Origin of the sequence: Schaalia sp. JY-X169 (assembly GCF_014069575.1) — a bacterium.
Lineage (GTDB): Bacteria > Actinomycetota > Actinomycetes > Actinomycetales > Actinomycetaceae > Scrofimicrobium.
Genome location: NZ_CP059675.1, coordinates 977,583 through 1,034,350, shown reverse-complemented (window position 1 = coordinate 1,034,350; position 56,768 = coordinate 977,583). Strand labels below are relative to the sequence as shown.

Here is a 56,768-nt window from a genome sequence, read left to right as displayed (position 1 = left end):
ACTGCGATCCTCTGGCCACCTGCATAGAATGTTGCGTACTCAGGCAGGACCGGAGTAGTGGTCCCTTCCTTGTACACATTCGCACCCAGCAACACACCATTGAACTCTTTGGCGAGGCGATCACGAAGATCAGCCCAACCGGCATCAAATTCATGGTTGCCCACGGCCGATGCTTCCATGCCCAGGGCATTCAGCAAGTCGATTGTCGGCTGGTCCTTGGCTAGTGCCGAAGCAAACAGCGATGCCCCAACGTTGTCACCGGCTGAGAGGAACAAGGAGTTCTCGTAAGGTGCCTGGTTCCGTAGCGAGTCGATCGTGTAGGCGAAGTTGATCGTCGAACTTGCCGTGATCGCATTCTTGTCGTCACTTAGCTTCCCATCAATGCGACCGTGGAAGTCGTTGATGTTGAGAAGTGTGACCTCATCTGTTGCGACTACATCTTTTCCGGCCTTCAAACCCACAACTGCCGGGTCATGGTCGGAAGCCCGAACTGGCTTACCAATGTTCTTCTGAACGAACTCGCCGCCCGTGTAATTGTAGCGTGAGTAGTGCAGACCAATCTGCTCCGGAGCGTTGATGTTCCAGATTGCGTGGCCCGTAACTCGATCAGATGCGGAGTTTGAGATCAGCACGTGGTCCAGCGAGCCGTTAAGTCCGCTGTAGCTGTACGAGGCGGCAGCGGGCACTCCATCAACAATGTTCACGTTGGTGAATCCCGCGGCGTACATGCTGGTCATCGGCTATTCGAAGGTGTAGGAGTTAAAGTCACCGACGAGGACGGTATCTTCCACCGTGCATCCCGTGCGTGCCTTCAGTTCTGCCTTTGCATCTCCGTTAACCCACTTGACGAGGGCGTCAGCCTGAGCTGTGCGGGAAGCGTTCCAGCCGCCCTCACCCAGATCGGCCTCATCCCCAGCACCGGGGCTGGACTTCGACTTGAAGTGGTTCGCGACCAGGAAGAAGGGCTCGCCCCCGGCAGTCGGCTTGAACAGCTGACCGAACGGTGCACGAGCATTGGAGAATGCATCTCCAGCACCCGAGAGCTCACTTAGTGTTAGCTGGCCATCTTCAATTGCGGTCACCTTAGCGGGCTGGTAGATGATGCCCGGGTACATGACGTCCTGCTCATCGATGGGCTCTTGCTCGGAAGGTTCCGGAGTTACATAAGCCCACTTCTCTGTGCCTGCCGCAGCATTCAGTTGAGCAACCAAGTAAGCGGCGGAAGCGCCAGCCTTGGATGCATCACCGAAGGACATCTTGTACGAGTTCTCCAGCTCCATGACTCCGAGTGCCGAAGCATCAAGGTCATTGATTGCCTTAACAATGGAGTCCGTCTGGCGTGCCAGATTTGCCTCATCCCAAGCGCCACGCGGGTTCGACACTGACAGACCATCCTGCACGACATCGGAGCAGCGGTTGATCGCAACAGGAGCACCCGTATTGTCGTTGTAGGACGTGCAGTTCGCGCCGGGGTGGGCAGCTGCCCATGCTCCGCCGAGTGTGGTTGGGAAGTAGTTCTCTAGGTTGAAACCACCCACAACGATGTCTCCACCAAGGTTACCCGGAGCGGCAGGGCGCGTATGGGTGAAGGTGGCGGGCAGCGCGGTGGTAACTGCGGTCTCGGTGGTCATGATCTGGTGGGTCGGGTTCAGCGTCCATGCGTTGTTGCGGTAGTCAACAATGAGTGGCTCAGTGAATTCAACCTTCGCACCAACAGCGGTTGCACCGTCAGCCGAAACGTAAGGTGGCACCAACTTGTTGTTAGTGGCATTGCCCCCCGCGAAACGCGTTGTTGCGCCATCGTCGAGGACGAACAGGTTGGCAGCGTTGGCGGTTGCGATTTCTGCACGCTTGACCGTATCCGCGGTCACGTCCGAGGGCTGCTGCAGCGGGGCACCCGATACAGAGATCCCCAGCGTCCCGTAAGAGTTCGCGTTGTAGTTGTCGGTAACCGCGAACCCAGCATCCGAGGACGGAGTGTAGAGCATCGACTGGATCGCTGTGCGGCCCTCAGCCGTCTTCGGCCAAGCTCCCGTTGCGGGTGTGGCCAATGCGATCCCGGTCGTGTCCGCTACGACCTCAATCTTGGAGGGTGCACTTGCCGCCGGGCCGATGTTGAGCTGACGCAGACCATTGAAGGTCGCAACCGAACCGGTAACCTTCACGTATTTACCAACTTCGGGAGTTGGCGCCACGTTGTTACTGTGGTTGGTGTAAACGAAAATTGCGTCTGATTCTGTGGCTAAGTTGTAAGCACCACCGGAACCGGCCGTCTGGATCACAAATCCGTTCAGGCCACCCGTCGGGTAAGCGGCGGTGACCCAGCCTTCGGTTGTGACAGTTTCGCCATCAGCGCCAGCGCGAACCTCCGCGATGGTTGGATTCGTTGACACATCCAGCGGCGCAATATCTGAGGTGCCTGGCACCTGTACTGGCGCCTCTTCTGCTGGCGCGTCTTGTTCGGGAGCCTCTTCCCCTGGGCTACCTTCTTCGGGGTTTTCGTCTGGAGCCACTTCCCCTGCTGGCTCCGTCACGGCGACCTCAGGGTCACCTTCTGGAAGATCCACCGCAAGAGCAGGGCCGGCAAGGGTGAATGAAGTACCCACCAAAGCCGTTGCTGCCAATACGGAAGACCACCGCGAAACTAATCGCATTCTGTCTTCTTCGACAATGTGGGCGTCTATGCCCACTTGTTGTAATTAAACAAAAAGGCCGGGGGGTAACGATGTGACCATCGCACCTCCCGACTTTCCACACTTCTCCCCGATTTGAGGAGAAGATTGGACTAGCTAACCTACAGTGCGCGCGCAACGCTTGCAACGCGATTGAGGGCGCAGATGGCGACAGGTCACGCAACCATCACAGCATCGTGCGAAAACGTGCCAGAACGCCCTCTGAAACCTGCACTAAAGTGCAACCTAGCCTCCCTGCGGAAGCTGATGCACTCGAAATGGCACGTCTGTCCACACCACGCCGCCGACGTTGACCCGCACGTAGTACTCCCCCGGCCCGGGTAGCATGACGTCGCCCCAGCCGAGGACTGACGGGACATTTGTTGTCGGCCCCGGCTCCCCTTGCCGCTTGATCTGCCCGGACATGACACCAATTTGTTCATCGCGGCCGTCGTCGCCGCGATGCATCAGGTGTGCCTCAACGACGAGAACCTCGAAGTCGTCTTTTTCATCCAGCTCAATCAGTAGTGGAAGAACTGCGCCGAAGGGTGCGGGAAAGTCCTTACGCCACATCTCGCTAACCCCCGCGGAGAGTACGTTGAGCATCCCCTCCCGGATATTCGCAGCGTCAGCAAGTATTGCCATCGCAAGCCTCATCGTGTTTCCTCTCATCACCCATGTTCGAGGTCGATCCCCGTTCCCTCACGTTACCCGCTGTCGGCCACGCTAGGCTAAGTCAATGACCACCACGAGGCGGGTTGGGCAAGTCGGTTTCGCCATCACAACCGTCCTGGTCGCCCTCATTACACTGACGCCCCAGTCCGGGGGCTCAGCACACGGCGCCGTCGCCAAAGCCCTGCTCGATGCCCTTCACGCTATTGGGGTGCCCGCCAGTTTTGGCGAGGTCGAGTGGGAGTTCACCGCAAACATCATCATGTTTACGCCACTGGGCTTCTTCCTCGCCCTGGCGCTTCCAGCCGCGCGACTCTGGCTGGGCATCATCGCACTGCCACTCATGTCAGGGCTTATTGAGGCAAGCCAGTTTCTGTTTCTTCCCAGCCGCTACCCCACTATTTCAGATTTGGCAGCAAACTCACTGGGTGGCTGGCTTGGACTTCTTGCGGGCGTTGGAGTCCTACAAATCATCAACCACTCCACGACCCGACGAGGACGTGCTGGCGCAACCTAGGCTTTAGCCCGCCCGAACTTTGTCCAGCGCCGTAGCTCCGCCCGCTTCGGCATTGCAGGGATCCTGGGAATCCCCTGGCTGATGATGTCAGGTTCTGTCATTTCCCGTCGCTCGCCCTCGAATGTTCCAACGCCAAAGAGATCAACGATGCCGTTAAGATACGCTGCCGTGGTTTCCGCGGCAGGGACCAGCTGATCACGAGACTGTTTGTAAATGGCCCGCGACTCACGGAACGGATCCACAACGTCGAAGTCCCCATTTGACGCTGGAGGTGGCACCATTCCCCTCATACGGGCAACGGCCTCCACCGCCGCCTGTAAAGTGTCTGGAAACTCAGGGAAGCAGACTTCAACGTCCTCCGGACGAACGTGACCGGCGAGGTACGCGAACTCGCGCAACGTAAACGTTCGCCGCAACACCTGGGGGTCCATGCGAACAATACGTTTACGGTGTCCGCGGGAGAGTGCAAGGATTAGGTCGGACACTCCAAGTCTGCCTTTGGTAAGCATCTGCGCCCTATGCGCTTCCATGCCGCCGATGCCAATAGATGCAGCGATCCTAAGCTGTTGCGTAGGTACGCGCCCGTCTGGCACGGCCATAATCCCGGCGCTGGAGATGTTGAATTCTTCCGGTGGGAGGTCCTCACGAAGCAGGTACTCGGCAAGCGGGGATCGACAGATATTTCCAGTGCAAACAGTCAGTATACTCAACATGTGTTCTGGTAGGCCTCTAATCAGGGGTTTTGTCTGATCTAGGTTATCCGGAGAGATGACGACATGCCCACCGTCAGGACTTTTGTCACATAGTGACGACTACTTGCTCCGACGAGTCCCGACTACGGTACCAGCGCCGCCAGGCTCTGTAGCGCCTGGCTTCCGCCACCGCGCACCCGTTCCTTTTCGCGACTGCGCGACCATTTCATGGGCCGGTGAGCCATAGTAAGTGGAGCCGTAATAGACGTATGAGTCATCACCCTTGGTTGGCACCTTGGTCATGACGATTCCGAGGACGCGAGCGTCGATGCGTTCCATCGTGCCCAGCGCATCACCCAGCGCATCCTTACGAGCCTCACCCACGGCCGTCACCATCAGCGCCCCGCCAACATCCTTGGCGATCAGTGCTGCGTCAGTAACAACCAACACGGGCGGCGCGTCAACAATGACGTAGTCAAACTGTGCTTTGAGGTTTGAGATCAGGTCCCCCATTTCCTGGGAGCCAAGCAGCTCCGAGGGGTTTGGCGGGCGGTGCCCGGCCGGGAGAACAACCAGGTTGGGCTGACCCCATCCTTGCAGTGCTTCAGCGAGGGTGACGCGGCCAATAAGGATGTCGGTAACACCAACCGCGCCCTCGACACCCATCAGGTCTGCAACACGTGGTTTACGTAGGTCCCCGTCCACCAGGCACACTGTTGACCCGGCTTGTGCAATCGCGATGGCTAGGTTTGCGGCAGTTGTCGACTTACCCTCGCTCGGTCCAGCGGAGGTGAACACGAAGCTGCGCGGGTTGCCGTCAACCTTGAGGAACTGCAAGTTGGTGCGGAATGCGCGGAATGCCTCCGCCCTCGGACTGGTGGGATCGTCTTGTACCAGCAGGGGCCGCGTCGTGGAATCAGGGTCGAAAACGATGCGACCCAGGACCGGGTCATCCGTAATCGACGCGACGTCCTGACGGGTGCGAATCTTTGTATCGAGTACGGAACGCAAAACTGCAAGCCCCAGACCGAGCATCAGGCCCAGCATGAATCCCAAGGCAAGATTCCGCGTCACATTGGGGCTGATCGCTCCTCCGGGAACCTGAGCAGGCTGCACCACATCAACTTGAACCCGCGCAGGAGCACCCTCACTGGGACGTTCCAACTGGTTGGTCACCACGTCGGCAAAGACTGCGCTTGTGGTGTTTGCAACCAAAGCTGCCTGCTCCGGATCGGAATCTGTCGCAGAGATGTTGATGAGGACGGTGTTCGTTGGAGAGGACGCAGACACCGCTGACGCCAGTTCAGTCGGAGATAGTGCACCGCCAAGTTCCTCTGACACCTGATCCATGACGATCGCTGTGCCAACCACATCCACGTAGCTTGTCACTGCTGAACGTACAAAGTTTGTGCCTTGGCTGAGGTCCCCCACGGATGCGTCACCCGTCCGCACCGACACGTACAGTTGTGAGGTGGCCTGATACTTGGGGGTTTGGATCATGGACCACGCTGCCGCGGCGCCCGTGATGATGAGGGTCGACACTAGGATCAACACCCAGTTCTTACGGAATATTCTCAGGTAGTCCTGAAGTTCCAAAGTGGCGGTCCCCTCTGAACAGTGTTCTATTACGCGGGAAGCCTATCACCGCAATCCTCACCAAACACGGGCAATTCGGCCTCTAGTGACCGCTCTAATAGTGTGAGACTTCCACCCTGTGGGCCACGACCCCAAATATAGTAGTCGTTATGGAGCAAGAGCAGAATGCCGAGGTCGTCAGAGTTGATGGGCCTCCCCCACCGAAACCACGACTAACCGGCAACGTGAAGGTCACCGATTCCAAGCCGTCGCGGATTCACCGCAAGGAAGATCTGGGTGGAGCACTGCTCGCCCTCGTGCTACTGCTAGCTGTGCTGAGTTTCGCGCTGATGGGAACCGATCACACAACCACTGAGGAAGTTAAGGCCGTCTTCGGCGATCACCTTCGCAACCTACTACTTATTCCCCTGCGGCTGGCTGAAGGGCTGTTCCTCCTCGCCAGTCCGATTGCGGTCACCGTGGCCCTGGCCCGCAAGCGCCGCTTCGATTCTCTTATTGCAGTTGCCATTACGGCGCTAGTTGCTGGGCTCATCACGTGGGGGTTGGCTCTGGTGCTGCCCCATTTGCCCGAGGTCGTGCAGGCAACCCTAACAACCCCGGACATCGGATTAGGCTCCCTGATTGCCGGGCTGACAATCGCCGGCACGGGAGCCTCGTCGAGGGCGATCCGTTTGTCCTGGTACGGGGTGTGGTTCCTCTTGGTGTTGGAGGTGCTGCAGGACAACGGCACTTTGACCACACTTTTCCTCACGTTCCTATTTGGGCGAATGATTGGTGAGGTGGCCCGCTGGGCTTTCGGGTTTGGCGACCTGCGCGCATCGCCCTCGGAGCTGGTTGAAGCCGTCCTCAACATCGGCATCATTCCGGCAAGTATCAGCCGCGAGCTGCCAGAGGGCGACAGTTCAATCTTTTACACCTGGCAGGTCGCGGAGCAAGATGACTTTGCCTATGGAGATGTCGTACTACCCCTGCATGCCGCCGAACAGGGACAGGCCGCCACCTCGGACGCTTCCATCCTGCCGACGCGGCAAGGCACGGTGACCATTGGCGCTGATCGGCGTTATCGGCTTGTCGGCACTGACGGGGTGGTTTACGACCTCGACGTCCTCGACCCGGAGCGGGGCATCACCAACACCCTCTCAGAGCTGTGGTCCACCTTCCGCCTCTCGGGACTTGGGCGTTGGACTTCCCCGTCGGTGAAGGCTCACGCGGAACGAACAGTTCTCACTACGAAGACGGCGATGGAGGCAGGCACGCGGTCCCGACGCCCAGTTGCCCTCAGTGAGGCCGCGGGGTCAACGGTTTTGGTGTGGCAGTCCCTGCCGCCAGTGGCCAGCATCTTGGACGAGGACGCAGCAGATGACCTGCTAGACCAGGCGTGGACCCAACTGAATGCTGCGCATAGTCGTGGCGTCTCGCACCAGAACCTTGATGGGACGCGACTCCTGGTGGACGAGGACGCCCGCCTGTGGATCGTCGGTTGGGATCAGGGCGACGTGGGAAGCTCCCTGCTGAGTCGCCAGGTTGACTGCGCCCAGCTCCTCACGTGCCTGGCACTCTCCGTTGGGCCGCAACGCGCCGTTGCTTCCGCGCAGAAACACCTTTCTGCCCCGCAACTGGCCGCCACAGCCATGGCTTTGCAGAAGGCAATTCTGCCACCCAGCGTTCGTAAGAGCATCGGGCGTGGACCGTTGCTTAGTGACTTGCGTGAACACCTGGCATCCTCGGCGAACACCGCCCCAGAGCAGCTGGAACCCCTGCGTCTGCAACGCTTCAGCCCGAAGAGCGTCCTCATCGCAGTGATGCTGGTGATCGTTGTGGTGTCCGTCCTCGGCTCCCTCAACATTGACTCAATCGGTAAGGCACTGGCAGACGCCAATCCGTGGTGGATTCTGGTGGCCTTCGTGATCGGATTGACCCCGTGGTTTGGTTCAGCCCTGTCTTTGAAGGCATTCTCCGGGGTGAAGATCAAACTTTGGGATGCAACTTTGGCGCAGGTGGCGGCCTCGTTCGTCGGGGTTGCCGCGCCCGCCGGTATTGGGCCGGCAGGCCTGAACCTAAGGTTCCTGACCCGCCAGGGCATGACGATGCCGGTTGCTGTGGCAACAGTGACTGTCCTGCAGGTCTACCACTTCATCACCGCCATCACCCTGCTCCTATTAATTGTGGTCATCAGCGGCACGTCCGTGGCGTCCTTCTCTTTTGACGCCATGACGATCCTCTGGGTCGCAGCGGGGGTTATTGCCCTTCTCGCTGCTCTCTTCGCCATACCGAAGGTACGCAAATGGGTGTGGGGGAAGGTTTCACCAATCTGGACGCAGATCGCCCCGGAACTGACCCGGGTGCTCGCCAACCCACGTGAGATGGTGGTGGCATTCGTTGGCATCATCATTGTCAACGCTGGCTTCATCGGAGCGTTTGGGGCGTCGCTTGCGGCGTTCGGGCACTCCCTGAGCTTCCCTGCGCTTGCCGTGACGTTCCTGCTTTCGAACACGGCTGGTTCAGTGATCCCCACCCCAGGCGGTATCGGCCCTGTTGAAGCGGCGCTAACCGGTGGCCTCACGCTTGCAGGCATCACCGCCGCAGTCGCCCTCTCAACCGCCGTTGTCTTCAGGCTTGTCACCTTCTACATTCAGGTCCCAATCGGCTGGCTTGCGCTGCGCGTCATGCAGAAGAGGGACCTGGTGTAAGGAAGACGCCCAGCACGCAGGTTCTTTCAACGGGCGCCCAGCACGAGAGCCCTTTCGGCAAGCGTGTGGCGCTGTGCGTTGCACGTCCACTAGCGGAACACCAATGAAGTGGCTGTGCATCCGGGCCTAGGAAGACTCACGGCGATGGGTGCCCCCCTCTCCCCGCGAAATAGCTTAATTTCGACACGTAACACTGTTATGCGACCTGAAACTGCCGATGTTAAGCGATCTCGTGACATGGGCCTCTGGGCGGACGCGGGGGTTTGGCCGCGAGGGGTTCCCCGCCCGACTATGCGCCGTCTGAGTCCGGGAAACGCCGATCACGCCAGTAGAACTCTTTGTCACGATCGCTGATCTCGCGCAATACTCGACACGGATTCCCCACCGCAACAACGTTTGCAGGGATGTCCGCGGTCACCACGCTGCCCGCTCCGATCACGGTGTTGTCACCGATAGTCACGCCGGGCATGATGCATGCGCTGGCGCCGAGCCAGACGTTGCGTCCAATGTGAACCGGAAGGTTAAACTGAATGCCGCGACTCCGTGGCTCTGGCGTCACCGGGTGCCCCGCAGTGGCGATCACAACGTTCGGGCCAAACATGACGTGGTCGCCGACAAAGATCTCCCCATCGTCCACAAGAGTCAACCCGAAGTTGGCATAAATCGAGTTGCCCAGGTGAACATTCGCTCCGCCCCAGTTCGCGTGCAAGGGCGGCTCGATGTAGCAACCAGTGCCGATGCTCGCGAACATTTGCTGAAGGAGCTCTTCGCGAAGCGCGCCTTCACTGGGTCGCGTGGCGTTGTAGTCGTAGAGGCGCTCAAGTGCCGCCGTCTGTTGTTCGACTAGCCCCGGCATGGTCGGGTCGTAAGGCAAGCCAGAAAGCATGATTTCAATGTCGCTCATTTGAGAAAAGTCCATACCCCATTGTGTCCCGATTCTTGCTTAGGGGAAGCCAGCTACCCTGGTGGTAAGAACCGCACCCCACCCGAAAGGCCCCACAACATGATCGTCGCATTCTCCGTCGCCCCGTCAGGAACCGGCCGCAAGGACGCCTCCGTCCACGACGCCGTCGCAGCAGCCGTGCAGGTGGTTCGGGATTCGGGCCTGCCCAACCGCACCACCAGCATGTTCACAGAGTTGGAGGGCACCTGGGACGAAGTCTTCGCCGTCGTCAAGGCCGCCACCGAAGCCGTAGAACCGTTTGGCAGCCGCGTTTCCCTGGTCCTCAAAGCTGACATCCGCCCGGGGTACGAGGGCGAAATCGACGCCAAGGTCGAACGCCTCGAAAAGGCGCTGGGCGAGAGAGAAGACTAACCAGCAGACGCCCCGATCCCAGGGCTCCCCCGAGTCTGCTACCGCGCCGCCCTCGTTCTCTTCGCCGCCACCCACTGCGCGAACACACTGGCCGCAGTCGGTGCGTACCGTTGCCACACGGCCTCGGCTGAACGCAGGTCCACCTTCCCGGTGTAGATCGCTTCGCAGAACCGGATCCACCCCTCACCCGTCGCCGCCGTCAGCGCGGAGGCCACTGCCGCGTCAATGACGCTGCCCGCCCCGGGGATGAACTTGACCAGACTCGCCGCAAGCGCCCTCCCCGTCATCTGGGTCGCCAGTTGCGCTAGGGCGGATACGGAAAACACCGACCTGAGTTCGAGGTCGTAAACCACCGCAACCCGCCCCATCATCGCCAACTGGATGGGTGCTAGGACCGCGGCCGTCGCGATGGGAATGGGAACCGCGGCCGCAGCTGCAGCGCTCGCTGTAGCGGCTGTGACATCGCGCCGCGCCATGTCCCTTTTCCACCCCAGGTTGAGCGTTTGGACGATGCGAAAGGCATCCTTCTCGCTTGCGGGCGAAAGTTCCAGTGTTCTTTCTACGAGATCACTGAGGCCGTACCCCACGCCCTTCCCCTTGCTGTTCACGGCGGAGGTCAGGACGACTCCCCGATTGCGTATGATGATGGGTCTTCCGACCTCGTCCCGTGGATTCTCAATCCACTGCTTCAGTGTTTCTGCAGCGTACGAGGGCGCCATCTTGCCGGTCACCGGGTTGCGGTCCCAATCGACTTTGGTGAGGACGATGATGACGGGCAGGCCCGCGGCCTCCAGTTCGTTGATCATCGCGATGTCGGTACGGGTGAGCCTTCCGGCGCTGGAGAGGACGCAGTACCAAACAACTGAGATCTGCTCGTCAGCGGGGCGTTCAGCAATTTTCCGCAGGTTTTCCCGGAGCAGTTGGGGCGCGCCGCCACCGATTTCGAACCCTTCGAAGTCCCAGATTCCGAGGGCGCCCTCGTGATAATAGTTCACTCCTCGCGTCACCGGTAGGCCAACTCCGACCCTCGCCCGGGCTTCCCCAAACACTGCGTTGACCAGGGAGGATTTCCCCACTCCGGTCTCACCCACAATCCCCAGGTTGAAGCGTCCAAAGCGCCGCCGGTTCTCCGTTGCGGCATCCGCAAAAGCTGCCGTGGCGAACTGCGGCATACCCGTTGACTGCCTGTTGCGTTTCACCACTACTCCGCTCACTCATGGGGGCCCCAATGCCACCAGTATCAAGTCTACGGCGCCCCATCGGTGGTTGCGCGGCCACTTGTACGACGCGGCGACCCTCACGTGGCATTACAACTAACCTTGTGTCATGCGGCGACGCGCTGAACAGGGGCGAGCGGAACTCAACTCGGGAGGAAATGATGGCACAGAAAGCACCTGCAATGGTTCCCTCCGACATGTCTGTTGAGGATGTGGCCGACCGGGCTAGGGGCCCCCGACGTGCCGAGGTCGATGATTTGATAGCCATGCACCAACAGATCACCGGCGAAGAGCCCCGGGTTTGGGCTGGGCGCATCATTGGCTTCGGTGAGTACGAATACCACTACCCCAGCGGTCATGGCGGCACCGCTCCCCTGCTGGCATTCGCGCCCGGGCCCAGCAACCACACCATCTACCTAGTCAGCGGGTTCGCAGAGCGGTGGCCGGAGCTCCTTGCCGCCCTCGGCCCCCACAGGGCGAGCAAAGCCTGCCTGTACATCACGCGTCTCGAAAAGGTCGATCGGGAGGTTTTGCGGGAGCTCCTAGAGCAGTCGCTGCGGGTGACAATGCAGGAAGCGGAACGCCCTTAAACGGGGAACGCCGCGGCCACAACAACGTGCAGCCGCGGCGCTCCGCCCTCGTACTTACTTGTCTGGCGTCTCCCAGATTGAGCGCAGACGGTGAATCTTCAACGAGTCAACGTGGATCGGCCCTGATTCACTGGAGATCTCCAGGGAGCGCGGCCCATCGAGGGGGAAACTGAAAGACGTCACGGCCTCGACTCCCCCATCCACGAACACCTCAATCGAACCGTTGTCGACAAAAATACGCAGGTTCAGTTTGCGTCCACCACGGTACGGCGCGGCGCGGTAGCCACGGTCACAATGGCCGGTGAGGCGCCTGTCGATGAAGACACGCTGGGCGAGGTCGTCGTACCCGACAAAGGTGTGGGCGCCAGACTCGGTCTTGTGGATCAGCAGACCAACGCGTTCCGAAGTGGTTTGTTCGAGGTCGACTTCCAACTCGATCTCCATCGGCCCTGCGTCCTCGACAAGAACCTGCGTGGTGTTGGTCGGGACGACGAAGGAACCCAAGTCCTCGGTACTGACCCGCAGCGAGTCAAGTTCAGCGATTGGCTTGGTGTTCCAGGTCAGGTCCTCATTCAGTGACACCTCGCGTGGAACGGTTAGCTGGCCGCTCCATCCGTCCTCGTTCTGGGAAACGATGGGAAGCGTGAAGGCGCCCATCCACCCGAACAGAATCCGCCGCCCATCGGGGGCCTCGAAAGACTGCGGGGCGTAGAAGTTGTGCCCCCAGTCTCCGGGACGGTAGTTGGTGAGGGGCTCAAAGTCCTCCCCCGGCGCCCAGTTCCCAACGACGTAGCCGGCGTTGTGGCCGTTGCGGGAACCGTAACCAACGGGGTCGGGCCCCATCGGCCCGTACATGAGGATCCACTTGTCACCGACGGGGAAGAGGTCGGGACACTCCAGCATGAAGACCTTGGGATCGGGATCCTGGAAAAGGATCCTGTCAAAACTCCATTTCTCCATGTCATCGGAGGTGTATAGCCACACCTGACCACGATTCTCCGCAGAGCAGGCACCGAAGACCATGTACCAGGTCTCACCCATCTTCCACACCTTGGGGTCGCGGAAGTGCAGCAGACCCTCCGGCGAGTCAACGATCATCTTCTTGTCGTCAAAGGTGATGCCGTCTTTGGAGGTGGCCATCATCTGGACTTGAAGGTTGCCCTCGTCCTCATTCACACCGTTGCGCCAGCGGTGGCCGGTGTAATAGGTGTAGAGCTTGTCGTCGTTGACGACGGCGGAGCCGGAGAAGACGCCGTCCTTATCCTCTTCGACCGAGGGCGCAAACGCGATCGGTTCGCGGCGCCACGTCACCAAGTCGGAAGAGGAGACGTGACCCCAGTGCATCGGCCCCCACACCGGTGAGTACGGGTTGTGCTGGAAGTACACCTGGTAGCGGTCCTTGAAGAATGACAGGCCGTTGGGGTCATTCATCCACCCGGCGAGGGGTGCGATGTGGAAGGTCGGGTACCAGCGGTCCTTCCTGTTCTCAAGTAGTTCGTGAACTGCGGCCTCGGCTTTTTCGATCTGTTCTTTCATGGCGTTTCCCTTCTTCGTTGAGTGGAGCTAGTTGGCTGCGATCGTGGCGATGTCGGTCTTGGCACCATCCCGGATGAACGGGTCGCCGAGGACATCTTTGTCATCCGGTTTGAGGACGAAGAAGGCGTACACACCTGCAACGGCAACGATTGCGGAGATGACAAAGAAGGTGGGCTGGTAGCCGATTGCGTCGCGTAGAGCGCCCATGGGCGGGGAGAGGATTACGGAGCCGATCTGCGAGGCGATCTGGAAGCCAACCATGTAGAGGGTGGCGGAGAGGAGCGGGTTGAAGTGCAAGGTGAAGTAGCGGAAGATCGGCAAGATAAACAGCGGGACCTCGATGGCGTGGAGCATCTTGACGCCGGAGACGATGATCGGATCCGTGAAAACCGCGCAACCCAGGATGCGCAGGGCCATGACCGTTACGCCCATCATCAGGGCAGGCTTGACGCCAACCTTGCGCATGAGGATGGGGATGATGCCCATCATGGCAGCTTCAGCGAAGACCTGCACGGAGTTGAGGATGCCGTAAACCTGTTCGCCCCGCGCCTTACTTTCGAAGAGGCCGGTGTAGAAGTCGGGGAACATCTGCTGGTCAAAGAGGTTATAGAAGGTCCACGAACCGATAACGAAGAGGATCACGGCCCACAGTGTCGGCATCTTCAGCAGTCCGAGCATTTCCCGGATGCCGGGAACGGAGGGGGCCTCTTCGATACCATCCAAGACGTGGACGGGTTCCTTCACCTTCCACAGCAGTTGGACGAGAAGCAGCGCGAAACCGAATGCGGAACCAACCCAGAAGTTGAGGGCAGGGTTCACCACGAAGAGGAATCCTGCAACGAGAGCGACGAGGGCGTAGCCGAACGAACCCCACATGCGGGCTTGGCCGTACTCGAAGTTGTGCAGGCGGCTCATGCGTTCTGCAATGGCTTCCATGAGGCCCGCGCCTGCCATAAACCCGGCGGAGAGGACGATCGCACCGACGATGGTACCGAGCCAGAAGTTGGACTCAAGGAGGGGGCGGTAAACAAAGTTGGCGAACGGGCCGATGCAAGTGGCGATCACTCCGAGGAGGATTGCCAGGTGGCGCTTAGTTCCTAGGCGGTCCTGCACGGTCCCGTAGAAGAACATGATCACCAGGGTTGCGGCCGAGTTAATGGAGTAGATGGTGCCGACCTGGCCGCCATCAAATCCGAGGCCACCTTCGGCTGCGGGTTTGGTGAGCCAGAGCTGGAAGAAGGACCACCAGATCCCCCACGATGCGAAAAACAGCAGAATCGCTACCGAGTTCTGCAGGTAGGACCTGTTCTTAAGGTTGGAAGCCATCTGGGCCACCGTTGCCCCTCTCCTTGTTGAGGTGTCTCTTCTAACGCCTATGTTGTGAAAGCCCGCAACCCCTGTATCCGAAAGCCCAACTGAAGGATCAAGGATTCAGAAGTTGTTTGCTAAATCGTTTTAGCGCTTTCAGAATAGCCCTCAGGGCCCCGTTCCAACAGCTTCTCAACAAGCATTTGTGTGTCGTGCATCACATTCATGCACTACGCGCGGCTCTCGCGACCTCGGGAGGCCCTTTGGTCCTATGCGGTTCACCGTTGCGGGGCTTGAGGTCGCGTCTTGCGCCTCGGTCTCACGCCACCTTTCGCAGATTTGCTACTTCTGGAACGGTAAACGCGCCAAAAGTCGCCATCTCTGCCCTCGGGACCGCCTGTGTCAAACTGCCTGTGAGCCTGGGTTGGGAAATGGGAAGCGATGACTGCTACGCCGTACGGTGCCGGTTACGCCTTACGGAGCGAGTTATGCCTAACGGAGCGAGTAATGCCTAACGGAGCGAGTTTGGTCCCATTTTCCTTGGAATCACAGTGTTATGCACGCCAAACCCGCTCCGTTAGGCATAACTCGCTCCCTTATGACACGGGTAGCGCCGGTACCAACCTCAACATCAAGCAAACAACAACCCACCGACTCCAAAGAGCCTGGCAACCCGCGCTGGCAGGCAGCCGCCCCACCCCCAAGCACGAAATGTATACGTTGGGGCGCAAAGTGGGTCGCGGGTATCGACCCCAAGCATGTATTTGATCCCAACGTAAACATTTCACGGCGGGAGCGATGAAGAGACGGCTGGAGCTGCGGCGGGGGCGGTGGTAGAGCGAGTGCGGTGGCGATCGCGCGCTACGGCTCCACACGCCTCGTGCGCATAGGATGTTGTCCCAAGTAGGCGTTTTACCGAGAGGCGGGCAAAGCAATGAAGAAGCGCGTCACCCTTGCCCAGGTTGCAAAACGTTCCGGCTACTCACCAACCACTGTCTCCCTTGTCCTTGCGGACCGCCCCGGCACGCGCATTGCCGAAGCTACCGCCGAGAAGATCCGCGCGACCGCTGCCGAGATGGGGTACTCAGCAGACCCTAGGGCACGATCGTTACGTACGGGGCGCAGTGAAACTCTGGGCTTCATCTCGGATGAGGTCACCATCACCAGGTACGCCTCCGCAATGATCGCCGGCGCGGTCAATCAAGCTCAGGCAGACGGGCGCGTCGTCCTCATCAGTGAATCGGCAGGCCACACCGAAAGTCGAGACGAGGCCCTCGCCGACCTGCTCAACCGGCGGGTCGATGGCCTACTTGTCGGCTTGATGGCAGCGCGCCGCATCGAGCTTCCACCCTCGGCCAAGTCTGTTCCCGCCATCATCGTCAATGGATCAAGTGACGGACTGGCGTCCGTACTTCCCGACGAGTTCGCGGCCGGCCGCGACGCCGCCCGATACCTCTTAGACCGCGGCCACACCCGTATCGGGCTGATTGGCCGCCATGAGGACCTTCTGGATCCGACCCGGTCGGTGTCCATTGGGCGCCGCTTCGCTGGCCTCGACGACGCAATGGCGCAAGCCGGCCTCTCTTTCGTAGCCGAACAGCATGTCCGCGACTGGGACCCTGCTCCCGGCAGGATCGCAGCCCTAGAACTGCTGCGTATGACCGAACTAACCGCGGTGGTGACCGCAAATGATCGCCTTGCCTTTGGTGTCTACCAGGCCGCAACTGAGCTGGGCTTGAGTGTCCCGAAAGACCTTTCGATCATGTCCTTTGACGACGAACAGTTGGCGGAGTACCTGGATCTCACCACAATGCGCCTCCCGTATGAAGAGATGGGACGGTTCGCCGCCAACTGGGTCGGCGAGCAGGTGTCGGCGCGACACAACCCCCCAGAACCCAACGACGAGGGCGAGGGCGAGCCCGGAGCCAACCCCGTCGGCGATGGCCGTGCCAGCGCCAAAGCTAACCCCGAGGCCGACCCCGAGTTCCTCATCCCCATGCCCCTCGTCGAGCGCGGCTCTGTCGCAGACGTACGCCCCCGGTAGAACGCGGCTCCATCGCAGACCCACGCCCCCGGTAGCCCCTGCGGGCCGCTACCGATGCCCCTGGTCTGCTTGCCGGGCGAGAGACAGCAACAAATCTGACTTCTCCCGCCAGTCCACCAGCATCATCCTGCGGGTCGAGGTAAGCAGCTGGGGATCCCCCAGCGCCAGCCTGTGAGTGGTGTTTAGCGCCGTATCGTAGTACTTCAGCATCGTCACTGCACGGGCGGGCAGGTCCGCTCTGGTTCCAAATGCTTCCTTCATTGCATTGATGGTGCGGCCCTTGACACTGCGGTCAAACCATTCATTGTTCCGACCACTGATCCAACACACGGTTGCGGCAGTATTGGCATCGTTTGCACCCCTGAGAATGCTCGCCGGGTTACTTGCCGCAACCAGAGTGAGCGTGCGCAGGCTTGCCGTGACCATCTCCGGGTCTTGGAAAAAGTCGCCTGCCACGTCGGTAATCATTTGTGCGACTGCCTTCACCCGCTCGACAATGTCATCACTAACCAGCTCCAGCGCAACGTCTTCCCCGCTGGGCAAAGGCTCCACACCGAGGCTCTCAAAGGCTTCCACGCCCCCAACCTCGACAGCCATACCTTCGCGAGTGCGCAGTGCCAGCTCTTCATACGTTGGCTCAGGAAACCCGGAGACAGCTTGTCCAGCCACCTCGAACCCCTCCGGCCACATCTCAGAGACAAGCCCCAACTGCTCCGGCCACTCAGATTGAGCACCCGTGTCGCGATGAAGCAACCTGCGATACTGAGGCGCCGCCTCTGCGATGGCCCGCTGGGTGTGTTCGGTGAAGTCTGGCGGCACACCAAGCTCCCCGTGGGCAAAGTCGATGAATCTTGACATGGTCGCCGGGATCCCCACCATGTCTTCGAATGGATAAGCGACCTTGCGGGGGATGAGGTCCAAGAGCATCCTCTGAACCAACACATTGCTCCACTGCCTGGGGTCACCCGTGCCGTAGTTGCATGCGAGGTCAATGAGTAAGGAGACATGCATGCTCGCACTCTCAGCATCAAGGCCAGCAGCGTGAGGGGAATCTAGGAACGTCTGCTCCAGCGCATCCCTTCGCTCATCGTCCCACTCATCCAGTTCAAAACCCCTGCCACCAGTCGGCATGATCCTCAACTGCCATTCCAAGAGCGGCTGCATGGCCGGCCACGTATCGGTCTCAACGGGGGGAAACATGCGTCCGGCGTGTTCAACGGCAGAGTCTAGACGTGCGCGGGCATCCGCCAAACTCAACTCAACGATCTTCGGACGCAACCCAGCCGGGATCGCCATGGCGTGGACCCGAGCCCTTATCTGCTCAATGTCATCCTCCAAAGGGTACGCATCTTCAAGAAATGGAATGCCCATCAGATCCAGGCCCGCCATGATCGAGAAATGTCCCCGCGGCCCACGTACCTCAATCACGATTGTCTCTTCAGTGTTCACCGGACTGCGTAGCGACACTGCCTTCACGGGTCGCAGCCGCGCGATTTCAGCAAGCCACGCGGGCAGCACTTCCGCCCTGGGCTTCACGACCCGATGGATGCGCCTCTTCAGCAGCTCATCACCCAGCATTTCGGCCCACACCAGGAGCAGCGCGTCCGTCTCAGGTTCCGCAACCTCAATCATCGAGTTCGCCAGATCTCTAACCCTGACGTTCGGCTCTTCCCCGGACTCCGCCATTTCCGAGATCATGGCAGCCGAGTAGAGCAGGTGCATTGGCGTGTCTGCGTCGAGGTCGCGACGCAAGTTGCGTACGAGGTCGAGTTCGTCAAAAGTGTCGTCTGTCATACCTCACAGCCTACTTGCCACCTCCGACATCTGGGGTTCACGCTGAGGGAAAGACCAACGTTGCCCGCGTGACGGCCCCGCCCCCTCGGCTGGCCACCGGAGCAGCAACCTCGAGCCGCCCCTCCAAGTTCTCGCCCAAAACCTCCAGGGAGGTCAGCACCTCGGCCAAGTCCGCATCCTCCGTCACCGCCTCATCACACACCAGGTGCCGCACCGCCAGACCCCGCCACTTCTTCGCCATGTGGCTGACAACTTTGCGCTCTCCGCCACTCTCCCTCACAACCCCCAACTCCACGACGCTGGCGGACTTCGCAGGACACGCCAACCGGTAGGGACCTGAGCGGACATCAAACACCACTTCACCAGCCAAGTCCCCCACCGCAGACTCAAGCCGAGGACGCCACCACGTCGCAAGCGGCCCCAACGGCGGTAGGTTCACCCCCATTGCCAAGCGGTGACCCGGAATAAGGTCCCCGGGACGAACAAACCCAAACAGCCCTGAGGAGACCAGCGTGACACCGTTGAGCTTCCGCGCCTGTGCATCCGTCAGCGAACCCGCATCCAGCGCCTCAAAAAGCACTCCGGTATAGAGGTCGAGGGCGGGCGCGCAGCCGTCCTCGAACAACCGAAGATTCGCATCAGCCTCCGCGGCAGATTTGGCGCCCAGCTTAAGGACCCGCGCAGCGTCCTCCCCCGCGCCTAACTCTTCAAGCGCCGCGATCACGGCGGACCGAGCGCCCGCCAACTCGGGAAACACCAGCGAGTCCAACTCGAGCCGCGGACCGGCCGTCGCCGCCGCCTTACTTTCAGAGGGCGGAAGCCATATCTGCATGCCAGGTCTCCTCGTGTTCAAAATGCCTTGAATAGGCTACCCGGCCAACTCCATCCCCACCGCAACAATCGCGTCGCGCATCTCCCCATCCGCCATGCGACTGACATTCTGGTCCACCGCGGGCGCAACCAGTCCGGAGAGGAACATCGCCACCTTCATCTGCCGCACCGGATCTTCACTGTCCCCAAGCAGGTGGGAGTGCAGTTCCCCCAGCAAATCCCCCGGTGCGCTGACCACCGACAGCGCCGCCACATCTCGAAGCACCACGGAATACACCTCACGGTGTGCGATGGCGCCATCCGCGAGCCCCTCAACAACCGTCTCAACCCGGCACTGCTGATCAGCGCATTCACGCGCGGCCGCCACCAAGTTGGCCAGCCCATCCATGGCCGGCTTCAGAACCGCAACCACAATGTCGTGCTTGGAGCGAAAATGATAGTAGACCGCGGCCTTACTTACGCCGAGCTCGTCGGCAATCATCTGCAACGAAGTGCCGTGCACCCCGTGCTCACCAAAGAGCCTCAGGGCTGCGCTCGTGATCTGGGCGGGGCTCGATTTTCCTCGACTCATGGTGACAACCTACACGGCATTCTCTGGCTCATGGTCACAACCTATCTTCCCTACTTGCCGATTGGCTAGTAAGGCGTCAGAATAGATTAGGGCGTCGAAGACGACCGCCACCAACCTCTCACTACACATCTGGAGCCACAGAATGAGCAAAGCAGAAATCCCAGCCGGCCCGGTTGCACATGACACCGAAGTCGACCTACTAGTCATCGGATCAGGAACTGGCCTAGCAGCAGCCCTGTCCGCCGAGGAGCTGGGACTGGACGTCCTCGTCGCAGAAAAGGCGAACGTCATTGGGGGTTCCACCGCACTTTCCGGCGGCGCCTACTGGGTTCCGGCGAACCCCGCGCTGATCCGTGACGGCTTCAAAGACACCGTGGAAAGCGGACGCGAATACCTGGGCGCAATCGTTGAGGATTCCCCCACCGACCGCTGGAACTCCTTCCTTGAGAACGGCCCCGAAGCCATCGCGATGGTAGAGCGCACCACTCCCCTGGAGTTCTTCTGGGCGGAAGGCTACTCGGACTACCATCCCGAAAACCCAGGTGGCGCCGCAATCGGCCGCACCTGCGAGTCCAAGCCGCTTGATGCCTCCGTCCTCGGCGAAGAACGAGGTCGTCTGCGCGCAACCAGCATGGCCGCACCGATTCCAATGCCCGTCACCGGCGCGGACTACAAGTGGATGAACCTGATGACCCGCACGCCGCTGACTTCATTCCCCAAGATCATCAAACGTGTCGTCCAGGGCGTCGGTGGACTGGCGATCAAGCGTGAGTACACCGCGGGCGGCCAGGCGCTCGCCGCGGGTCTCTTTGCCGGCACCATCGACGCGGGCATCCCGATTTGGACGAGGACGATGCTGGTCGAACTCATCGAGGAAGACGGCGAAGTCAAGGGCGCCATCCTCGAACAGGACGGCAAGCGCGTTACCGTCAAGGCCCGCAAGGGCGTGGTGCTGGCGGCAGGCGGCTTCGACCACAACATGGAGATGCGTCGCAAGTACCAGTCGGAAACCCTCAAGAAGGACATCTCCCTCGGTGCGGAAACGAACGAAGGCGACGCGATTGTTGCTGCTGAGAAGGTCGGTGCGGGACTGCGCCTCATGCATGAGGCATGGTGGTTCCCGTCGGTCACGCCGCTCACCGAGGGCGGGGCACCCATGGTTCTGCTTTCGGAGCGCGCACTGCCCGGCTCGATCATCGTTGACGAGACCGGGAAGCGCTTCGTCAACGAAGCCACCGGCTACATGGGCTTCGGGCAGACCGTCCTCGAGAACAGGGCGAATGGCCGTGAGATAAAGGACATGTGGCTGGTCATGGACCAGAAGTACCGCAACCGCTACGTCTTTGCCGGGTCCGTGTTCCCAACCATGCCGTTCCCCAAGGAGTGGTACGACGCGGGGGTTGTGGTGCGTGGCGACAACCCCCGTGAGCTTGCTGAGAAGATGGGCGTGCCGGTGCAGGCCTTCACGACCGAACTGCGCGAGTTCAACCAGATGGCTGAGGCCGGCATCGACGGCGACTTCCACCGCGGGGATTCCGCGTACGACCGCTACTACGGTGACCCCACCGTGAAGCCCAACCCCAACTTGCGTCCCATCGAGGGCAAGTTGTACGCCGTTCACGTCTCCCTGTCTGACCTGGGAACTTGTGGCGGGCTGATGGCGGACGGTGCGGCGCGAGTGCAGCGCGAGGACGGGACGGTTATCCCCGGGCTCTACGCGATCGGCAACACTGCTGGCAATACCTTCGGGCATGTCTACCCGGGTGCGGGGGCAACCATCTCCCAGGGCTTGGTGTTCGGTCACCTGGCGGCGAAGGACGCGGCAACAAGGAAGTAGCACCCACCCGCTGCCGGCACCCACCCACTGCCGGCACCCACCCGCTGCAAGCAACCACCCGCTGAAATGTATACGTGGGGGCGAAATGTGCCTCTGGGGTCCCTACCCCAGCCGCATCCGTCGTCCCCACGCATACATTTCGCGTTGGGGCCCGAGAATCACGTCGGCTCGGCGCGCCCTCGGGCGACTGGCATGGAAGGATTGCTCCCAGGCCCTCCTGACGAAAGTGACTCCATGACAGCCAGTGCGACAACACTCGACATTCACTCCGGTGGCGCGCAGATCTCCCAGTGGGACTCTGCCCGGTTTGGCTCCCTGATCTTCAGTCCCAAGAACGCCGATTATGCCGTCGGTAAGTGTCCCCACGGCGGCATCCCCATTTGCTTCCCCTGGTTTGGAGTGGCGCCTGACCTGCGCACGGGCGCCCTCGCCGCCCTCTCCGAAAACCCCAGCGCCACCTTATCCGGCGATCACAGTGAAGCCCCCGCGGACTCCCCGGCGAGCCTGCCCGGTGGCAACGAGGCCACCACGCCACCCTTCCTCGCCTCAGACGCCGGCGACGCAAAGCACGGCTTCGCGAACCTTCTCCCCTGGGCCCGGATCCTCGGCAACCAAGACGACGACGGCGGCACTGCGACCTACCGCCTGACGGACGAGGACGTGCCCGCAAGCGTCGCCCTCGTCCAACCGTTCGAGGCGTTCTACCAGGTCGACTACACAGGCGATACCTTGCGGCTACAGTTTCGGGTTGTTAACACCGGGCCCGAGGCATTCCGCTACGAAACCGCACTTCACACCTATTTCCGAGTCGGAGACGTCACACAGATCAGCATCGAAGGTCTGGAGGGTATCGAGTACCTCAATGCTGCCCCGCCCTCGCCTGCGGTGGAAACGGAGCACGTCCCGCTGCGTTTCGACGGGATGGTTGACCGTGTCTACTCCACCCCGGCCCGGCCGCAGATTGTCGACCCTACGCTGGGCCGAGCCATCCGAATCGACGCGGAGAATGCAGCCTCCACAATCGTGTGGAATCCGGGTGAGGCCGCATCGCATGACCTCCCCGATTTGTCGACGTGCGAATGGAAGCAGTTTGTCTGCGTTGAAAGCGGCAATGCGCATGCGAACGCCGTCACGCTGGCGCCGGGCGAGCAGCACACGATGAGTGTGACGTACTCGGTGGTCTCTTCCTAGGCTAACTTCACTGTTGTGGCACGAAAAGCCGTCCGTAACAGCATTTTGTGAGCCACAACAGTGTAGTTAGCACCGGTAGCATCCGGGACATGCCCCGCCTAGTCCCCCAACGCCGCCAACATGGACGCCGGAGGCGCGAAGAACGTCGTCCCCGTCGTCGGCGTCGAGAAGTCGAGGATCTTGTCGTACAGCGGAGGCGGGTCCCCCAGGTACATGTTCTCAAGCATCTTCTCTAGCACCCACAGGTACCTGGTGTAGCCAATGAAGTACGTGCCGTACAGCGCCTCACCCGGTGCGCCGAAGGGCATGTTGTCGCGCAGGATGTCGAACTCCACCCCATCTAGCGTGATGGTGTTGAGAGTCTTGTGGGATTTTTGCCCCTCGACGGCGTCGGGGAGCTCAACGTTGTCGAGCTTGCGATGACCGACAATGGCCTCCTGGTTCTCGACAGTGAGTCGGTTCCAGGCCCCCAGGTTGTGCTGGTAGTTCTGCACAACCACGTAGGCACCCCCGGCGAACTCGGGATCTTCCGGGCCGACAAGGCTGGCTTGGGTCAGGTGCGCGCCCACGGGGTTTGCCGTGCCGTCGACAAAGCCCAGCAGGTCCCTGTCATCGAAGTAGCGGAACCCACTTACCTCGTCCTCGACGGTCACAGAGGAGCCCAGCGAATCAACGATGAGCTTCTCCAGTTCGAAGACGAGGTCGGGGCGGTTGGCCCTAATGTGGAAAAGGAGGTCTCCCGGAGTGGAGATAGCGGTGTGTTTGCTGCCTTTAATCTCTGTGAAGGGCTTCAGCTCTGCTGGGACCGCGCCAGGGGTAACGGCGGGTGCCATGACTTCATCCCACACACGCGATCCAACGGCCGCGCTGCAACTCACCTGCGCGGTGAGGTCACGGAACGCCACCGTCTTGACGAGGTTGGCCACGTCGCCGAGGGTAGCCTGCACGGCCGCCACATTCTCAGGCCCATCTTTGATGGAGACAACCAGGAAGGCCGCAGCCGAAGTTAGCAGGGTGTCAATATCCTGGGGGACGTTGGGAAGAGGAGTTTCGCGCTGCGCCGCTGCAGCAATTTCTCTTGGAGTAGGCATGGATCAAGCCTAGTCAGCAACCAAAGACCTCGCAGGACGTGGGTGCAACCTAGCCGCAGGACTCGAAGCCCCAGCCCAGCCGCAGGGCTCGAAGCCTCACCCTAACCGCAGGATCCCCACCCGGGGTTCAGGCTAATGTGCACGTGGTCGTAGTGGTTTGCCGTGATGCTCCCCCGGTCTTCCATGCCCGACCATCCGCCACCCATGTTGATTTGCTGCTTCCAGATCACGTACGACACGTTCAAACTGCCCCTGTTGGCAACGGCCCATGCAGCAACACTGTCGCCCAGACCAGAGTTACCCGGCACCATCACGTCAAGCGCCAACCCACTCCCGTGATCCCCTGGGTCTCCCGGCCGGTACCCGCCGATGTCGCTGATGCCAAACTGTGAGGTAATCATGGAGCGCACCTGGTTCGGCCACGTATCGCCCGTCCCGCACTGCCCGACCCCCGCCGCTGCCACACTGGCGCTGCGTGATGCTGTCGCCTCGCTAGCAGGAGCGCCCTCATCCACAGTTGCGGCGACCGGCGCCTCCGCTACGGCACCAATCGTGTCCCCCGGCTCCCACGGCACATCCAGTGAAACGATGGTGGCCGTACCCCGCGTAGCGTCCTTGAGGATTGAAGTGGCCCTGCGTTCCAGGGATGACGAGGACGGGTCGTTGTAAACCTGCGGTGCGGAGACTCCTATTAGAGCCCCAACCCCGACGACACCGCCAATTAGGGTGGCCGCCATCCGGGTCGCTTGGGATACTCTCATCTGCTCTGGTCCGATCCTCTGCATACTCGCCTAGTCTGCGGCGCGCGCCCACCAGAGCGCACGCCGAATATTCAGTCACCGCACAGCCTAAACCACAACGCTTTATAACGAAATGGTTACGGCCGAGATCACTTTTCCCAGATTTCCTGAGAATCCAACCAGGACCTCCACATCGCCTAGGCTGTCCCCGTGGACCTCGACACAATCGTCTCCTTGCGCGACCTCAGCCCGGCGTGGAAGCTGTTGCGTGCCGACAATGCACCCCTGATCCTGTCTTTTCTGGGCAAGCACTTCATTGAGGACAACCAGGGCGCAACCCCCGCAAGCGTCCTCATCGACGCCCTCGACGACCACCTCTATACGGTGCGACTCTCCGACCCTGACGCGTACGCGCGCGAGCCCCGGGCCTACCTGGATGACTGGGCGGATCCGGCTCGCGGCTGGCTGCGCAAGTTCTACCCCGTCGATGCGGACGAGGTGCACTATGACGCAACCCCCGCCGTTGAGAAGGCCTACCGCTGGGTTGAGAGCCTCCAGCAACGCAGTTTTGTCGGCACCGAATCCCGCCTCCACACCCTCCTTGAGCTGCTGCGCCAAATCGTTCACGGTAGTGAGACGGACCCCGACGCCCGCATCGCCGAACTGCAGCGCCGCCGCGATGAGATCGACTTAGAGATCGAGGCCGTCCGTGAGGGCCACGCCGAACTCCTTGATGAGACCGCCCTGCGCGACCGCTACCAACACTTCTCTTCCAACGCCCGCGAACTGATCTCTGACTTCCGTGAGGTCGAGGAGAACTTCCGCAGCCTTGACCGCTCCGCGCGCGAACAAATCGCCGGGTGGGACGGCAGTAAGGGCGAACTCCTGGACGCCCTTGTCGCCAGCCGCACCGACATTTCTTCTTCTGACCAGGGCCGCAGCTTCCAGGCCTTCTACGATTTTCTCCTTTCCGAAACACAGCAGACAGACCTCGCAAACCTGGTCGCCGCCGTCCAAGCCATGCCCGCGGTCATGGCCGACAAGCGACTGCGTTACATCCACCATGACTGGGCGGACGCGGCCGAACGCACCCAGCAAACTGTCCGCAACCTGAGTGAACAGCTGCGCCGCTTCCTGGAAGATAAGGCGTGGATTGAGAACCGGCGCGTCCTCGACCTGGTCCGCACCGTCGAGCAGGCGGCTCTGCGCGTCCGCTCCAACCCACCAGACCTCTTCCTGACAATTGATCTGCCGGGATTGCCGATCAACTTGCCTTTCGAACGCCCGCTTCACAGTTCACAGCCTCCCGCCCGCGTCGACAGCCTGATCGCTCCCGCCGAGGTCGAACCCGCCGACTACGAGGCCCTCTTCTCCCAGCGCTTCATCGACACCGCCGCCCTGGCCAGCAACATTCGCGCCGTCGTCCCACCCAGGTCCCGGGTCGACCTTGCCGAAATTCTCACCCTGTTCCCGGTCGAGGACGGCGTCGCCGAGATCCTCGGCTACCTCTCTCTTTCCGGGGAGGAAATCGACGTTGAAATGGACGATGATCAAGAGATGACGATCGACTACAAGGACCCGGCCGGCACCATGCGCCGCGTCCGCCTGCCCCACACCACGGTGGCCCGCAAATGAGGACCCCGGAGGAGCAGGCGTCCTCGACCGCCATCATCAAACTCATGCAGGGTGTCATCTACAGGGAGACGAACGAGGACGTCTGGCGCACCCTGGAGCGCAATGGCGCCCCGGTTCTGGACCACTTTGCCCGGATCGGCGTGCGGGTCATCATCGACGAGGTCGAGGGCTACGCCTACCTGAAAACCAGCGCTCCGGAGGAGGGCGAGGATCCCCTCCCCCGCCTGGTTCAACGCCGCGAACTTTCCTACAACGCGAGCCTCCTTCTGCTGCTGCTCCGCAAGCGTCTGGCGGAGTTCGAGGCCGGGGGTGAGGAGGGCAAACTGGTTTTGGAGCGGGACGCCATCACGGAGATGCTGCGTCTCTTCCTCCCTGATTCCACAGATGAGGTCCGCATCGTCAAGCGCGTGGATGCTTCAATCACGCAGGTGGTGAAGTTGGGTTTCTTGGAGGAGCTGCGCGGCGCTCACCAGCCGTCCTGGGAGGTGAAGCGCATCATCAGGGCGTACGTTGACGCGGAGACGATGGCGGATTTTGCCAGCACGCTCGCTGCCTATGCCGCAGTGGAGGTCGGCGATGAGTGACGCATTGTTTTCCTCCCTCGAACTTGATGTTCCGTCCTCGACGCGTTCGGGCTACCGCTTGCACACTCTAGAGGTTTACAACTGGGGCACGTTTGACCGTCACGTCTGGGAGTTGAACCCGGCCGGGACAACCGCGCTGCTGACCGGGGACATTGGCAGTGGGAAGTCGACACTGGTTGATGCGATCACGACTCTGCTGCTTCCTGCCCACAAGATTTCTTACAACAAGGCTGCGGGGGCGGCGACGCGGGAGCGGACGCTGCGCAGTTACGTTGAGGGGCACTACCGTTCGGAGCGCAACGAGGCAACTGGCGATTCCCGTCCCGTGGCGTTGCGGGATGACCGTTCATACTCGGTGATCCTGGGGGTTTTCGTTAATGAGGGGTTTGGGGAGACGGTGACGGTGGCGCAGGTTTTCCACCAGAAGGACCGCGTCGGGCAGCCGGAGCGCTTCTATGTCACCAGTTCGCAGCGCCTGAGTATTGCAGCGGATTTCAGTGATTTTGGGGATGATCTCAAGGCGTTGCGCGCCCGCCTGAGGAAGCGTGGGTTCGGCATTTATACGGCTTTCCCCGAGTACGCTCGCCACATGCGCCGCCTGCTGGGGATCACGTCGGCGCAGGCGATGGAGTTGTTCCACCAGACGGTTTCCTTGAAGTCGGTGGGGAATCTCAACGATTTTGTTCGCAGCCACATGTTGGAACCGGCCGATGCGACAGGCCGCGTAGCGAAGATTGTCGACCACTTTGAGAATCTGACGCGCTCGTATGAGGCGGTGCAGCGCGCCAAAGAGCAGCTGTCGCTTCTGGACCCCCTGGTGGCTAGCGCCAACAAGTACGAGGACGCCACCTCGCGTCGCAGACAGTACGAGGGCGAACGCGGCGCACTGCCCCTCTACTTCGCCGAGCGTACGCAACGGGTCTTGGAGGATGCCAGCCGCGAAATGGAGGCCCGCGTCCATGAGGCCATACAGGCCAGGGCGACCCTGGATGGCGGCCGGGCCAATCTTGTGGCGGCGCGTGACGCCCTCCAGGATGAACGTCGCGCTGCCGGCGGCGACCGCATCAGCCAGATCGACAGGGAGATCATCGAGGCTTCCAGCGCCGTGCAGTTACGTTCTGACAAGTACGGGCGTTTCGTGGCGCACCTGGCGGCCGCCGGCCTTCCTGGCGTGAAGACGGAGGAGGAGTTCCGTGACCGGGTCGGCTCGGCGCGCGCCGCTCAACCCCTGGTTGAGGCTGAGCGGATCACCCTCGCCACGCAACGCGACCCACTCGTCCTCGAACTGGGCGGCGAGAAGCAACAGGCCCGCAGGTTGGCAGCAGAGATTAGCAGCCTGCAGGGCCGTCGCAACAACTTGCCGCCACAGTTGGTGGAGGTGCGCGCCAACCTGTGTTCGGAGTTGGGTTTGTCCGAGGACGATCTGCCGTTTGCCGCCGAACTCCTTGAGGTGGATGAACGCCACGCACAGTGGCGTGGGGCTGCGGAACGTGTTCTTGGCCCTTTTGCGACCAGCCTGCTGGTCCCTGAGGCCCATTACCCGCAGGTCACAGCGTGGGTGAATGCGCATCACCTCCGAGCCCGACTGGTGTACTTGCGTGTCTCCGAGCGGCGTGTGCAAGCCAGCCCACTGGATTCCCCAGGGGTGTTGCGTCTGCGCGACATCTTGCAGATTGAGCCCGGTCCCTTCGAGAAGTACCTGGTAGCAGAGCTGGCACGACGCGCCGAACACCACCTGGTTGCAGGCCCGAAGGAACTGGCCCGTGAGGAGCGCGCCGTCACACGCGAGGGCCTGGTGCGTGACCGGGATCGGCACGTCAAGGACGACAGGCACGAGGTGAACGACGCGAGGCACTGGATTCTTGGCCGTTCAACCAGGAGGAAGATACAGGCTCTCAGCAGTGCGGCCACGGAGCATGCGGAGCGCATCTCAGCCCTCGAGGCGGACCTGGCCGCCCTCGACCGAAAAATGGATGCACTGCGGGGTCGGGCTGCTGCGTTGGGTCGCGTGGAGGAATACTCTTCGTGGACCGAACTTGATCGCGATTCCGCTGCCAAACTGAGGGCGGAACTGGTGCGTGAGCGGGACCGGATACTGGCGGGGTCAACGCACTTGGCAGAGATTGACCGCCGCCTGGGTGAACTGGCCTCGCAGCAGAGGCAACTCGATGTTGAGTACGAGGCCGCGGTGAAGAAGATCGGGCGTTTGGAGAGCGAAGCCGATGCCTTGACCAAGCGTGCCGACCGGGAAGCGGAGACCGTGGCAGCCGCCTCGCGGGAGGATCGGGCGGCCGCCCTCGAACAATCCCACCCGATTACAGCCCGCATTGGCAGGCGCCCAACCGGTAGCGCTGATGAGCTGGACCGGCTGCGGGCCGCCCTGGGCGATGAGTTGACGAATGCGATCGAGGGCGCCCAACGCGAGGCGAATGGTTACACCACCGCGACTGTGCAGCAGATGGGTGAGGTGCTGCGGCGTTGGCCGGAGTTCAGTTCGGAGATGGATGCCAGTATCGGCTCAATCGGCGAGTTCCGCACTCTTCACGAACGCGTCAAAACTGATGATCTCCCGCGGTTTGATGCCGAATTCAAGCGCCAGCTAAACTCGGAGACAATCAAGGAGTTGGCTGGGTTCAACCAGTGGTTGGGTCAGCAGTCTGAGCAGATCCGCGGGCGCGTCGCCACTATCAATGAGGCGCTCAGCGCCATTGACTACAACCCCGGGCGCATCATCGAGCTGGTTGCTGAACCCACCCCGAACACTGACATCAAGGAGTTTCGTAGGCAGATGCGGGCAGCAACCGGGGACCTGCTTGGTGACTCCGACGATAAGAACGAGCGCTTCGAGCGGGTGCGGCAGATCATCAGCCGGTTCCGTGGTCGGGAGGGCAGCAGTGAGGCGGATAAGACCTGGACGGCGCGGGTGACCGACGTTCGCAACTGGTACAGCTTCGCGGCCTCGGAACGCGATCGGGACAGCGGGGAGGAGTACGAGCACTACACCGACTCTGATGGGAAATCAGGCGGGCAGAAGGAAAAGTTGGCGTACACGATCCTGGCGGCCTCGCTCGCGTACCAGTTTGGTTTGGAATGGGGTGTGGAGAAGTCGAAGGACTTCCGCTTCGCCGTCATTGATGAGGCTTTCGGGCGCGGTTCGGACCAGTCGACGCGGTATGCGCTGGAGCTGTTTGCGAAACTGGGATTGCAGTTGCTGATCATCACCCCGCTGCAGAAGGTGCATGTCATTGAGCCTTACGTTTCTTCGATTGGTTACGTGGACAATCCGGATGGCTCGGCCTCACGCGTTCATACCCTGACCGTGGAAGAGTTCCGGGAGCGTAGGTCGTGACACCCGCCGCTCGTGGGCCTGCGGCGTGGACCACCCCCGCGGCTATTACCGCACGCGTTGCCAAGCGGTGGGACAACGGCGCACTCTTGCGAGGGCGTGCCACCGGGGAGCCCTTCGAGCCGATCGCGGTTCCGCTCCGCGGCCCGAAGGCCGCCGACCTGGCCGAGCACCTTGAGGAGGCTCGCGGTTGGGTGGCGACACTCGACCGCGCGAGTAGGGACGGCAGAGCCTTCCGGATCCACACCAAGAGTGTGGGTGGGCGCCATCTGGGCAGGACAGAGCTGCCGGCGCGCGCGATGATCGAGACGTTTGACCAGGCCATCTACCTCTTGGGCAAGGCGCCGCAGGTGCAGCGTTTTGACGAGGTCTTGGCGGCATCAAGCCATGTGCCGCAGGTGTGGGACTGGGTGGTGGCACACCCTCTAACCGCATTGGGCCTAGCCGAACAGTGGCCTACTATCCTGGCAGCGCTGGAGTGGTTGAAGCGCAACCGCGACTCAGCCCGGTATCTGCGGGAAATAGATGAGCCCGGTGTCGATACAAAGTTCGTGGAACGCCACCGGTCTGTGCTCGCTGGCTTGCTGGGGGTTCGCCCCGGTGAGGCAGCGTTTGCGGCCGACCTGGGCTTGGCTCACAAACCCACGTTCGTGCGCCTGCGTCTTGACCCGCAGGTTCTGGGCTTCCCGGCAGGCATTGCTGAGGCATCGCTGCGCACCACCGAACTGGCGGCCCTGCGCCCTCGTATCAAACAGGCCCTGATCATTGAGAATGAGGTGACGTACCTCAGCGCTCCAGTGCCTGCCGGGGGCATGGTGATTTGGGGCAAGGGGTTTGATGCCTCCACGCCGGCTTCCCTGACCTGGTTGGCCGAGGTGGCCGCGCGTGGCGATGTCCTCTACTGGGGTGACTTGGACACGCACGGGTTCGCGATTTTGAACCGCGTGCGCTCGCACCTGCCTGGTGTGCGGTCGGTGTTGATGGACCGGCAGACGCTGCTGCGCCACGAGGCGCGCTGGGGCAGCGAACCGTCGCCGACCAGCGCGTATCTCCCCCATTTGGACGAGGACGAGGCCGCACTCTACGAGGACCTTGTCACCGGGCGCTACGCCCCGGCACTGCGTTTGGAGCAGGAGAGGTTGGATTGGGCGTACGCGGTGCGGCGCCTGCCTCCCCCCTCCCAGTTGTCGGTCAAGGACCAGTGCACATAGCCTGCAACTGGCACCCCATCGCTAATAGCGTCGTGCAACCCGCCTAGTGAAGCGGTAATAAATGCGGCCCGTTCCGCGTCCCGGGCTGTGGGCAAGTCGGCTCCGTGTTCGGTGACCCAGACCGGCTTCCCGGTCACCTCATGCGCCAGGCGTACTGTGGCACCGAGAGACTCTGGAGCCATGGTGTAGCCGGCATCCTCCATGTTCTCTGTTTCAGTAATGCGCCCCTGGGAGTTGTAACGGTGCCTCGTGTAATCTTGCACAGCGACAAAATCGCCGACGGCTCCCGCCGAGCGTAGCCAGCTCAAATTCAGCTTCTCGTTTGCTGCCTTGGCGAACTCTTCCCCACCGGGCTCTGCGACATGCTCTTGCATCGAAATTGTCACGCCAACTTCGGCATCTTTGTTCCCAGCGTGGACAGCGTCGACCATGCGACTGTGTGCATCCAGCAGCACTTTGACAGCCTGGTCACTTCCAGGGGACTTGGAGACCAAGTATCGCAGCGGACTTGGAGACGCGCATAGCTCATGACATCCGTGGCCCACGTGGCCGTGCCTCAGGAACTGTCTGGATCCCTGCGCAAATGCTCGAATCCAGCAAACACGTCGTCGGCAACAGCAAGCCAATCGGCTTCAAGATCGGGCACCGCTTCAGATCGCGTCCATCTGGCACGTAGCCCTTCGGCGACAAGACTGAGCACATTCAGGACTGCTAACGGCTCACGGTACTCAAGTTGCGCCAGGTACGAGCTAAGCGGGCCAACCTCGCCCACCACCGAGTTTCCTTTGTAGTACCTGTGCGCGGGATGGGTCGGATCGACCCGTGCTAGAGCTTCGAGTCGATCAAAATTCTGCGCCTCAACCGGGTTTTCCGAAGCAACGCGGACCGTAATATCTGTCAGATCGCGCAACGTTGCCCCCGGTCCAGCCTCAAGGAGCAGCTCCTGATAACGGCTGGCCTCCTCTTCCCGACGCACGGTGAGGACTTCTGTCAGCAGATCTTCTAGCGTCTCGAAGTGGTGCATAACTCCGGGCGCAGTCATCTCACACTCTCGAGCCACCTTGCGCATGCTCAGGCCTTCTGGACCTTCCCGTGCGATCATCTCTCGGGTTCTTGTGAGGATGTACTCGCGGCGCGCTTGTGGGGTCAGGCGGGTTGCCATACGACCTCCTACTCTCTAAAGGCGAGACGCAATCACGTCGCTCCACTTTCAGATTGTACAGGCGCGCCGCCACCCCCATTCAGAACTACTGTCTGGGGGTCGGCAAGCTTGATCGGCGCAATCTCGCTGGTTCCGTCCTCGAGCGACCTCATAACCAGCGGGATTGTGACGCAAGTGGCGCCTCCAGCCGAAGCGAAGAGAGCCACTTCGCGCACACCTTAGCAGCGCCTCTTATCCCGCAAATGCCGGGTCCGTCCCGACGTTCGCTGCATCAATGTCAACGCGGATCTCTACGGACGTTGGATTAGTTTCCAGGATTGCGGTCACCCACCACACCAGCAGCCCACCCACAACGATCCCGATCATCCCCCAAATATGGATGGGCAGGAACATGATCAGAGCAGTAAAGACGGCGCCCAACGCAACCCGGATCACCGGCTGGGCTTTTCTCATCGAGAGCTGCCAATTGCTGGCCACCACGGGCAGCCCGACCAGCTCAGCCAAGCGGTTGTTGGTACGGGCAAACCAACCACGGACTCCGGGCTCAGCCATGAATATGGGGATGAGGATGGAAGCAAAGCCAAGAAGAACAAAGGCCTCACCCACAGAGAATATCTTCCCGGCCATGTCCTCATACACAGCCAAGGTAACACCCGGAGAGATTCCCGAACCCATGGCGGCTGGTAATACGCGCCGGAGCCCCACTGTTTGCGTTGATCTTGGCGTTCAATGCTCTGATAATGCTCATCGTGATGCCGGTACTCAACTGGATTTTCGAAGAGGCCCTTCGCAGTGCCGGAATGGTCACCCTAGACATTCAAACGATCCGGCTGGGTCCGTCACTTGTGCTAACCGGCGTCTTGCTACTGGTCCTCATGTTGGTTGCGGCATGGGTCGTCGCGATTCAGCTGGCTTTGGTCACCCTGGCGCTCCGCCAGATTCAGGAAACCGGGGCCATCCACCTGCGCGCCCTGGCCGCACCCCTCAAGGATGCTTGGAAACGGCTCTGGAAGCCATCTTCCTATGCGCTGCTCGCATACCTGCTGATTCTTCTTCCGCTGCTGGGTGCGGGTCTTATCTCTGTCTTGGAACTGGGAATCGCCATTCCCCCATTCATCACCGGTGAGCTCATGAAGACACCGGCCCTGGCGTTGATTATCAGGGCTCTCCACCTCATCGCCCTTTACGTGGCTTTACGCCTTTCTTTGGCTGTTGCAGTCTTCGTGCGCACGTCCGAATCTGGGTGGGACGCAATGAAGACCAGCTGGCGCCTCACTGCTGGTTGGAACTGGTTGATCGTATTGGGTGGCGTGCTGCTGATCGCTGTGCAGATGTTCGCGGCCACTGTTGTCGGCGCTGCTCTCCTGTTGGTTCCGACGGCGCTATCGGACCGATTCACGCCAGGAGCATCAGCCACTGTCGCGGGGCTCACCGCGGGAGCCGGGGAAGTTCTGGTTGTCTTTGGCGCAGCCGCCGCCACCGCACTATTGGTGGCACTGCTGCTTGTTCTGACGGAAAAGTTCGCTGGGACCACAGTGCCTGACTTAGCGACGAAGACCCCCGAACGTCACAGGAAGACCGGCTGGACACTGGTCGGCCTCAGCACAGTAGCCGCGGTCGTCCTCGGGATAACTTGGGTTCCCGTGATGCAGGCAATGAACGAGCATCCAACGACCCTCGTCACTAGCCACCGCGGTTTCGTTGATGGCGGAGTAGAAAACACAATCGAGGCCCTGGAGGCAGCCAAGGCTGTGGGAACCGACCTGGTCGAGATGGATGTCATGCAGACCAAGGACGGGAAGTTCATCGTCATGCATGACCCCAACCTGGAGCGCCTCTCCGGGCAGGACGTCAACGTCAAGGACCTCACTCAAGAGGAACCAACTGCGATGACCGTTCACGATGAGCGCGGACATGAAGGCGCGATCCCCTCGCTAGAAGAGTACGTGACGAAAGCACAGGAACTCGACCTACCACTCCTGATGGAAATCAAGATGGGCGGGTTAGATTCTGACGACCATGTGGAACTGTTCGTGGCAGAAATGGAACGCCTGGGCGCCCTCGAAAACAACATTTACCACACGCTTGATGCAGATTCCGCCAAGAAGCTAAAGGCAATGCGACCCGGCCTGACAGTCGGATACATCATGCCCGTCGCCGGGGAAGGCGCCCCGGAGACTACCGCCGATTTCATCGTGATCGAAGAGGAAAGCGCAAGCACGGACTTCCAGCAAGACGTCTCCGGCACCGGCCTGGGATTCTTCGTTTGGACGGTGAATGAGATGGAACCTCAGCGGGAATATCTGGAGCGGCACATCGACGCGATGATCACTGATCATCCAGACTGGGCGCTGGCGAGCAGGGAGACGATCGGCGACGAACGTGGCATGACCGGTGTCCTCCTGGATACGCTGCGCAGTTTTGTGGGTAAGTGAGGTTGTCATCGTAAGGATGTTGCCACGTTCTAACCCTCGGCCCCGACCCGCAAGCAGTTACGGTAAGAGCCGCGTGAATCGCCCCATCAACTCCACCGCCCCCGCGCATCTGCCGGTTGGCAGCATTGACAATCGCGTCAACATGCTGCGTCGTAATATCGCCCAGGACAACGTTGAGATGAGTCATGCCGCCATCGTCCCAGACCCCACCCGCAACGTCAGGCATCCTCCGGCCCCCCGCGAGATCAGCAGTCTCCAGCAGAATAACTACCTCTCGAGCCCCAAACACAAACGTGCCGAGCACTGCCCCGCAGAATAACTACCTCTCGGCGCTTATTCTGATGCATTCTGCTTGTCCATCGGCTCCATAAGTAGCATTTCTGCGGAGCGGCCAGGTAGACCCCCTCTTTCGTCAGCCCCGGGAGGTCCGATTTCTTGATACGTAGGCCACCGCCGCTTCCATCAAGTCAGGCGGCCCGCACCGCTCCGCGGTAGTCTGGAAGTAACTCCACCACGTATTAAGGGCGCAACGATGCATGACGAAATCGAGCTGGTTCAAACCGAAGACGGCCTCGCGGTCCTCGGAAATACGGATCTAGTAGCAAGCTTCCTGACCGCATATGGGCTAGAGGGCGTTCCGGGAACCGACCTCGATCTCCCCAAGCTCAGCACTAACCTCAACACTTCCGCTGGTGTCCTGGCACAAGGCTCAGAACTGGCCGCAAATTCGGGCCGCTGGATGAAGCTCACCGTGGAGTCTGCAGAGGCAGCGAAGACGCTCCCAATGGTCATGAACTCCACGTCGGGCGCCTCGCACGCAATACTGCGCGCAGCTGATGGCAAGTTCGCCAAGAACCTCCAGTTCGTTCCAACGGCAGCAGTCGAACTAGCGAACCCTGCAATGCTGGCGGGAATGTCTGGAATGATGTTCCAACTGGCGCTTGAGCAGAGCCTGAAGGAGATAGCCGACTACCTCGCCGCGATTGATGAGAAGGTCGAGGACGTCCTACGCGCCCAAAAGGACTCCGCCCTAGCCGAGATGATCGGCGTCGCCCTGGTCCTCGACGAGGCCATGACGATTCGCTCCCACACCGGGAATGTCTCCGAGGTCTCTTGGTCCAAGATCCAAAATGCTGGTCTCCCGATCGCCACAACCCAGGCCTACGCGCTCCGTCAACTGGATGCGATCTCCGAGAAGGTCACCAAGAAGGCCCGGCTGGGTGACCTCGCGAAGAACGCCCCCAAGATCCGCACTGCGATTCAGGAGTGGTTGGCCGTCCTCGCCCAGTGCGACCAACTGCAAGACGCAATCGGCATTCTTGAGTTGGACAGGGCTATGGATGCCTCCCTTGAAGAGCTCGAACAGCACAAGACCGGCTTGCGGGCTGCCCGGGAGAAGCGTCGTGCCCTCATCATGCACACCACCACCAGCCTTCTGACCCAGATTGAAGCGACTGCTAGGAAAGCCAACACCCGGGTGCTCCTGCAACCCATCCAGGCGAAGGCGGTGATTGTGCCTGCCAACGCTTCGGCCGAGCAGATCATTGACTTCCAACGCCTGCTCGGCGCGGAGTTGAGCCGGGAAGCCATCGACGCCAAGCGATGGTTGCAAGCTGTCGCAGAAGCCAAGGATGCGGTTGTGGACACCACGCTCGACCACGCGCAGACCCTCAAGGAGTTCGGCGAGGAAACACAGGGCAAAGCCCGCGTCAGCCGCTCCGCCTTCCTGCGCAAGGTATCGGCCAAGGCAGCCGCTTTGGCGGGACCCGACGAGGACGAGGTCGGCACCAGCGATGGACCCGGTCCGGACGAGGACGCGGACACATCTGTCTGAGCAAGCAGCCACGATCGACTCAATCTGATCCAACCGAATGCCCTCGCCCGTCAGGCCGTCGGCAACTCCGCCCGCCGGAAGCGAAGTTCCCGCAGCGTCCCATTGCGCGGCGACCCTTCGAATGGCAGGTCTTCCCAATCCATTCCGGCCGCAGCATCGCCCGCCTTCTTGGCAGCGGACAACACTGCACGTTCCGGAAGGCCGATGCTCTCGCCAAAATGCATCCAGTTCCTCCACCTCAACTTGTTCCTGCGCCCGTCGATATCTAGCGCCATCGTGGTGTCCCCATAAACAAGTGTGCTCGGCACGTCGTAAATCGGCGAAACTTGCCAACGGTCCCCCACCTGCAACAGCGCCACATTCTTGGCATGCAGATCACCGTTGCCTGTAAGCCAAGCGAAGAGAAACTGCATGAACAGATTCCGCCTCACCACCATCCCAGCCGCGCAATGTTCTGCAAGCGCATGGACGACTTCTTCCGCCGCGACATTGTATTTCTGAGCCGGGGTGAGCCCCATGATTTGGGTCGCGTCCTCGAGGGCAAGGCGAGTGACGCCGCCGTTTTCACCGTGGTCCACTCGATCGAACCGCCGCACCAAAAGCCCGGCTTCGCCGTGCCTATCCCGCAGGAGTTTGGCACTCGCCACTGGCAGACCGAGGGCGCTTGCGGCATTCAGATGGGCGAACTCATTCTCAACCAGCCCCGGGTAGCGAGGCGGGTTCAGTTTGAGAATGGACTGCGGCAGGCGACCTCCCACGGGAGCCGTGATCATCTGCGAACTGACTTTGTCTTGCACCCCAGGTAAGGCATGCAGATCCAAGGCGCTATGCAGGCCGGAGAAGTCGAGGGCGCCCTCCTCATCCACAATGACCGGAGCCTCCACAGCGTCGGCATAGGAAACAGACACTCCCTCGGGAAGTATCTGGACATCTCCCGGAGTGTCCGCACCCACGGCCAATAGCAGCGAAAGCTCATCACTTGCACTGACCTTGAGCCGCTCACGAAGAGACGTTAACCGGTACCCTTCTGGCAATAGACCGGCGAAGAAGGCTGGGACTCCCCCGCCCGGGGTGATTACAGGCTCCGGGGTTATAGGCAAAGAAAAAGCAATGGGAACACCCGCACTCACGTAGCTCTCGTCATAGCGAAACTCCACAACTCCAGAACTAGTTCTGCGCAGTGTCCCTGCAAGAAGGCCACCTTTGAAGACATTCGCAACCTTCGTCTTGCGGATACCGTCGAGGTCGACCACGGACTTGGAGGGGCTCACTTGACCGTCAACTCCAATCCCAATGTGTCCAGCACCCTGAGTAGTGAGGCCAGCGTAGGGTTCCCGCTCCCCCTTTCCAAGTCACTGAGAGTGCGCGCACTAATCGACGAGAGCTCCGCAAGCGTCACCTGGTCCAGAGCATCCAACTTCCGTGCAGCAACTATCGCTTCCCCCACCTGAGCCTGATTCACGCCCACACCTCCCGCAACATATTGCATGCAATGCACGTTTGACACCCGGAATAGCACCGCCTGTACCTAGATCGCAATATACTGCATATCAATCTAGTACGTAAGCGTTTAGGAAGCTAAAATCATCCAATACGCAACATGGTGCATATTCTTGGTTCGATAGGCCTAACCATTGTTGTGGCCGAGAACTCTGTTGCCGGGCCCAGCCTGGGACCTATCGACGCCGTCATCATCGTGATTTCGTGTAAAGCAATCCCGTTCGCGCGCACACAATCGGCCAATATCACTCTCAAGAGGATCAGCCGCAGTAACTACCAAATCGAGTACGCCTAGGGCACGCAGGACCTGGGCGACATTGCCGAAACCCACGCCCGGGTTCCCGGACTCAATCTTGCGCAAGGTGTCGCGGGTTCTTGCATGAAGCTAGCCGCCATCTAGATATTCAGATACCGATTTGGTATCTTGATATTTACATAAAGGAGGTCCTATGGCGAAGCGAACGGCGCGGCTCAGAGTTCCAGCGGACGTTGGGCTTGCGATCCAACAGGCTCGCCTAGAGCGCGGCATGACCCAAGCGGAGCTGGCCCACAACCTGGGCCTGACACAAAGCACAGTCAGCACAATTGAAAACGGCAGCTCCACTATCTACCTACGCAGGATCCTTGCAATGTCACGCGAACTTGGCCTTGAGCTGACTGCCTCCTGGGACGGCGCTGATGCTCCTCGCAGTTGAACTCTATGCCACGGTGGTTGGCACTCTCGAAGGGGACGCGCGGAGCTTCGACTTCACGCCGACCGATGATGCACTTAACCACTTCGGAGCAAACGAACCGGGCCTCGGCAAGTCTTCGCTTGGCGGTTGCCAGATCCCCAAGCCATCATCGATGAAACTCTTGACCAGTTGGCACGCGCAAACAGTGATGAGGTAGCTCTGCCCGGCGCATACCCCGAGTTGCAAAGCAGCATCCAACTATTCATTCGAAACCTGAGCCTTATTCACACCTACGCCTCCCGCAACCAGCAGACCCAAGACGAGGCGCGTCGAATCCAGCCATCAACCCTTGTGGGCACCTTTCGATTATTTCGATTAGTTGCTAGACTGTGTTCATGATCAATGGAGACACGGCCACTTCTAAAGTCGAGACGTACCTTGCCCCCGGCGGCGAACAAGCTGAGCTGATCGCAGAGTTTTCTGAGATCGTGAAGGACCTGCACGGTGCGGCGTCCCTACGCGGCCCCGACGGGTCGGCGATTACAATTCCAACAGAGTTGTTCGAGATCTTGGTCAAGTCGGCAGCTGAGCTCCAACGAGGGCGAAGCGTTTCAATCATCCCTAACGAGAGGATGCTGACGACCCAGGAAGCAGCCGAGCTGCTTGGCATCTCCCGTCCAACTCTGGTGAAACTTCTCGAGAACGGTCGGATCCCTTTCTCTAAAGTGGGACGACACCGCCGCGTGCAGCTCAGCGACCTGCTGGATTACCAGAAACAGGTTTCCAAAGATAGGCTCACGCTCCTAAGAGAGATTACATCCGACACCCCCGACACGGAGACCTTCTACCACCAGAACCGCCCCCTACGAGAGGGAAATTGACCATCCCATGAGTCTATTCCCCGTGCTCTTCGACACTAATGTTCTGTATGGAAGCTACATAAATGACCTCGTGTTGCGACTCGCAGAGAGAAGGCTATTCCGGCTCTTCTGTAAGTTGTTTATTGGCTGGTCTGGGACTGGCTGGCAGGATGGTGTGTTCCGCACGGCAGCGCGATGTCGGAAGTGAACGGGATCGTGTCGCTGAGGTCGTGGCGCACGAGGGCGCTCATCAGGCATAGCATCGCGTCTTCGTCTTCGTGGAGCCCAGCTCGATTGACATCCAGATTATCGCCCCTGTCCGGCTGACCTATCATCGACAACGAAATCCCTGTTCTCAGCATGAGAGGTGTGAAGTAGGATGTGAAGCATGAGCAAACAGAGTCGTGAGAATCCCTTTGGTCCACCGGCCCACCATCAACATCTTGATGCTGCCCCACTCGTCTTGGTCCTGTGGCAAATCCGCTGGCCTACGCTCGATGCGCTTCAAGGAGACATTTCTGGTGTCGTACGACGGATTGGGAGCAAGCTGAGCGGCTTCCCACTGTTTGCCGAGCAGACCAGCTTCAACTGGGACATTTCACCTGAAGCTGTGACCCAGACGAACAGCCTGTTGTATCAGTGGAACACGCCTGACAGAACCGAATCAATCACATTTACTCAGGAATCAATCTCTTACTCCACCCAGAGTTACAGGGGGTACGAGCACTTTGCTAGTCGTGTCGACGATGCCCTATCGGCATTAGTGTCGGCCGTTGATGTCCCCATCGTGAACAGGATCGGGTTCAGGTACGTGAACCAAATGGAAGATACGGATATCGACGACCTCTTCATTCCGGCCTCTCTCGGATATGCGCGAGAAGGTGCTCTACCGGAGGCCATTGTCGTGGAAGAAAGCTTGAGTCTCGCCAAAATGCGCATTGACGGAACAACCCTTCAGGTGCGTTCAGGCATTCTTCCGTCAGGTCAGACCCTAGATCCCGTTCTACAACCGAAAGCCGACAACACCTGGGTGCTGGATATTGACGCATTTCAAGAGGGAGAGGCGCCTCTGACGACAGAGGGGATACTCAACAGCGTAATGTGGCTATCAGACTTAGCGTATGGATTTTTCCGTCACGCGACTACAGACGCGTTCGTAGCGAGGTTTGGAGGAGCCGATGCCGACTCAAACTAGGGAACACTCCTCAATGTGCTTTTGGGACACTCAGTCTCTTGGAAGACCCACCGCGAAGTTCACTAACACCCCCGCGGGCTCTCCCAAGTTGAGTATTTGGACGGGGTCCCCAACACCTGTATATCGAGTGGTGCGCCAGACCACTCCCTCCCCTGATCTGCTCAGAGGCGCCTCACGGCCTTCTGAACTAAGTAGCGCCGCTCAACTGAGGGAACTGACAGGGTTTACGGCAACTCAGATCGGCAGAATATTCGGAGTGAGCCGCCGAGCTGTTCAGGGCTGGATCGCAGGTGCCACCATGGCGCGACATCACGAAGAGAAGATGGCCCGCGTTCTGGGTCAGGTACGACAGATTGCGGGACCTGAGGAGCAGCGACGCGCCGCAATCCTGAGATCGGACAGAGGGCCAAGCATTTTCGCACAATGGGCTGAGGAAGGCAGAGATGGTCGGATCCTACAGCCTAGCGCTCTGTCTGGTGCGGACCTTCTGAAGTCGTAGCATGGCGGAGAGAGAGACCATTACCGAACTGTCATCCCTTCGCCAGGGAGATGTCATAACCACGGGTGACGAGCTCAAGCACCTGGGCCCTGAGATAGCCATAGTCTCGCAGACTTGTGACATCGTCAACGTGGGCTCTCGCAAAACCCACATCACTGTTGCTCCGATACTGCAGAACCCCGATGGCAGCCAGCTCGCGGATGCGCGAAGGGGATGGTCCCCGCTCCTAGTGCATCTTGAAGTTCCTGAGCATGAGTACATCGCAGACCTGCAATACGTGACAGCGATCCGGAAGGACTACCTGATCAATGGGACCGTCAAACTCTTAGGTAGCTCAGCCGAAGCCGCGAAGCGCCGCGTTAGTGCGCGTATTGGGCGAGCGTACGCCAGGTACGCGTTCAAGGACGAGATCGTGGACATCTTTAGCAACCTTAGACGCCGCGCCACGACCGCTGTGGGCAAAGGTAGACCGCTTGGCGACGTTCTATCGAAGGTGTCTGACATTCGCATCGCACTCCCGACACCTCTTCAACACGATCCAAATGAGTCACTGTTGAAGCTCTGGTTCATCGCGGATCCGAAGACACTACAGGACCAAGACCTTGCTGACCCCAACTGGACGTGGGCCTCGTCAGGGCTGGAAGGAACTCTAGACAAGAATGATCTGACCTCCATCTCCGTGTGCTTGTTTGAGAGGCTCGTACAGCACGAAGAGGATCCTGAGAAGTCGGATGCGACCACCCTGATGCACCTTTGGAACCTCTGGGCCCAGCAAGTCACCAGCGAACTGATCCATCCCAATATGCCCGAGACGATGCAGTTGGAATTTGAACTCGTGAATGAGAACGAGTTCACGTACTCAGACTTCAGGCTGACCGAGAGCTTGGACCTAGAAGGACTCTCCTCCCCCACCGCTACGGTGAAATCATCACGCTCCGCAAACTGACCGGGCAGCGAGCCAATGCGCAGCGCCACATTCCAAAACGCCCTAGTCCAGTGTCCCTCTTCAATCTGACGTCGTCCGGGACTGGTGTACCTTGCTTGACCCCAGATGGCCATGGGTGATTCAGTTGCAATCCCCCAGTGACGTCACGAAGTGCGGCGATTTGCCTCTTGCGCGGGCACCAAGTGAGATTGGGGGCTACGCTCTGAATACCTCATTGGTAGTACGACGAATGACGGGAGGACTGTGAGCGATACCCAAGCCCAACTGGTGGATGATGATGACCGCGCCCGATACGCCACCCAGATGGAACGTGTCAAGCTACGGATTGACGAAGCCGCGAACCTCCTCAACAGCATCCACGATGAACGCGCCGTTTTATACGCAGCGGTTCAGCTGCGGTTAGTCCTCGAAGAACTCTCTTTCGCGTCGTTGGTTGGAAACCGAAAGGCGCTAGAGCAAGCACAGCTCTCTTGGAACCAGAGAAACTGGGACGCTGCCGTCAAGAGTCTCCGCCGCCTCAACCCTGAATACTGGCCACGCGGAGTAACCGAAGTAAATGAGATCGATAAGAGTGAGTGGATAGATATCGAAGGTGGCTTGTCCGAGGCTAGCGTGGCACGTATTTGGGGACGTTTGAGCGCGATACTCCACGCCAAGAATCCATGGGACGACAGGCTCAACGTTTCGGCTGAGGCAGCATTCGTCCGAGATCTGATCTCAGTCTTGCGTCTGACGTTGAGCTCCCACTTCATCACTCTGGTGGGTGGCGAGCAGCTGCTGTTTTGCCGTGTATGGTCCTCACCCATACAGGTTTACCTGTTCTCCCAGCAGGACGAGGACAGTTGACCATTTCATTGACGCTCGCAGCCAACGGTGCGGCTTGTTGTGTTCCGCTCTGTGTCTGCACTGCATGCACGATCCACTGAGGCTTGAGATAGCCTGGGCCAGGAAGCAGTGACAGAACGCGGTCATGCTTACGAGCCTCGAACAACACCTCAGCGCGATCCGGAGAGGCGCAAGACCGACCCGAGCTAACCTGCCGAAGTCTCAAGACTGAGTTACACGCGTCGTGGACAAAACGTGGGGCCACTGGCGAAGATCTGAAGAACTCGTCGCACCATGCACCGCTAGTTGATTACCTTGTCCGCGGGCCAAGACTCCCCGTCTAGCGCCGAGGCAAGCTTGGGCGCGGAACCTAGGTTTGGGTTCTCGACTTTGAAATAAGTCTTGGTGCCGTACAGTCCTCCCTTCCCAGATCTCACAAACTCTGTCTGCGTCATGTTCGCGAGTAGGAAGACCTGCATGTCCACGCCATCCAGCTCTTCTCTACGACGCTGATTACCTTCGAAGGCTTCCCTTGCTCTTCTCAACAAGTGATCGTCGTCGAGTCCGCTGCCGAGCACGCCTTCGTTATTCCATGACACTGAATACTCAATCCGTCCGCTGTCGTCCAGCGACGCCACCACAATGCCCTCAATGTCCGCAATGTCAGTTACGGTCTTGTTCCCGGTATACGCCCCAAAGAAACGGCAACGCCGGAAGCTGTAGCTGCCTCCTGTGTCCGGGCAGAAGTACAACTGGTAATCCCTAATTTCGGCCGTCTCCCTTGCACAGTTAACGACGGCAAGACGGTACTTCCAGTCGGGCAAGAGTCCTTCCGACTCAAGGAAATGCTCCAGTTCATCGACAGTGGTCCCGAGTGCGTCTGAATATCTTGATCGCACGGTCTTCAGGCTGTTCAGAAACTGGAAGAACGTCAAGGTCTGAAGCTCTACACCACGATCAGCAGCTAGCTCATAGGCGTCCGCGAGATTTGTCTTCGTAGCCGGCTTAACCTCATTCGTCAGAAGGATAAGCGTCTTGTGTTCCGCATCGTTCTGAGCTGCAAGACCCTCTATGTGAGCTGTGATTTGGGAACTCGTAAACCAGTCGCTGAGCTTGACTTCGAAGACTATTCGAAAGGAGTTCTGGTCGATCGTTAGGTCAGGAACCGAATGCCCTTGACGCGTCTGCTGAAGAAACCGCGGGCCAACTAGGAGGTCTTCATTACCAGTGATCTCGTGCATGACCTCGGCGAACGAGGTCGGACGTTCTTCGTACATCAATTTGAGCATCAGACCGCAGTAGTTGGTCACGCGATTTTCAAGCGTTGTGTATTTGGTAAACAAGGTCAGTTCAGCCATTGTTCTTTCCTTCCGTGCTCCCAACGCGTCACTGCGTGAGCCCCAAAATCACGCTCGAGACCAACCTTCACCAGCTATTGGGTAAACCTACCAGGAACACCGAACCCCTCCTACAACAGGCGCGTGCACATCCCCTTTGGCGTAGCGAATGCCGCGGATAACAGCTAGCCCACTTGTCTCCCAACGCCCACACCGCCCAACAACTAGAGTGGTGTTCATCGACTCTCACGTTGCCACAGAAGTCAACCGTGGGATCCGGCAAGACAAGGAACACCTCGCATGATCGTAGAGCAGCACGTGGACGAGGACGATCCCCCCAGCGCGACCGACAGCGCACAGGATTCGCCCACTTCGAACGAACCAAACCTCGAGTCCGATGAGGAACTCCACAAGCGCGTCGAAGCCCTGCTGGCCAGGGCCGAGGGCGGTTCAACCGAGAAGGTTGCGGTTACAGATCTCCTTAGCTTCTTCGGACACAAGAAGCTAGGTCGCAGAATCAAAGTTCGCGTTGATGAGCAGCTGAAGGCACGCAACATCACCGCCACCCCTCCGTTCGAAAGTGCGGACCGCTGGGGTGAGATCACACTCCGGTCAACTGACCAGTGGACGCCCGACCAGGCACAAACAGTCCGGCTCCCCGTGTCCGCACTGAGTGACGAGGACTATGACTTCGCCTCCGTTCTGCCGAATGAGACCATTACCAAAGCCCGCACCTTGATGATTAAGTACAACTTTTCCCAAATACCGGTGATTGCCCCCAACAGGAAGGAGCTGCTGGGCAACATCACGTGGCAGTCGATCGCGGGCCGTATGGGTCAAACGGAATCAACAGAAGCCAAGAACTGGATGGTACCGGGAGGCTATGTTGCTCAGTCATCTGATGACCTAATGGACCTCGTTCCACATATCCTCAAAGACGAGTTCATTTACTACCGGGATGCCCACGGCTTCATCGTAGGCATCGCAACTGCGAGTGATCTCGCGGCATCGTTTCGATCCGCAACCGGCATATTCCTGTCATTGGCAGAGATCGAAGGGCGTCTGCGCTCCCTGATCTACAAGCTAGATGTTCGGGACGTCATCAACTGTCTTCCCGAACACGCACGCAGCAGCTACAAGGGTGTTGACGACCTTTCTTTCAGTGACTACATCAGTATTCTCGGCGCTAAGAACTGGAAGACCTTGGGGCTAGAGCTCGACCGCTCTGTCTGCATAGAGAGCCTGCGCGAAGTCGCGAAAGTGCGGAACAGACTCATGCACTTCCGACAAACGCTCTCAAATGACGAGGACGAACCGGTGGTAGAACACTGCCTTTCGTGGCTACGAGCCGTCCACCCAGAGACCGACTAGTCCCGTGAAGTCGGCAAAAAACCGAGGCAGCGGAGACACGATCGCAAGAACCCAGAAGCCAACATGTTGGATCGTTGACGTCGATGGAACATTGGCACTCCTCGATGGGCGCGACCCCTACGAAACGGTTGCACTTGGCAATGATTTGCCGAACCAGCCGGTCATCCAGGTTGTCCGCGCACTCGCTTACCACCCGGATGTTGACGCGATCGTGGTTGTCTCGGGCCGCCAGGAGCGCTCACGCAAGGTGACCTTGGATTGGTTGGAAGATCATGGCATCCCCTTCAACGAGCTGCATATGCGCCCGACCGGAGACAACAGGCCTGACCAGGTCCTCAAAGAGGAGATCCTCAACCGTCACATACTCCCCCAGTACGAGGTCGTGGGCGTCTTGGACGATCGACAAAAGGTCGTCGACATGTGGCGTCGCAACGGACTGACCTGTTTCCAAGTGGCACCCGGAGATTTCTAGACTCGGCGGCGTGATGGTCTGCGTGTGAGGGGCCCCATCCACAAGATCCCCAACTTAGATCACCCGAGGCATGCCATACCCGCCAATCAAGACGCACGTGTGCTCTGCAGATCTAGCGCTTCGAGCGCGGCATCCATAACGAGGACGAGGACGTTTCCGCAGCATTTCACCGCCGTGCCGTCCCCCGACGTCTGTCACAGGTACGTCGTTGGTTCCGGCACCCTCTCAGACCCGGATCACCCGGGTTGTGCGTACGTGCTAGGTAATTCTGCTAGCAGAGTGTAGGCGCCCCACCACTCAGAGCCACGACGTAGAAGTATTGGGCCCTGGCGCAGCAGTCCAGTGCGCGACTTCTGGGAATATGAACTTGATGTTCTCAGGCGGCGGACTTGTGTTGACCATCCGTTTCCTGACTATCAGGGATAAGAGCGCGCGGTTCTGAGCATCAAGCCGCCGAATCCTGGATCCTTCCGCACTATCGGGTCTTGGAACGTGAGAGGCAGTGTGGGCCAGGGAGTTCCGCGCTTTCTTGGTCTCGTGGATCCACTCATCCGGCTGAATCCCAAGAGCCGCAAGTATCCCTGGCTCAAGAAAGGAGAGAGTTTCTGCGAGACTGGCAGCGAACGTCTTCCTGTTATGCAGGGATTCGCTCAGCCAAGCTCTGTATCTCTGGCGGTGGTCCAAGTCAATGGACGTTTCATCCAGCCATTCTCTCAGCGTTCTCTTCAGTTTCTTCTTTAGAGCTGACAGATCGTCGTCGGGGAACTTTTCCGGTTCAAACGGCAGTACTGAGTGGGCCTTTTCCAGTGCAGAGAGGCCAACTAGGAGCTTGGCCTCCATTACTCCACCCGGACTTAGAAACGGGAGAGCCAATACTTGCGGAAGTGGATACAGAGCGTTTATCACTTCAAACCATCTGGCTATCAGTGTCTCTGGAGCGGTGTCTTCGCCTGAAACGACCAGCCGCTCAGGAAAGAAGTGGAGCCTTCTCGTGGGCGTCTTCAGACTTTGGGTGGTAGCAACAGTAAGCCAGTCTTTACTACCGGGGAGCCTAACTTCCCATGATGTCCGCGGTAAGGCAGCTTGGTAGGTGAAGGCTGTCAGTAGTTGCATGTTGTACAGAAGCTGATCATAGATCTCGTATGAAGCGGGCCGATCGGACGTGAAAACGACAGCCGCTTCGTCCCCTAAGAAACGTGAAAAACACTCGTGGGGCTCATCCTCTGATGGTATTTCCGATACTCAAGCAATGGGCGGTCGTGCAACGAGACCTCAATACTGTGCGGCGCGTCATCGTCAAGCGCCAGTCCCAAAGCGTTACTGCACGCCCGTCGTCGAGCAGTCCGTGGACAGTGTCATCGAGAACAATCCGATCACCCTCGGAACCATGCGAGCGATAGTCGTATGTCAGCACTGGTTCATCATCGGTAAGGGTCAGCGTTCCCGGAGCTACCCGCTCCTTCGACAACGGATTCCACCATTTGCCTCTGACTTCGGTCAAGTCACCCACGCGAAACTCCTCTCCGCGCATCCAGGAGATGCCAAGACTGATGAGGAAGACGCAACATCGCTGCCCTCCTGGTGCGTGAGCATGAGGGTATCAACAATGCTCCACCCTGCAGAGTAGATCGCCACTTTGACTCCTCTTCCCGCGTTGGCATGCTCACGCTCGGTCGAAAAGGTGGCCGGGTCGAGGAGTGCTCCGCATCCTTGGTGAAACCCGCTGCCCGAGCGTCCTCGAGCCGCGACCAGCTTTCGGGCCCTCTCAACGAGAGTTGACGACCAGACCCAGGCAAGACTTGGCACACTCAACGTCCTTACCGCTGGAAACGTGAGTTACCCACGCAGCGACGGCGTAAACGTCGTGTCCCTCGGCCACCTGGGCCCTTGACGCTCCCCACTCGATCTACGACTTCCCCGACAAGGAGGAGGGCACCCACTTCCTCCCCCACATACAACGGCGCCCTTTGCCGTCTTCACCACGGCAAACTCCACCGCCAGCAGAAGTGAAGTGGGCGTCCCAGGGGTTTTCGGATAGTGGGCCCTCTTAGACTGGGGGCCTTACTGAAAGAGGGATCCGTAGGATGCCTGCATCACGAAGGCGATTCAGCCAGGAGTTCAAGGACGAGCCCCGTCAGGAGGTGATTTCTACCTCGAGGCCGATTAGGGATGTCGCAGAGGCCTATGGGGTTGGCGCCGAGACTTTACGCAGATGGCTAATCAAATACCGAGAGGAACACGGCGGTAGCAACGAAGAGCTCACCTTGTCGGAGCGGGCTCGTTTGAAGGAGCTCGAGCGTGAGAATCAGGAGTTGCGGGCTGATACGGCATTCCTAAGAAAGCCAGCGCTCGACTATCGCCAGGGAGCAGCGGTAGTGAGCAAATATGAATACAACGACTCCCAAAGAAACGATGCGTCAAACACGAACCCGGTAGTAAAGATGTGCTTGTGGTTGGCGGTGTCAACGTCGGGGTTCTATAACTGTTTGTCGCGCCCGCAGTCGGCAACAGCAGCCCGCCGAGCGGACCTAGTGAAACGGGACTTCACCGCGCAGTGTCCGGGAGTCAAGTTCGTTGGCGACATGTTATGCCGACGTCGGAATAAAACACCCGCTACCCATAGCCGGTTCGGGCCCTCGGCCTTGAAGTGACGATCCTCGAGTACCGGAATCAGCTGGTTATCACGGAGCTGGCGCAGCCTTCAAAATCTCAATAGCCCGTCTCAGCTCCACGTAGCACAATACAGATCTGTCTGCACCTAAGCACTCAGACCGCTTTGGCAAGACCTAAAGGAATTCAGGATCGGCGCCGTCACGGCTAAGACCGCTTCCGCACTCTGTGCACAGCCTGTGGTCACCCATTAATCTCAATGCATTGCACGCTAGACCTCGGTTGCTCTCCTCAGTTGAAGAATTCGCTCGGAGCGGTCTTTCGCATGGAACAGTCCACTACCAACGACGAACCGTCTTGCTCCGGCTCGGCTGAGCATGGGTATTGTCTGTAGGTTCACGCCACCGTCTACGCCGATCCACGCGTCAGCATGCGCGGAATCGAGGATCTGTCTTGTCGCCTTCACACGGTCTGGTGCTGAGTTCAGCATTGGTTTTCCACCATCGCCAGGTTCAACAGTCATGACCAACACCTGCTCAACGAGAGGGCCAATGACCCCCAAGACTGCAGGGTCCGTCTGCGGTGAAATCGCCACGCCCACACTGATGCCCAACTCCGAGATCCTTTCGATTATGTCGATTAGGTTCTGTGCATTCTCAGCAGCCTCAACATGGATGATCACACGTTCACACTTAGCGCTCGCAGCTACCGTCCCCCAGCGAAGTGGATCTGAGACCATCAAGTGGACTTCGACAGGAATGGCACTGCGATCTGCGATTGCTAGCAGAGTATGTTCCCCCCACGTTGCCCCTTGAACGAAGCCGTCATCGAATATATCGACATGGAGAAAGTCGGCAGATTCAACCGAAGCCATCTCAGTTGCTAGTGCGAGCGGGTCCGCTGCCAGCAAGGACGGCCCGACCTGACAAGCTGGCTCGTGTTCCGCCACAGTACTCACTCGCTCCTTGGCCGCTGCATATTCGCAGCGAAGGTTGAGACCTCTGCGTAGCGCGGGCGGAGCTTGGGCCAGAGAGCATCGGTTGATTCAGGTGATGCCGCCAATACCGCTTGGGGCCGCAGTGCTATTGCAAGCTCCATGGGTGACTGATTGCGCAGAGCTGCGAGCGCTTGCACACATGCACCACGAACCGTAGCTTCGGGTTCTCCGATAGTCCAAACATCACGCGCAAGGAGGTTGGCAAGGAACTGCGTGTAGGCTTCAGATCGCGCTCCTCCGCCTACGGCGATAATGCGACCGTCTGTCAGCACTCCTATGCGGTCTAGCGCATCGAATCCGTACAGCAGCCCGGCCAGAACGCCGTAGAACGCCGACGCTGCAAATTCTTCGCGGCCCATTCCGGACGTGATGCCCGCCAACACACCCGTCGCGTCCGGCACGGAGGGAGTCCTCTCCCCGTCCAGATATGGTACAAACACTGCAAGTCCATCGGATTGCGGCGCAGCCAAAGCTAAGCGGTCAAGCTCCTGAACATCGACTCCGAGGAGATTGGCAGCCCAATCAGTCACCTTTGTGGAGTTCAGAGTGCATGCCAGAGGCAGCCAGCCGCCTACAGCATTTGCCACGCAGTCAATGTCGCCAGCAACGTCGATCACCGGAGCCTCACTAAGTGTGGAGACAGTTCCAGAAGTGCCCAGACTAAACACCACGTCGCCGGGTGCTGTACCCAAACCTAGTGGAGCGACGTGTTGGTCACCCCCGCCAACTGCAACCAGAGTGCCCGCTGGAACGCCAAGCTGCATCGCGGCATCTTCTGTGACTCGACCAGCAATTGAGTCCGGCTCCCCAACGCGAGGGAGCACACGGTCCCAGTCAAGCACATTCCCAAAGAGCCTATGGAGAAGCTCCGTGTCGTACCTGTTGTCTACGGAATCGAAGTATCCCGTGCCCGAGGCTTCCGAACGATCAGTTACAAACTGGCCCGTGAGTCGGAAAGTAATGTAATCATGCGGCAGAAGAATTTGCTCCGTCGCACCGATTGTCCTTGGCTCATTCTCAAGCAACCATGCGAGTTTCGCCACCGTGAACGCCGGCGTTGGTACCGATCCGACTCGCCGCACCCATTCTTCCGTGGGAACCTCAGACAGCAACCATTTCACTTGAGGGGCCGTCGTCGTGTCATTCCATAGTTTCGCAGGACGAATGGGCTGCCCGTCCGCGTTGAGTGCGACAAGAGCATGACACTGACCCGACACGGACATGGACCGCACCGCGCCGAGATCAACACCTTCGCTACGGAGGATTGAACAAGTCCGAACAACGGAAGACCACCAGTCCAAGGGGTCGTGTTCCGAAACTGGAGGTGTCGTGGCAGGCAGTGGGGTGCGGGACCTCCCCACCACCGCGAACGTTTCAGCATCCCGCACCTCTGTTGTGCAGGACTGTGTCGACAAGTCGATACCGAGAATCAGGGACATGATCGCTCTCTCTCCTCTTTAGATTGTGCTGCCGGGATTCCCCCGTGGACGTTGCGGACTAGTTCTCCAACACCACCGGCAGGGTGTATCTCAAGACTCTCTTGGAGATTCCAATCGTGTAGATCCATTAGCGTGCGTGTGAGGGCATCACCCCATGCCGCCGCCACCAGGGTCGATCCCATCGCGATCGTCTCCCCTGGATCTGCACCTTGAGCTGTGCTGAGGCAAACGAAGATGTCACACGCGTTTGCCAGTGCTGACTCCGAGCGTTCACCGATACCGACTATGCTCGCGCCGCGAGATCGGGCGAGCCTGCAGAGGTCTACTACCTCCTTGGATTCCCCAGTCTTGGAAAGGGCAACAAGTACGTCACCCGCTTGAACTGCGCCAACTGTCCCATGGAGCGCGTCCATAGAGTGAATGAACATTGATGGTGTACCTGTTACAGACAGCAAGTGGGCCATTCTGCGCGCTACATGAGATGACGTTCCGCTTCCTGTGACCAGTACTTTTCCTTGTGCAGATTCGATGATGCGGACGACATCCACTAGGGTGCCATCAATCTGGTCCTCGAGCTGTTTGAGGGCTTTGGCTTCTGCGTTTACCGCGCGACGTGCTGAGTCGATCATTGCAATGCTCGTGGAATCGGCGTTGTTGTTCACAGGATGTCCACCTCTCGCTCAGGCAATACAAGTGGTTGTTGCTCGGGTTCGTCGCGCATACCACGGCTACCGACGGCCCCAGCTGGATGTGTTCGTAAAACTTGCTCCCACGAGCGGCCCCTGATTCGCATTAGTACGCGGGCGAGAGCATCCGCCCACAATGCGGCCAGTAGGGTCGATCCCATGCCTATCATTCCGCCAGGATCAGCCGCTGGTCGTGTTGATAGGAGTACGACGACCTCAGCGTCGGACGCAAACGCGGAGTCCGGCGTCTCTGTTACAGCAATTACCGGAGCTCCAACTTCCCGCACTGCGCGGCACAGTTGGTTCAGTTCCGTAGACCCACCACCCTTGGAGAAGGCCAACAGAATGTCGTCACTTTCCACAGCGCCAAGGCTTCCATGTAGAGCGTCCATGGGATGCAAGAAGACTGCTGGAGTGCCTGTCACTGAGAGTAGGTGTGCCGTTCTCCTAGCTACAGCAGATGATGTTCCGGAGCCTGCAACGAAGACCTTTCCCGCGGATGACCGAATAATCTCGATAGATTCGACGAAAGAGTCCCCGAGTTGGTCGGGCAGATCTCCCAGAGCATCAATCTCCGTACGTGCTGCGAGAACACCGGCCTCGATGATTGCAGCTGATTGCGCTGCCGTGTAAGTACGACTACCCACAAGTTCCTCCCCTCGGCTGCCGGAACTAGTGCCCCCACTTCGTGCCGGCAGCCAACCTTGTCCACTGTTTACAATTAGCTGTTTCCCCAAGCAGTCTGACGCAATGAGGCGACTGTAACGTCGTCCACCGAAGACGGTCCACCCACGACTTTTCCGTTTGCGAAAACGATTACCTCGTCGGACACCTCGAGTATTTCTTCTTCCTCGGAAGAAACCATGATGACAACGAGGTCTTCCTCATGCGCCAGCTTCCGTAGAACTTGGTGAATTTCAGCCTTCACTCCAATATCCACGCCCTTGGTTGGTTCATCGAGAAGAAGAACGCGAGGTTCTTGCCCGAGCACGCGGGCGAGCAGCACCTTTTGCTGGTTGCCTCCAGACAATGATGTAATCGGCGCCTGAGGATCTCCCCGGAGTTTGAGGAACTCTAACAGTCGGGTCACATACTTCTGGAGTCCAGCTTTGTCGATAACGGTCGCCTTTGAGAAACGAGGAAGGATAGGGAGTGCGGCATTCATTACCGAGTCCATTTGAGCGACGATTCCGTCTTGCTTTCGCTCCTCGGTGAGGAATGCGATGCCGTTACGTATTGAGGCCTCCGGGTTTTTTGGCGTGAAAGTCAGGTCACCCACCGACACTGACCCAGTAGTCAGGCGATCCACCCCTGCGATTGCGCGGAGCGCCTCGCTTCTTCCAGACCCACTAAGCCCATAGATACCGAGCACACGACCTCTAGCAGCATCGAAGGTTGCACCTTTGAGATGCTTATTCTTCAAGTCTCGCGCGAAGAACCACGGGACCCGGGGGCCTAGGTCCACTACGTCGTCCCTTACGTCGACATCCAGAGCCCCCTCCCCTGCAATCGCGGTAATAACGTCATCTCGGTTTACGGTTGCAACATCCTCGTCTAAGACAATTCGTCCATCCATTAGTGCGACAACGCGGTCAGCTACCGAGTAAAGCTCATCGAGCTTGTGATTCACCAAGACGATCCCAATACCTTCTTGGTCTGCAAGCCCTCGCAAGTAGGTCATGAGCTCAACCACTTGCTCACCCTCCAACGAGGTCGTCGGCTCGTCTAGCAGGAGACACTTTGTATCTCGCGAAGCAGCGATTGCGATCTCGAGGCGCTGCCTAGTAGCAACAGGATATGCGCCGACCTTGCGGTCGACGTCTACGTCTAACCCAAACTTATCTACGAGCGCCTTCGCGCCCTCTCGCATTTCGTTGAGCTTGAGGCCAGTGGGGCCCGACAGCTCCTGACCAAGCCACACGTTCTGCGTGACGGTTAGGTTTGGCAAGAGTGAGAGCTCTTGATAGACGGTAGAGATTCCTGCGGCGATGGCCTCTTGGGGTGAGCTGAAAGAGACTTCTTTTCCGTTGAGGCGGAGCCTCCCGCCAGATGCGTGGTGCGCTCCTGAAACAACTTTGAGCAATGTCGACTTCCCTGCGCCGTTGTGGCCAACGAATCCAATGACCTCTCCTGGTGCAACCGAGAACGACACGCCCTTCAGCACAGACACGGGCCCGTAGGACTTCGTAATGTCGTCAACCTCAAGTAATGCAGGCTGGTCCAGCACACTCCCAAGAGCAGCCATGCTAGCCAACCTCTCCCGGAGCTGGTGTCTCACCGGTCACGTACATCTTGAGAGGACGTAAGATTTCGGCTTCAACGGTCTCGCCGTCCACAAACTTACGCACCTGCTCAGTCACTCGACGCCCGTAATCCTCTGGTTCCTGAGCAACACAAGCCGGGTACATGTCCGTCAATGGCAGATCGGGAGCACAGAAACCGTAGATCTTTGTATCTCGTCCTGACGCCTTAACTGCTTCAAGTCCTCCCTGTGTTGCCGGGCCTGTCGAAGCAAATATCACGTTCATGGTCGGATTTCCTTGCAGCATCTCAGTCCCAACATTCAAGGAGACCTCCGCTTTCACTTTCCCATTCACAGACGCCACAACTTCGGCATTGGGATTAACGGAGATTGCATCGGCAAAACCCTCATCTCGGATAACGACAGGACGCTCATCCGGTTCAGTAATGAGTCCAATGCTCAAATCGGCATCCTCACCCATGTCCGCCAGTACTTGTTCACCGATTTGCGCACCGCCAGCTCGGTTGTCGGCGCCGAGATACTGCACGATGTGTGCACCCTGAGCGTCGAGTGCAGCTTCGTCAACGATCACATTCACAGTAAACACTGGAACGTTCTTATCATTTGCTGCCTTCACGATTGCAGCGGCCGGCTCAGACTTCACTGGGTTCAGAGCCAATGCACAGAGATTCTTCTGAAGCATTGCTTCTGCCTGGGCCAACTGTTGCGCATCATCGTCATCTGCAATCGCGACCTCTGCCTTGAACCCATGCTCCGTCGCTCCTTCCTCGAAGCCCGTCTTCATTGCGACGTAATACGGGTTTGTTTGGTTGGGCAACAGGACGCCGATAAGCGCGCCGTCTTCTAGGCATGATTCGGGAACCGCCGTTAATTCAGAGGCAGAACCTTCCGCTGATTGCCCGGCTCCTGTATCAGTCGAAGAAACCCCTGTGTTCACCCCCCCACATGCAGCTAACGCAGTCGTAGCGACTACCACTCCCAAGCCGGCGGCTATCCGTGACTTTCTCATGATTGCTCCTTGATCTTTGTTTTCTATTCTTGATGTACGGTCATGCTGTCCAGCATCACTGTTAGGTCTCCGAATAGGGAGGAGACCACTTCGTGATGCCCTCGTCCGCTAGTGGGCCCTCGTCCGCTAGCGGGTCGTAGCTTGCGCGCCCTCTAGCCCTTCGGGGCTAGCTCTGCCTTCATCCCTCGGAGTCCTGCGCAAAAGCTGTCTAATCGAAATGTTGCGCCTGTTCGTATCCCATAGAACACCCAAGAGGATGATTACGCCGATGACCAATGGCTGCCAGTAAGACTGAACGCCGATCACGTTCATCCCGTTCGAGACTTCGGCAATCAACAGCGACCCAATAAGCGCGCCGAGGATAGTGCCAACACCTCCGAACAGCGAAACTCCCCCAACGACGGATGACGCGATTGAGTAGAACTGCTCGTTACCAGAACCTGCCGTTGGGTACCCCACCATCAGCCGCGAAGTAACGATGATCCCGCCGAACGCGGCCGTGATACCAGAAATCACATAGACGAGAATCGTTGTTTTCGCGATGTTGATACCTGCGAGCCGAGCCGTATCCTTATTGCCGCCTACCGCGTAGATATGTACGCCAGTCGAGGTCTTCTGGAGCATGAACGCCAAAACTCCAGCCGCGATTAGCACCATGATCACCGGTACAGGTACGCCAAAGATCGACCCTCGTCCGAAGAATGCAAACATCGGATCGGTCACGGTCACGGACTGTGCATTTGTGAGGATCTTGGGTATCGATGCTGCGATTCCAAATGTCGCGAACGTAACGATGAACGGGGGCATTCGTCCATACACAACCATCGCTCCGTTGAAGAGTCCCACTGCGATGCCGGTCAGTATTGCGATCAATGCAGCCAACCACCACGGCACTCCGGCTCGCATCGCCATTGCCGCTACAACACCAGTTAACGCAATGTTGGATCCCACTGATAGGTCGATTCCACCAGTCA

At 59.4% G+C, this 56,768-nt stretch carries 55 protein-coding genes and 1 pseudogene (2 of these 56 cut by a window edge); 26 read left to right on the top strand and 30 right to left on the bottom strand.

Features of this window, described 5'->3' with window-relative positions; genetic code table 11:
• The 3 genes from H2O65_RS04495 to H2O65_RS04485 form a co-directional block, all read right to left on the bottom strand.
• Nucleotides 1-737: the 5' portion of a cell wall-binding repeat-containing protein gene (locus tag H2O65_RS04495; protein ID WP_182142456.1), read on the bottom strand. It extends 2,533 nt beyond the left edge of the window; 737 of the gene's 3,270 nt are visible here — the first part of the coding sequence; the start codon lies at nt 735-737; the stop codon falls past the left edge of the window.
• Nucleotides 738-740: 3 nt separating this feature from the next.
• The gene (locus tag H2O65_RS04490; RefSeq protein ID WP_182142455.1) at nt 741-2,654 is read right to left on the bottom strand and encodes an ExeM/NucH family extracellular endonuclease; all 1,914 of its coding nucleotides are present in this window, start codon (nt 2,652-2,654) and stop codon (nt 741-743) included.
• Between the two features lie 264 nt (nt 2,655-2,918).
• The gene (locus H2O65_RS04485; RefSeq protein ID WP_182142454.1) at nt 2,919-3,329 is read right to left on the bottom strand and encodes a DUF6941 family protein; all 411 of its coding nucleotides are present in this window, start codon (nt 3,327-3,329) and stop codon (nt 2,919-2,921) included.
• Nucleotides 3,330-3,411: 82 nt separating this feature from the next.
• On the opposite strand from H2O65_RS04485, the gene H2O65_RS04480 reads away from it, so the two are divergent.
• Nucleotides 3,412-3,861, top strand: a complete 450-nt coding sequence (locus tag H2O65_RS04480) for a VanZ family protein (RefSeq protein WP_182142453.1) — start codon at nt 3,412-3,414, stop codon at nt 3,859-3,861.
• Here H2O65_RS04480 and H2O65_RS04475 read toward each other — a convergent pair.
• Together H2O65_RS04475 and H2O65_RS04470 are read right to left on the bottom strand one after the other, a co-directional pair.
• Nucleotides 3,858-4,574, bottom strand: coding sequence for a low molecular weight phosphatase family protein (locus H2O65_RS04475; RefSeq protein ID WP_182142452.1), 717 nt, complete (start codon nt 4,572-4,574; stop codon nt 3,858-3,860). The genes H2O65_RS04480 and H2O65_RS04475 overlap by 4 nt on opposite strands.
• A 99-nt stretch (nt 4,575-4,673) precedes the next feature.
• Nucleotides 4,674-6,149, bottom strand: a complete 1,476-nt coding sequence (locus H2O65_RS04470; protein WP_182142451.1) for a polysaccharide biosynthesis tyrosine autokinase — start codon at nt 6,147-6,149, stop codon at nt 4,674-4,676.
• A 149-nt stretch (nt 6,150-6,298) separates the two neighbouring features.
• Between H2O65_RS04470 and H2O65_RS04465 the strand changes: the two genes are divergently transcribed.
• On the top strand, nt 6,299-8,839 hold the full coding sequence (locus tag H2O65_RS04465) for a lysylphosphatidylglycerol synthase transmembrane domain-containing protein (RefSeq protein ID WP_182142450.1): 2,541 nt from the start codon (nt 6,299-6,301) through the stop codon (nt 8,837-8,839).
• 289 nt (nt 8,840-9,128) lie between these two features.
• Here the strand turns inward: H2O65_RS04465 and H2O65_RS10555 are convergent, their stop codons facing one another.
• The gene (locus tag H2O65_RS10555; RefSeq protein ID WP_182142449.1) at nt 9,129-9,743 is read right to left on the bottom strand and encodes a sugar O-acetyltransferase; all 615 of its coding nucleotides are present in this window, start codon (nt 9,741-9,743) and stop codon (nt 9,129-9,131) included.
• A 99-nt stretch (nt 9,744-9,842) separates the two neighbouring features.
• Here H2O65_RS10555 and H2O65_RS04455 point away from each other — a divergent pair, with 99 nt between their 5' ends.
• Nucleotides 9,843-10,154: a thiamine-binding protein gene (locus tag H2O65_RS04455; RefSeq protein WP_182142448.1), complete on the top strand. Its 312-nt coding sequence runs from the start codon at nt 9,843-9,845 to the stop codon at nt 10,152-10,154.
• 38 nt (nt 10,155-10,192) lie between these two features.
• On the opposite strand, the gene H2O65_RS04450 is transcribed toward H2O65_RS04455, so the two are convergent.
• On the bottom strand, nt 10,193-11,353 hold the full coding sequence (locus tag H2O65_RS04450; RefSeq protein ID WP_220458796.1) for a GTPase domain-containing protein: 1,161 nt from the start codon (nt 11,351-11,353) through the stop codon (nt 10,193-10,195).
• A 179-nt stretch (nt 11,354-11,532) separates the two neighbouring features.
• On the opposite strand from H2O65_RS04450, the gene H2O65_RS04445 reads away from it, so the two are divergent.
• A complete protein-coding gene (locus H2O65_RS04445; RefSeq protein WP_182142447.1) occupies nt 11,533-11,961 on the top strand; it encodes a DUF1801 domain-containing protein in 429 nt (142 codons plus the stop codon).
• 54 nt (nt 11,962-12,015) lie between these two features.
• Here the strand turns inward: H2O65_RS04445 and H2O65_RS04440 are convergent, their stop codons facing one another.
• Both H2O65_RS04440 and H2O65_RS04435 read right to left on the bottom strand, forming a co-directional pair.
• Nucleotides 12,016-13,497 (bottom strand): glycoside hydrolase family 32 protein, encoded by a 1,482-nt coding sequence (locus H2O65_RS04440; RefSeq protein WP_182142446.1) that lies wholly within the window; start codon nt 13,495-13,497, stop codon nt 12,016-12,018.
• A 27-nt stretch (nt 13,498-13,524) separates the two neighbouring features.
• Nucleotides 13,525-14,823, bottom strand: coding sequence for an MFS transporter (locus H2O65_RS04435; protein ID WP_182142445.1), 1,299 nt, complete (start codon nt 14,821-14,823; stop codon nt 13,525-13,527).
• A 916-nt stretch (nt 14,824-15,739) separates the two neighbouring features.
• On the opposite strand from H2O65_RS04435, the gene H2O65_RS04430 reads away from it, so the two are divergent.
• Complete coding sequence (locus H2O65_RS04430; protein WP_182142444.1) at nt 15,740-16,849, top strand: LacI family DNA-binding transcriptional regulator; 1,110 nt, start codon at nt 15,740-15,742, stop codon at nt 16,847-16,849.
• 48 nt (nt 16,850-16,897) lie between these two features.
• Here the strand turns inward: H2O65_RS04430 and H2O65_RS04425 are convergent, their stop codons facing one another.
• From H2O65_RS04425 to H2O65_RS04415, 3 genes are read right to left on the bottom strand one after another with little or no spacing between them, the layout of a single operon-like run.
• Nucleotides 16,898-18,643 carry a hypothetical protein gene (locus H2O65_RS04425; RefSeq protein ID WP_182142443.1) on the bottom strand — a complete coding sequence of 582 codons (1,746 nt, stop codon included), beginning with the start codon at nt 18,641-18,643 and terminating at the stop codon, nt 16,898-16,900.
• 37 nt (nt 18,644-18,680) lie between these two features.
• Nucleotides 18,681-19,475 carry a YaaA family protein gene (locus tag H2O65_RS04420; protein WP_182142442.1) on the bottom strand — a complete coding sequence of 265 codons (795 nt, stop codon included), beginning with the start codon at nt 19,473-19,475 and terminating at the stop codon, nt 18,681-18,683.
• Between the two features lie 36 nt (nt 19,476-19,511).
• Nucleotides 19,512-20,045, bottom strand: coding sequence for a TetR/AcrR family transcriptional regulator (locus H2O65_RS04415; protein ID WP_220458795.1), 534 nt, complete (start codon nt 20,043-20,045; stop codon nt 19,512-19,514).
• A 142-nt stretch (nt 20,046-20,187) separates the two neighbouring features.
• Here H2O65_RS04415 and H2O65_RS04410 point away from each other — a divergent pair, with 142 nt between their 5' ends.
• Both H2O65_RS04410 and H2O65_RS04405 read left to right on the top strand, forming a co-directional pair.
• Complete coding sequence (locus tag H2O65_RS04410) at nt 20,188-21,882, top strand: 3-ketosteroid-delta-1-dehydrogenase (RefSeq protein ID WP_182142441.1); 1,695 nt, start codon at nt 20,188-20,190, stop codon at nt 21,880-21,882.
• 234 nt (nt 21,883-22,116) lie between these two features.
• Complete coding sequence (locus H2O65_RS04405; protein WP_182142440.1) at nt 22,117-23,073, top strand: hypothetical protein; 957 nt, start codon at nt 22,117-22,119, stop codon at nt 23,071-23,073.
• Nucleotides 23,074-23,171: 98 nt separating this feature from the next.
• Here H2O65_RS04405 and H2O65_RS04400 read toward each other — a convergent pair whose 3' ends face one another.
• Nucleotides 23,172-24,164 carry a Dyp-type peroxidase gene (locus H2O65_RS04400; protein WP_182142439.1) on the bottom strand — a complete coding sequence of 331 codons (993 nt, stop codon included), beginning with the start codon at nt 24,162-24,164 and terminating at the stop codon, nt 23,172-23,174.
• A 101-nt stretch (nt 24,165-24,265) separates the two neighbouring features.
• Nucleotides 24,266-24,925 (bottom strand): hypothetical protein, encoded by a 660-nt coding sequence (locus H2O65_RS04395; protein WP_182142438.1) that lies wholly within the window; start codon nt 24,923-24,925, stop codon nt 24,266-24,268.
• A 189-nt stretch (nt 24,926-25,114) separates the two neighbouring features.
• Here H2O65_RS04395 and H2O65_RS04390 point away from each other — a divergent pair, with 189 nt between their 5' ends.
• The 4 genes from H2O65_RS04390 to H2O65_RS04375 are packed head-to-tail and all read left to right on the top strand — an operon-like array spanning nt 25,115 to nt 31,680.
• Nucleotides 25,115-26,539, top strand: a complete 1,425-nt coding sequence (locus H2O65_RS04390) for a DUF3375 domain-containing protein (protein WP_182142437.1) — start codon at nt 25,115-25,117, stop codon at nt 26,537-26,539.
• Entirely contained in the window at nt 26,536-27,123 is a 588-nt protein-coding gene (locus H2O65_RS04385) for a DUF4194 domain-containing protein (RefSeq protein WP_182142436.1), read from the top strand. Before H2O65_RS04390 ends, H2O65_RS04385 begins: the two co-directional genes overlap by 4 nt.
• The gene (locus H2O65_RS04380; RefSeq protein WP_182142435.1) at nt 27,116-30,472 is read left to right on the top strand and encodes an ATP-binding protein; all 3,357 of its coding nucleotides are present in this window, start codon (nt 27,116-27,118) and stop codon (nt 30,470-30,472) included. The genes H2O65_RS04385 and H2O65_RS04380 overlap by 8 nt, the downstream gene beginning before the upstream one ends.
• A complete protein-coding gene (locus H2O65_RS04375) occupies nt 30,469-31,680 on the top strand; it encodes a DUF3322 domain-containing protein (protein ID WP_182142434.1) in 1,212 nt (403 codons plus the stop codon). The genes H2O65_RS04380 and H2O65_RS04375 overlap by 4 nt, the downstream gene beginning before the upstream one ends.
• On the opposite strand, the gene H2O65_RS04370 is transcribed toward H2O65_RS04375, so the two are convergent.
• The 3 genes from H2O65_RS04370 to H2O65_RS04360 form a co-directional block, all read right to left on the bottom strand.
• Entirely contained in the window at nt 31,575-32,135 is a 561-nt protein-coding gene (locus tag H2O65_RS04370; protein WP_182142433.1) for a family 1 glycosylhydrolase, read from the bottom strand. The two genes, H2O65_RS04375 and H2O65_RS04370, sit on opposite strands and share 106 nt — an antisense overlap.
• A 101-nt stretch (nt 32,136-32,236) precedes the next feature.
• The gene (locus H2O65_RS04365; protein WP_182142432.1) at nt 32,237-32,842 is read right to left on the bottom strand and encodes a TetR/AcrR family transcriptional regulator; all 606 of its coding nucleotides are present in this window, start codon (nt 32,840-32,842) and stop codon (nt 32,237-32,239) included.
• A gap of 231 nt (nt 32,843-33,073) precedes the next feature.
• Nucleotides 33,074-33,517, bottom strand: a complete 444-nt coding sequence (locus H2O65_RS04360; protein ID WP_182142431.1) for a hypothetical protein — start codon at nt 33,515-33,517, stop codon at nt 33,074-33,076.
• A 38-nt stretch (nt 33,518-33,555) separates the two neighbouring features.
• On the opposite strand from H2O65_RS04360, the gene H2O65_RS04355 reads away from it, so the two are divergent.
• Entirely contained in the window at nt 33,556-35,277 is a 1,722-nt protein-coding gene (locus tag H2O65_RS04355; protein ID WP_310649242.1) for a glycerophosphoryl diester phosphodiesterase membrane domain-containing protein, read from the top strand.
• On the opposite strand, the gene H2O65_RS10665 is transcribed toward H2O65_RS04355, so the two are convergent.
• Complete coding sequence (locus H2O65_RS10665) at nt 35,171-35,464, bottom strand: macro domain-containing protein (protein WP_398397090.1); 294 nt, start codon at nt 35,462-35,464, stop codon at nt 35,171-35,173. The two genes, H2O65_RS04355 and H2O65_RS10665, sit on opposite strands and share 107 nt — an antisense overlap.
• On the opposite strand from H2O65_RS10665, the gene H2O65_RS10660 reads away from it, so the two are divergent.
• Together H2O65_RS10660 and H2O65_RS04345 are read left to right on the top strand one after the other, a co-directional pair.
• Complete coding sequence (locus H2O65_RS10660) at nt 35,351-35,596, top strand: hypothetical protein (protein WP_182142429.1); 246 nt, start codon at nt 35,351-35,353, stop codon at nt 35,594-35,596. The genes H2O65_RS10665 and H2O65_RS10660 overlap by 114 nt on opposite strands.
• Nucleotides 35,597-35,809: 213 nt before the next feature.
• On the top strand, nt 35,810-37,111 hold the full coding sequence (locus tag H2O65_RS04345; protein ID WP_182142428.1) for a hypothetical protein: 1,302 nt from the start codon (nt 35,810-35,812) through the stop codon (nt 37,109-37,111).
• A gap of 50 nt (nt 37,112-37,161) precedes the next feature.
• Here H2O65_RS04345 and H2O65_RS04340 read toward each other — a convergent pair whose 3' ends face one another.
• Both H2O65_RS04340 and H2O65_RS04335 read right to left on the bottom strand, forming a co-directional pair.
• On the bottom strand, nt 37,162-38,382 hold the full coding sequence (locus tag H2O65_RS04340) for a type II toxin-antitoxin system HipA family toxin (protein ID WP_220458794.1): 1,221 nt from the start codon (nt 38,380-38,382) through the stop codon (nt 37,162-37,164).
• Nucleotides 38,379-38,600, bottom strand: coding sequence for a helix-turn-helix domain-containing protein (locus H2O65_RS04335; RefSeq protein WP_182142427.1), 222 nt, complete (start codon nt 38,598-38,600; stop codon nt 38,379-38,381). The genes H2O65_RS04340 and H2O65_RS04335 overlap by 4 nt, the downstream gene beginning before the upstream one ends.
• A 111-nt stretch (nt 38,601-38,711) precedes the next feature.
• On the opposite strand from H2O65_RS04335, the gene H2O65_RS04330 reads away from it, so the two are divergent.
• The 8 genes from H2O65_RS04330 to H2O65_RS04295 all read left to right on the top strand — a co-directional run bounded on the left by H2O65_RS04330 (nt 38,712) and on the right by H2O65_RS04295 (nt 43,631).
• Nucleotides 38,712-38,906: a hypothetical protein gene (locus H2O65_RS04330; protein ID WP_182142426.1), complete on the top strand. Its 195-nt coding sequence runs from the start codon at nt 38,712-38,714 to the stop codon at nt 38,904-38,906.
• Nucleotides 38,907-39,060: 154 nt separating this feature from the next.
• Complete coding sequence (locus H2O65_RS04325; RefSeq protein WP_182142425.1) at nt 39,061-39,306, top strand: helix-turn-helix transcriptional regulator; 246 nt, start codon at nt 39,061-39,063, stop codon at nt 39,304-39,306.
• Nucleotides 39,290-39,502: a hypothetical protein gene (locus tag H2O65_RS04320; RefSeq protein WP_182142424.1), complete on the top strand. Its 213-nt coding sequence runs from the start codon at nt 39,290-39,292 to the stop codon at nt 39,500-39,502. Before H2O65_RS04325 ends, H2O65_RS04320 begins: the two co-directional genes overlap by 17 nt.
• 178 nt (nt 39,503-39,680) lie before the next feature.
• The gene (locus H2O65_RS04315) at nt 39,681-40,166 is read left to right on the top strand and encodes a helix-turn-helix domain-containing protein (protein ID WP_182142423.1); all 486 of its coding nucleotides are present in this window, start codon (nt 39,681-39,683) and stop codon (nt 40,164-40,166) included.
• Nucleotides 40,167-40,533: 367 nt separating this feature from the next.
• Nucleotides 40,534-41,340, top strand: coding sequence for a TIGR04255 family protein (locus tag H2O65_RS04310; RefSeq protein ID WP_182142422.1), 807 nt, complete (start codon nt 40,534-40,536; stop codon nt 41,338-41,340).
• 256 nt (nt 41,341-41,596) lie between these two features.
• A complete protein-coding gene (locus H2O65_RS04305; RefSeq protein ID WP_182142421.1) occupies nt 41,597-41,839 on the top strand; it encodes a hypothetical protein in 243 nt (80 codons plus the stop codon).
• A gap of 1 nt (nt 41,840) precedes the next feature.
• Nucleotides 41,841-42,785, top strand: a complete 945-nt coding sequence (locus H2O65_RS04300) for a hypothetical protein (protein WP_182142420.1) — start codon at nt 41,841-41,843, stop codon at nt 42,783-42,785.
• Between the two features lie 243 nt (nt 42,786-43,028).
• Nucleotides 43,029-43,631 carry a hypothetical protein gene (locus H2O65_RS04295; RefSeq protein ID WP_182142419.1) on the top strand — a complete coding sequence of 201 codons (603 nt, stop codon included), beginning with the start codon at nt 43,029-43,031 and terminating at the stop codon, nt 43,629-43,631.
• Nucleotides 43,632-43,912: 281 nt separating this feature from the next.
• On the opposite strand, the gene H2O65_RS04290 is transcribed toward H2O65_RS04295, so the two are convergent.
• Entirely contained in the window at nt 43,913-44,968 is a 1,056-nt protein-coding gene (locus H2O65_RS04290; protein WP_182142418.1) for a hypothetical protein, read from the bottom strand.
• Nucleotides 44,969-45,247: 279 nt separating this feature from the next.
• On the opposite strand from H2O65_RS04290, the gene H2O65_RS04285 reads away from it, so the two are divergent.
• Nucleotides 45,248-46,318, top strand: a complete 1,071-nt coding sequence (locus H2O65_RS04285) for a CBS domain-containing protein (protein ID WP_182142417.1) — start codon at nt 45,248-45,250, stop codon at nt 46,316-46,318.
• A 4-nt stretch (nt 46,319-46,322) separates the two neighbouring features.
• Entirely contained in the window at nt 46,323-46,790 is a 468-nt protein-coding gene (locus tag H2O65_RS04280; RefSeq protein WP_220458793.1) for a hypothetical protein, read from the top strand.
• A 297-nt stretch (nt 46,791-47,087) separates the two neighbouring features.
• Here H2O65_RS04280 and H2O65_RS04275 read toward each other — a convergent pair whose 3' ends face one another.
• Both H2O65_RS04275 and H2O65_RS10655 read right to left on the bottom strand, forming a co-directional pair.
• Nucleotides 47,088-47,903, bottom strand: coding sequence for a hypothetical protein (locus H2O65_RS04275; RefSeq protein ID WP_182142416.1), 816 nt, complete (start codon nt 47,901-47,903; stop codon nt 47,088-47,090).
• Between the two features lie 103 nt (nt 47,904-48,006).
• A complete protein-coding gene (locus H2O65_RS10655) occupies nt 48,007-48,228 on the bottom strand; it encodes a hypothetical protein (RefSeq protein WP_398397253.1) in 222 nt (73 codons plus the stop codon).
• On the opposite strand from H2O65_RS10655, the gene H2O65_RS04270 reads away from it, so the two are divergent.
• Nucleotides 48,136-48,417, top strand: a complete 282-nt coding sequence (locus H2O65_RS04270; RefSeq protein ID WP_182142415.1) for a hypothetical protein — start codon at nt 48,136-48,138, stop codon at nt 48,415-48,417. The two genes, H2O65_RS10655 and H2O65_RS04270, sit on opposite strands and share 93 nt — an antisense overlap.
• Before the next feature lie 457 nt (nt 48,418-48,874).
• A pseudogene (locus H2O65_RS04265) lies at nt 48,875-49,330 on the top strand (transposase); the annotation flags it as partial.
• Between the two features lie 341 nt (nt 49,331-49,671).
• On the opposite strand, the gene H2O65_RS04260 reads toward H2O65_RS04265, so the two are convergent.
• From H2O65_RS04260 to H2O65_RS04230, 7 genes are all read right to left on the bottom strand, one after another.
• Nucleotides 49,672-50,349 (bottom strand): ribulose-phosphate 3-epimerase, encoded by a 678-nt coding sequence (locus H2O65_RS04260; RefSeq protein ID WP_182142413.1) that lies wholly within the window; start codon nt 50,347-50,349, stop codon nt 49,672-49,674.
• Nucleotides 50,350-50,354: 5 nt separating this feature from the next.
• Nucleotides 50,355-51,836, bottom strand: a complete 1,482-nt coding sequence (gene xylB, locus H2O65_RS04255; RefSeq protein ID WP_182142412.1) for a xylulokinase — start codon at nt 51,834-51,836, stop codon at nt 50,355-50,357.
• Nucleotides 51,827-52,465, bottom strand: coding sequence for an SIS domain-containing protein (locus H2O65_RS04250; RefSeq protein ID WP_182142411.1), 639 nt, complete (start codon nt 52,463-52,465; stop codon nt 51,827-51,829). The genes xylB and H2O65_RS04250 overlap by 10 nt, the downstream gene beginning before the upstream one ends.
• Before the next feature lie 29 nt (nt 52,466-52,494).
• Nucleotides 52,495-53,169, bottom strand: coding sequence for an SIS domain-containing protein (locus tag H2O65_RS04245; RefSeq protein WP_182142410.1), 675 nt, complete (start codon nt 53,167-53,169; stop codon nt 52,495-52,497).
• Nucleotides 53,170-53,243: 74 nt separating this feature from the next.
• Nucleotides 53,244-54,767 (bottom strand): sugar ABC transporter ATP-binding protein, encoded by a 1,524-nt coding sequence (locus H2O65_RS04240; protein ID WP_182142409.1) that lies wholly within the window; start codon nt 54,765-54,767, stop codon nt 53,244-53,246.
• Between the two features lies 1 nt (nt 54,768).
• The gene (locus tag H2O65_RS04235) at nt 54,769-55,794 is read right to left on the bottom strand and encodes a substrate-binding domain-containing protein (RefSeq protein WP_182142408.1); all 1,026 of its coding nucleotides are present in this window, start codon (nt 55,792-55,794) and stop codon (nt 54,769-54,771) included.
• Nucleotides 55,795-55,920: 126 nt separating this feature from the next.
• On the bottom strand, nt 55,921-56,768 hold the 3' portion of the coding sequence (locus H2O65_RS04230; RefSeq protein ID WP_182142407.1) for an ABC transporter permease. 175 nt of this gene lie beyond the right edge of the window; only the last 848 of its 1,023 coding nucleotides appear in the window; the start codon falls outside the window, past its right edge — the gene reads right to left on this strand; its stop codon occupies nt 55,921-55,923.

Bases quoted from the DNA above. Each gene is read 5' to 3' on its own strand.
- H2O65_RS04490 (WP_182142455.1), bottom strand. From the start codon at position 2,654: ATGCGATTAGTTTCGCGGTGGTCTTCCGTATTGGCAGCAACGGCTTTG.
- H2O65_RS04485 (WP_182142454.1), bottom strand. From the start codon at position 3,329: ATGAGGCTTGCGATGGCAATACTTGCTGACGCTGCGAATATCCGGGAG.
- H2O65_RS04480 (WP_182142453.1), top strand. From the start codon at position 3,412: ATGACCACCACGAGGCGGGTTGGGCAAGTCGGTTTCGCCATCACAACC.
- H2O65_RS04475 (WP_182142452.1), bottom strand. From the start codon at position 4,574: ATGTTGAGTATACTGACTGTTTGCACTGGAAATATCTGTCGATCCCCG.
- H2O65_RS04465 (WP_182142450.1), top strand. From the start codon at position 6,299: ATGGAGCAAGAGCAGAATGCCGAGGTCGTCAGAGTTGATGGGCCTCCC.
- H2O65_RS10555 (WP_182142449.1), bottom strand. From the start codon at position 9,743: ATGAGCGACATTGAAATCATGCTTTCTGGCTTGCCTTACGACCCGACC.
- H2O65_RS04455 (WP_182142448.1), top strand. From the start codon at position 9,843: ATGATCGTCGCATTCTCCGTCGCCCCGTCAGGAACCGGCCGCAAGGAC.
- H2O65_RS04445 (WP_182142447.1), top strand. From the start codon at position 11,533: ATGGCACAGAAAGCACCTGCAATGGTTCCCTCCGACATGTCTGTTGAG.
- H2O65_RS04440 (WP_182142446.1), bottom strand. From the start codon at position 13,497: ATGAAAGAACAGATCGAAAAAGCCGAGGCCGCAGTTCACGAACTACTT.
- H2O65_RS04435 (WP_182142445.1), bottom strand. From the start codon at position 14,823: ATGGCTTCCAACCTTAAGAACAGGTCCTACCTGCAGAACTCGGTAGCG.
- H2O65_RS04430 (WP_182142444.1), top strand. From the start codon at position 15,740: ATGAAGAAGCGCGTCACCCTTGCCCAGGTTGCAAAACGTTCCGGCTAC.
- H2O65_RS04425 (WP_182142443.1), bottom strand. From the start codon at position 18,643: ATGACAGACGACACTTTTGACGAACTCGACCTCGTACGCAACTTGCGT.
- H2O65_RS04420 (WP_182142442.1), bottom strand. From the start codon at position 19,475: ATGCAGATATGGCTTCCGCCCTCTGAAAGTAAGGCGGCGGCGACGGCC.
- H2O65_RS04415 (WP_220458795.1), bottom strand. From the start codon at position 20,045: ATGAGTCGAGGAAAATCGAGCCCCGCCCAGATCACGAGCGCAGCCCTG.
- H2O65_RS04410 (WP_182142441.1), top strand. From the start codon at position 20,188: ATGAGCAAAGCAGAAATCCCAGCCGGCCCGGTTGCACATGACACCGAA.
- H2O65_RS04405 (WP_182142440.1), top strand. From the start codon at position 22,117: ATGACAGCCAGTGCGACAACACTCGACATTCACTCCGGTGGCGCGCAG.
- H2O65_RS04400 (WP_182142439.1), bottom strand. From the start codon at position 24,164: ATGCCTACTCCAAGAGAAATTGCTGCAGCGGCGCAGCGCGAAACTCCT.
- H2O65_RS04395 (WP_182142438.1), bottom strand. From the start codon at position 24,925: ATGAGAGTATCCCAAGCGACCCGGATGGCGGCCACCCTAATTGGCGGT.
- H2O65_RS04385 (WP_182142436.1), top strand. From the start codon at position 26,536: ATGAGGACCCCGGAGGAGCAGGCGTCCTCGACCGCCATCATCAAACTC.
- H2O65_RS04380 (WP_182142435.1), top strand. From the start codon at position 27,116: ATGAGTGACGCATTGTTTTCCTCCCTCGAACTTGATGTTCCGTCCTCG.
- H2O65_RS04365 (WP_182142432.1), bottom strand. From the start codon at position 32,842: ATGGCAACCCGCCTGACCCCACAAGCGCGCCGCGAGTACATCCTCACA.
- H2O65_RS04360 (WP_182142431.1), bottom strand. From the start codon at position 33,517: ATGGGTTCGGGAATCTCTCCGGGTGTTACCTTGGCTGTGTATGAGGAC.
- H2O65_RS10665 (WP_398397090.1), bottom strand. From the start codon at position 35,464: ATGACTCATCTCAACGTTGTCCTGGGCGATATTACGACGCAGCATGTT.
- H2O65_RS04345 (WP_182142428.1), top strand. From the start codon at position 35,810: ATGCATGACGAAATCGAGCTGGTTCAAACCGAAGACGGCCTCGCGGTC.
- H2O65_RS04335 (WP_182142427.1), bottom strand. From the start codon at position 38,600: ATGCAATATGTTGCGGGAGGTGTGGGCGTGAATCAGGCTCAGGTGGGG.
- H2O65_RS04330 (WP_182142426.1), top strand. From the start codon at position 38,712: ATGGTGCATATTCTTGGTTCGATAGGCCTAACCATTGTTGTGGCCGAG.
- H2O65_RS04325 (WP_182142425.1), top strand. From the start codon at position 39,061: ATGGCGAAGCGAACGGCGCGGCTCAGAGTTCCAGCGGACGTTGGGCTT.
- H2O65_RS04320 (WP_182142424.1), top strand. From the start codon at position 39,290: ATGCTCCTCGCAGTTGAACTCTATGCCACGGTGGTTGGCACTCTCGAA.
- H2O65_RS04315 (WP_182142423.1), top strand. From the start codon at position 39,681: ATGATCAATGGAGACACGGCCACTTCTAAAGTCGAGACGTACCTTGCC.
- H2O65_RS04310 (WP_182142422.1), top strand. From the start codon at position 40,534: ATGAGCAAACAGAGTCGTGAGAATCCCTTTGGTCCACCGGCCCACCAT.
- H2O65_RS04300 (WP_182142420.1), top strand. From the start codon at position 41,841: ATGGCGGAGAGAGAGACCATTACCGAACTGTCATCCCTTCGCCAGGGA.
- H2O65_RS04290 (WP_182142418.1), bottom strand. From the start codon at position 44,968: ATGGCTGAACTGACCTTGTTTACCAAATACACAACGCTTGAAAATCGC.
- H2O65_RS04285 (WP_182142417.1), top strand. From the start codon at position 45,248: ATGATCGTAGAGCAGCACGTGGACGAGGACGATCCCCCCAGCGCGACC.
- H2O65_RS04275 (WP_182142416.1), bottom strand. From the start codon at position 47,903: ATGCAACTACTGACAGCCTTCACCTACCAAGCTGCCTTACCGCGGACA.
- xylB (WP_182142412.1), bottom strand. From the start codon at position 51,836: ATGTCCCTGATTCTCGGTATCGACTTGTCGACACAGTCCTGCACAACA.
- H2O65_RS04250 (WP_182142411.1), bottom strand. From the start codon at position 52,465: ATGATCGACTCAGCACGTCGCGCGGTAAACGCAGAAGCCAAAGCCCTC.
- H2O65_RS04240 (WP_182142409.1), bottom strand. From the start codon at position 54,767: ATGGCTGCTCTTGGGAGTGTGCTGGACCAGCCTGCATTACTTGAGGTT.
- H2O65_RS04235 (WP_182142408.1), bottom strand. From the start codon at position 55,794: ATGAGAAAGTCACGGATAGCCGCCGGCTTGGGAGTGGTAGTCGCTACG.